The sequence below is a fragment of the Micromonospora sp. HNM0581 genome, from assembly GCF_012726175.1.
Taxonomy (GTDB): Bacteria; Actinomycetota; Actinomycetes; order Mycobacteriales; family Micromonosporaceae; genus Micromonospora.
On sequence record NZ_JAASAD010000012.1, the window covers coordinates 113,655 to 155,692 of the forward strand.

At 71.9% G+C, this 42,038-nt stretch carries 32 protein-coding genes and 2 pseudogenes (1 of these 34 only partly in view); 18 read left to right on the plus strand and 16 right to left on the minus strand.

Features of this window, described 5'->3' with window-relative positions:
* The 4 genes in view from eccB to HCA58_RS16030 are tightly spaced (at most 41 nt apart) and all read left to right on the plus strand, a layout consistent with a single transcriptional unit that may run on beyond the window.
* A protein-coding gene (gene eccB, locus HCA58_RS16015; protein ID WP_169598639.1) for a type VII secretion protein EccB crosses the window boundary here: on the plus strand, positions 1 to 1,258 show its 3' portion. Its footprint begins 107 nt before the window's first position; only the last 1,258 of its 1,365 coding nucleotides appear in the window; its start codon lies off the left edge, out of view; its stop codon occupies positions 1,256 to 1,258.
* Positions 1,259 to 1,262: 4 nt separating this feature from the next.
* Complete coding sequence (locus tag HCA58_RS16020) at positions 1,263 to 3,953, plus strand: hypothetical protein (RefSeq protein WP_169598640.1); 2,691 nt, start codon at positions 1,263 to 1,265, stop codon at positions 3,951 to 3,953.
* On the plus strand, positions 3,950 to 7,258 hold the full coding sequence (locus HCA58_RS16025; protein WP_169598641.1) for a right-handed parallel beta-helix repeat-containing protein: 3,309 nt from the start codon (positions 3,950 to 3,952) through the stop codon (positions 7,256 to 7,258). Before HCA58_RS16020 ends, HCA58_RS16025 begins: the two co-directional genes overlap by 4 nt.
* 41 nt (positions 7,259 to 7,299) lie before the next feature.
* Positions 7,300 to 7,599, plus strand: coding sequence for a YbaB/EbfC family nucleoid-associated protein (locus HCA58_RS16030; RefSeq protein ID WP_169598642.1), 300 nt, complete (start codon positions 7,300 to 7,302; stop codon positions 7,597 to 7,599).
* Here HCA58_RS16030 and HCA58_RS16035 read toward each other — a convergent pair.
* Together HCA58_RS16035 and HCA58_RS16040 are read right to left on the minus strand one after the other, a co-directional pair.
* Positions 7,586 to 11,011, minus strand: a complete 3,426-nt coding sequence (locus tag HCA58_RS16035) for a BTAD domain-containing putative transcriptional regulator (RefSeq protein WP_205808803.1) — start codon at positions 11,009 to 11,011, stop codon at positions 7,586 to 7,588. The genes HCA58_RS16030 and HCA58_RS16035 overlap by 14 nt on opposite strands.
* A gap of 62 nt (positions 11,012 to 11,073) precedes the next feature.
* Positions 11,074 to 13,341 (minus strand): BTAD domain-containing putative transcriptional regulator, encoded by a 2,268-nt coding sequence (locus HCA58_RS16040; RefSeq protein WP_240956292.1) that lies wholly within the window; start codon positions 13,339 to 13,341, stop codon positions 11,074 to 11,076.
* 214 nt (positions 13,342 to 13,555) lie between these two features.
* Between HCA58_RS16040 and HCA58_RS16045 the strand changes: the two genes are divergently transcribed.
* From HCA58_RS16045 to HCA58_RS16055, 3 genes are all read left to right on the plus strand, one after another.
* Entirely contained in the window at positions 13,556 to 13,912 is a 357-nt protein-coding gene (locus HCA58_RS16045; protein WP_169598644.1) for a hypothetical protein, read from the plus strand.
* Between the two features lie 77 nt (positions 13,913 to 13,989).
* Entirely contained in the window at positions 13,990 to 14,613 is a 624-nt protein-coding gene (locus HCA58_RS16050; RefSeq protein ID WP_169598645.1) for a response regulator transcription factor, read from the plus strand.
* A gap of 5 nt (positions 14,614 to 14,618) precedes the next feature.
* Positions 14,619 to 16,826, plus strand: a complete 2,208-nt coding sequence (locus tag HCA58_RS16055) for a hypothetical protein (protein WP_169598646.1) — start codon at positions 14,619 to 14,621, stop codon at positions 16,824 to 16,826.
* Positions 16,827 to 16,916: 90 nt separating this feature from the next.
* On the opposite strand, the gene HCA58_RS16060 is transcribed toward HCA58_RS16055, so the two are convergent.
* Positions 16,917 to 17,936, minus strand: a complete 1,020-nt coding sequence (locus HCA58_RS16060) for an aldo/keto reductase (protein WP_169598647.1) — start codon at positions 17,934 to 17,936, stop codon at positions 16,917 to 16,919.
* Between the two features lie 154 nt (positions 17,937 to 18,090).
* Here HCA58_RS16060 and HCA58_RS16065 point away from each other — a divergent pair, with 154 nt between their 5' ends.
* Positions 18,091 to 18,669 (plus strand): TetR/AcrR family transcriptional regulator, encoded by a 579-nt coding sequence (locus HCA58_RS16065; RefSeq protein ID WP_169598671.1) that lies wholly within the window; start codon positions 18,091 to 18,093, stop codon positions 18,667 to 18,669.
* 312 nt (positions 18,670 to 18,981) lie between these two features.
* Here the strand turns inward: HCA58_RS16065 and HCA58_RS16070 are convergent, their stop codons facing one another.
* From HCA58_RS16070 to HCA58_RS16085, 4 genes are read right to left on the minus strand one after another with little or no spacing between them, the layout of a single operon-like run.
* Positions 18,982 to 20,268 (minus strand): TIGR02679 family protein, encoded by a 1,287-nt coding sequence (locus HCA58_RS16070; protein ID WP_169598648.1) that lies wholly within the window; start codon positions 20,266 to 20,268, stop codon positions 18,982 to 18,984.
* Positions 20,265 to 24,389 carry a TIGR02680 family protein gene (locus tag HCA58_RS16075; protein ID WP_169598649.1) on the minus strand — a complete coding sequence of 1,375 codons (4,125 nt, stop codon included), beginning with the start codon at positions 24,387 to 24,389 and terminating at the stop codon, positions 20,265 to 20,267. Before HCA58_RS16075 ends, HCA58_RS16070 begins: the two co-directional genes overlap by 4 nt.
* A gap of 11 nt (positions 24,390 to 24,400) precedes the next feature.
* A complete protein-coding gene (locus tag HCA58_RS16080) occupies positions 24,401 to 25,792 on the minus strand; it encodes a TIGR02678 family protein (RefSeq protein WP_169598650.1) in 1,392 nt (463 codons plus the stop codon).
* Complete coding sequence (locus HCA58_RS16085) at positions 25,789 to 27,357, minus strand: TIGR02677 family protein (protein ID WP_169598651.1); 1,569 nt, start codon at positions 27,355 to 27,357, stop codon at positions 25,789 to 25,791. The genes HCA58_RS16080 and HCA58_RS16085 overlap by 4 nt, the downstream gene beginning before the upstream one ends.
* 227 nt (positions 27,358 to 27,584) lie before the next feature.
* On the opposite strand from HCA58_RS16085, the gene HCA58_RS16090 reads away from it, so the two are divergent.
* The gene (locus tag HCA58_RS16090; RefSeq protein ID WP_169598652.1) at positions 27,585 to 28,193 is read left to right on the plus strand and encodes a DsbA family protein; all 609 of its coding nucleotides are present in this window, start codon (positions 27,585 to 27,587) and stop codon (positions 28,191 to 28,193) included.
* A 154-nt stretch (positions 28,194 to 28,347) separates the two neighbouring features.
* A complete protein-coding gene (locus tag HCA58_RS23180; protein WP_346776006.1) occupies positions 28,348 to 28,908 on the plus strand; it encodes a hypothetical protein in 561 nt (186 codons plus the stop codon).
* A gap of 41 nt (positions 28,909 to 28,949) precedes the next feature.
* Here the strand turns inward: HCA58_RS23180 and HCA58_RS16100 are convergent, their stop codons facing one another.
* From HCA58_RS16100 to HCA58_RS16110, 3 genes are all read right to left on the minus strand, one after another.
* Positions 28,950 to 29,186 (minus strand): hypothetical protein, encoded by a 237-nt coding sequence (locus HCA58_RS16100; RefSeq protein ID WP_240956294.1) that lies wholly within the window; start codon positions 29,184 to 29,186, stop codon positions 28,950 to 28,952.
* A gap of 150 nt (positions 29,187 to 29,336) precedes the next feature.
* Positions 29,337 to 29,831 carry a hypothetical protein gene (locus tag HCA58_RS16105; RefSeq protein ID WP_169598653.1) on the minus strand — a complete coding sequence of 165 codons (495 nt, stop codon included), beginning with the start codon at positions 29,829 to 29,831 and terminating at the stop codon, positions 29,337 to 29,339.
* A gap of 2 nt (positions 29,832 to 29,833) precedes the next feature.
* The gene (locus tag HCA58_RS16110; protein WP_169598654.1) at positions 29,834 to 30,400 is read right to left on the minus strand and encodes a hypothetical protein; all 567 of its coding nucleotides are present in this window, start codon (positions 30,398 to 30,400) and stop codon (positions 29,834 to 29,836) included.
* A gap of 205 nt (positions 30,401 to 30,605) precedes the next feature.
* On the opposite strand from HCA58_RS16110, the gene HCA58_RS16115 reads away from it, so the two are divergent.
* From HCA58_RS16115 to HCA58_RS16145, 7 genes are all read left to right on the plus strand, one after another.
* On the plus strand, positions 30,606 to 31,142 hold the full coding sequence (locus HCA58_RS16115; protein ID WP_169598655.1) for an RNA polymerase sigma factor: 537 nt from the start codon (positions 30,606 to 30,608) through the stop codon (positions 31,140 to 31,142).
* Complete coding sequence (locus tag HCA58_RS16120) at positions 31,139 to 31,924, plus strand: zf-HC2 domain-containing protein (protein WP_169598656.1); 786 nt, start codon at positions 31,139 to 31,141, stop codon at positions 31,922 to 31,924. Before HCA58_RS16115 ends, HCA58_RS16120 begins: the two co-directional genes overlap by 4 nt.
* Positions 31,921 to 32,676: an ABC transporter ATP-binding protein gene (locus HCA58_RS16125; RefSeq protein WP_169598657.1), complete on the plus strand. Its 756-nt coding sequence runs from the start codon at positions 31,921 to 31,923 to the stop codon at positions 32,674 to 32,676. Before HCA58_RS16120 ends, HCA58_RS16125 begins: the two co-directional genes overlap by 4 nt.
* A complete protein-coding gene (locus HCA58_RS16130; protein ID WP_169598658.1) occupies positions 32,673 to 33,947 on the plus strand; it encodes a hypothetical protein in 1,275 nt (424 codons plus the stop codon). The genes HCA58_RS16125 and HCA58_RS16130 overlap by 4 nt, the downstream gene beginning before the upstream one ends.
* Positions 33,944 to 34,564 (plus strand): hypothetical protein, encoded by a 621-nt coding sequence (locus HCA58_RS16135; RefSeq protein WP_169598659.1) that lies wholly within the window; start codon positions 33,944 to 33,946, stop codon positions 34,562 to 34,564. The genes HCA58_RS16130 and HCA58_RS16135 overlap by 4 nt, the downstream gene beginning before the upstream one ends.
* Before the next feature lie 159 nt (positions 34,565 to 34,723).
* A complete protein-coding gene (locus HCA58_RS16140) occupies positions 34,724 to 35,182 on the plus strand; it encodes a sigma-70 family RNA polymerase sigma factor (RefSeq protein ID WP_240956334.1) in 459 nt (152 codons plus the stop codon).
* The gene (locus HCA58_RS16145) at positions 35,179 to 36,030 is read left to right on the plus strand and encodes a hypothetical protein (protein WP_169598660.1); all 852 of its coding nucleotides are present in this window, start codon (positions 35,179 to 35,181) and stop codon (positions 36,028 to 36,030) included. The genes HCA58_RS16140 and HCA58_RS16145 overlap by 4 nt, the downstream gene beginning before the upstream one ends.
* Before the next feature lie 33 nt (positions 36,031 to 36,063).
* Here HCA58_RS16145 and HCA58_RS23185 read toward each other — a convergent pair whose 3' ends face one another.
* Positions 36,064 to 36,615 (minus strand): hypothetical protein, encoded by a 552-nt coding sequence (locus tag HCA58_RS23185; protein ID WP_346776007.1) that lies wholly within the window; start codon positions 36,613 to 36,615, stop codon positions 36,064 to 36,066.
* A 543-nt stretch (positions 36,616 to 37,158) separates the two neighbouring features.
* On the opposite strand from HCA58_RS23185, the gene HCA58_RS16155 reads away from it, so the two are divergent.
* Positions 37,159 to 38,244 (plus strand): IS110 family transposase, encoded by a 1,086-nt coding sequence (locus tag HCA58_RS16155; RefSeq protein WP_346776008.1) that lies wholly within the window; start codon positions 37,159 to 37,161, stop codon positions 38,242 to 38,244.
* Positions 38,245 to 38,606: 362 nt separating this feature from the next.
* Here HCA58_RS16155 and HCA58_RS24070 read toward each other — a convergent pair.
* The 5 genes and pseudogenes from HCA58_RS24070 to HCA58_RS16180 all read right to left on the minus strand — a co-directional run.
* Positions 38,607 to 39,255: pseudogene (locus HCA58_RS24070) on the minus strand (nucleotidyl transferase AbiEii/AbiGii toxin family protein).
* Between the two features lie 2 nt (positions 39,256 to 39,257).
* Positions 39,258 to 39,646, minus strand: a pseudogene (locus tag HCA58_RS16165) (hypothetical protein); the annotation flags it as partial.
* A 234-nt stretch (positions 39,647 to 39,880) separates the two neighbouring features.
* The gene (locus HCA58_RS16170) at positions 39,881 to 40,543 is read right to left on the minus strand and encodes a hypothetical protein (RefSeq protein WP_169598661.1); all 663 of its coding nucleotides are present in this window, start codon (positions 40,541 to 40,543) and stop codon (positions 39,881 to 39,883) included.
* A gap of 27 nt (positions 40,544 to 40,570) precedes the next feature.
* On the minus strand, positions 40,571 to 41,260 hold the full coding sequence (locus tag HCA58_RS16175) for a hypothetical protein (protein ID WP_169598662.1): 690 nt from the start codon (positions 41,258 to 41,260) through the stop codon (positions 40,571 to 40,573).
* A gap of 416 nt (positions 41,261 to 41,676) precedes the next feature.
* Positions 41,677 to 42,038 (minus strand): transposase (locus HCA58_RS16180; protein WP_240956299.1); only part of this gene is annotated, 362 nt, incomplete at its 5' end.

A 42,038-nucleotide genomic window follows, 5' to 3' on the forward strand; every position in this document is an offset into this window, starting at 1 on the left:
CGCGCAGACCGGCCTGCTGGCCGGCGTCATCGTGCTGGTGCTTGTGTTGGGCGGCTTCGCGGTCTACGGCTGGATCGTCCCCGGCGGCAGCCGGGCCTACCGGCAGGCCGGCGTGATCCTGGTGGAGAAGGAGACCGGTAACCGGTACGTGGTCGTCGACGGGATCATGCACCAGGTGCCCGATCTGGCGTCGGCGATGCTGATCCAGGGCGCGGCGGGTCACGTCAAGCTGATATCGAAGAACTCCCTCACGGGTGTTCCCCGGGGCGCGCCGCTGGGGTTGGTGGGTGCGCCGCGACAGCTACCCACCGCCGACGCGCTGACCCAGGGGCCCTGGCTGGCCTGCCTGCCCAGCTCGGTGGCCCCCGCCGGTGGCGGTATCGGCCTGGGGGTCCAGCTCGACCCGAGCAGCCCCACCACCGCCCTGCCACCGGATCGGTTCCTGGTGGTACGCGACGTCGCCGGGGTGCGGTACCTGCTGTCCAACCAGCTCAAATACCGGATCGACGACGAGGCGGTGCTGGTGGCGCTCGGTGCCGCCGCTATCGATCCGCCGCCGGCCCCGAGGATGTGGCTCGGCTGGCTTCGGGAGGGCCCGGCGTTGGCTCCAGCCGAGATCGCCGGGGCAGGTGAACCGGGACCAGCGGTCGACGGGCGGCGGTACCCCGTCGGCATGCTGTTCCGGCAGCGTACGGCAACCGGCTCGGCGCAGCATTTCGTCCTGCGGCAGGACGGGCTGGCACCGATGAGCCGTACCGAGTTCCTGATCGCCGACGCCGCGACTGCCCAGCCCCCGGTCGAGGTGGGGTCGGCCGCGATCGTCGCCGCCCGCCGTTCGGCCGACCGGACGCTGCTCGACCGCCTGCCCGACCTCGTGTCGTGGCAGCTCGCCGAAACGGCCGGCCGGGCGGTCTGCATGCGACAGTTCCCGGTCGCAACTGAGACGGTCGCCAGTGTGGTGGTCCTCGCTGGTTCGGGGGACTCGGGCGTCGTGACCGCCGACGGAACGACCACCGTACGGGCCCGCCCCGGCTCCGGAATGCTGGTGCTGCCGGTGCCGGCGGCACCGGCAGCCACCCGCCAGGTCGCGTTCATCTCCGACGAGGGTCGGGTCCACCATCTGGCCGACGAGTCCACGCTGGCGGCGCTGAAGTTCTCCGGCGTCAGCCCGGTGCCGTTCCCGAAGGACCTGCTGGCGGCGATGCCCCAGGGGCCGGTGTTGAGCCGCAAAGCCGTAACCAGCCTGGCGGAAGGGTGAAGGCATGTCCGTGATCCGTGGTCTGTTGCGCGGCCAGGGCGGCTCGGTCGGCGGTGTCGTCCAGCACACCGTCGGCAACGCGATGGTGCTGCACGCCGAGGAGGCGATCAGCGCCGAGGCGCAGTCGTTGGCGTTGACCGTGGTCGAGGACGCCGACAACGATGTGGTGGTGCTCGATCTGGGGCGCAGTCTGCCGGTCGGGTCCTGGGAGTCGATGGCACTCGTGCTGCCCCGACGCCGCCGGGGGATCCGGTTGATGGCGTGCGGGGCGTACGGCGACACGGTCGCGATGGCCGGGCAGTGGCTGTCGGAGCGGCTGAACCGCACCGTCATCGCCCCCGACGGTGAGCTGGTCCGGGGCGCGGGCGGCGGGCTGTTCGTCCATTCCACACCGGACAGTGGGTGGATCAGGTTCCGTCCGGGCAAACCGCCGACCTGGGACGCCAAGCGTTACCCGGCCCCGTCGTGGGACAAGGCGGCGACTGAGCGGAGGGCGTCCAGTTCGACCGGGGAGATCGAGCCGTTGCCGGGTGGTGTCTGGATCCACGACGTACGCGACCCGGAGACGGTGGCCGAGCACCGTCAGCGGCTGGTCGCCGACGTGCCGTGCCAGCCGGAGGTGATGACGGTGCTGCTCGGCTGCCCCGGGACCGCCCCGCTCTCCCTCGACGACGTGGTCCGCTTCTGGCGTGCGCTCGATCCGCAGAGCCGTGACCGGGCCCGGTTCGTCCAGTACGGCGACGTCCGTCTCCCGGAGGGCGAGGCGTTCGGCCAGGCCCTCGCTGACCTGCTCGCGACCGGCGTCACCTGCTACACCGGTGTGCCGGTCGGCGCCCCCTACCGGTACGAGATCCGGACGGTACGCGCCGACGGCGTGCTGGGCTGGCAGCCGTTCGCGCTGGAACTCGGCTACGTGCCACGGTCGCGGGACGCCGTGAAGGGGCGGCGGCCGGTGCTGCTGCGTCACCGCACACCGCTGCCGCACGTCGAGGAGGTCGAGAGCAGGGTCTACTGGTACGCCCCGGACGCCGTGATCGAGGTGGTCCAGGCCGGGCTCTGGGTGCGGTCGACGGAGGTCCCGCCGAACGCCGACCAGATTCGTGACCTGCGGCTCGACCCGGAGGGAAGCAGGCTGATCTTCGACGATTCGGTGGTCGACCGTGCCGGCCGGATGCGTGAACTCGCCGAGGACCTCGCGGCCCGGATAGAGGGTAGTACCGGTCCGGGGCACACGCTGCTACCGACGTCGGAGCTGGTGCGGCAGCGGCCGGCCGGTCGGGCGGAGGCGGTATTGGCCACCGTGGCACCGTCGATCGTCACTCGGGTGCCTCGGGAGGCACCTCAGCCGGCAGCGACGGCCTTGCCGGCGCCGATGGCCGAGTCTGTCTTCCACCCGGCGGCGGCGCGACCGGCCCCTGCGCCGGTCACGGACCAAGTTCCGCCGGTGGCCGCGCCCACCGCACCGTCGACCCCGGCGACGGAACCGGTGACGGTGGACGTCCCGTCGGTACTGCCGGTAGCCGCGCCGGTGCGTGCGGAGCCGTCGTCACGCCCGGTACCGACCGAGCTGCCGCCGGTCCCGACCGGCCCGGTCGGTGTGTCTGAGCCGGTGGTGACCGGCCCGGTCGGTGTGTCCGAGCCGGCGGTGACCGCCGCGATGGCCCGGGCGGTGGCCGGCACCGAGCCGTCCGTTGGCCCACCGGCTCCGATCGCCCCGCCGGGGATGGTCGCCGCGGAGCTGGTGGTGCCGTCCGCTGCGGCCCCGGACCGGCCGGTCGGCGCGACGCCGGCCCCAGCCGTCGCCGCCGCGCCAACCCGACCCGCGCCGGACTCACCGCGGTCGGTGGATCCCGGAGTACGGCACCAGCCGGTGCCCGCCGCCTCGGCGTCCGCGCTCCTGCCGAAACGCCGTCAGCTCGACGACGAGCGGGCCTGGTTGCGCCGTACGCTCAGCCGCGAGTTCGACAACATGGCCAGCTCGGTCGCCCGGATCATGTCCGAACATCCGGGCCTGCAAGGCGCGGGTACGGCCAGCGCCGACGACATCCTCGCCGACTCGGTGGCGGTCCGTCTCCACCTGTCCGGGCGGGGTGCTGCTGTCGACGCCGGCCTGCGGTCCGGCGTCACCGGCCCGCACGTACCGTTCGCACGGTGCGTGGCCGCGGGGCTGTCCCGGCTGCCGTCCTACCGGGGCGCGACGATCTACCGAACCTCGCCGCTGGCTGCCGAGTGGGCGGCCTACCGGCAGCGCCGGCCGGTCACCGACTGGTCGTTCGTGACCGCCTTGACCGCCCCCTGCTCCGGCCAGCGGGGCGACACCGACGTGCTGATCTGGTCGATGACCGCCCGTCGGACGGGGCTGCTGGAGCCGGCCGGCGACGACCGGGTCGACGACCGGGTGCTGTTCCTGCCCGGAACCCACTTCAAGATCCTGGAGTTGCGGGAGCCGGCCGGCGACCAGCGCGGTGCGATCCTGATGCGCGAGATCGGGGCCACCGAGATCGGTCCGGACGGGCGGGTCGACCCCGGTCGGGCGTCCTTCGACGAACTCGCCGCGACGTCGCTGCGGCGCAGCCTGAACCGGTGGGCCGAAGCCGAACCGGCCCGGCGGGTCGGCTCGGCCGCCCGGGACCGGTTCGGCGGGCTGCCCGGCCTGATCCGTCGCCCGGCGGACGAGGAGGTGACCGGCAGATGACCCGACAGGTGCTGGTGGTGGGCGGGGGGAAGCCCGGCGCGTACCCGACGATCGGTGCCGCGGTGGCCCGTGCCCAGGCCGGGGCGACGATCACGGTCCATCCCGGCCGGTACACCGAGAAGATCGTCGTCGGTGACCGGATCACGATCAGCGCGGCCGAACCGGGCTCGGTGGAGGTGCGGGTCGAGGAGGGCAGCGTCCTGGTGGTGCACGGGGACGGTGCCCAGCTGCGCGGCATCACCCTGGCCAGTGCCGATCCCGCGCTCGCAGCCGTCGACGTCCACTCCGGTGAGGCGGCGCTCGACCACTGCGTGATCAGCGGGGCGTCCTGGACGACACTGCTCGCCCGGCTGCGGGGCTCGGTCGCCCTTCGCGGCTGCGAGATCCGCAGCCCGGCCGGGACAGGGGTGGTGGTCACCTCTGCGGCGCCCAGCACCATCGAGGACACGGTGATCAGCGAGGTGGCCGCGTCGGGGGTGGTGGTCACCGAGACGGGTGTGTTGACGCTGCGGCGGTGCGCGGTGCGCGACACCGGCGCCAACAGTGTGTGTGTCAACGGCGACGGCCGGTTGACCGTCGAACAGACCGAGATCAGCGGAGCCGGCAAACCGGCTGTGGTGGTGGAACAGCGGGGCTGGGCGCGGATCGGCCGGTTGACCGTCACCGGGAGCGGAAACGTCGACCTTTTCCTGCGCGGCGAGGTCGACGTGGTCGTCGCCGACTCCCGGTTCACCGGCGCGGCCGTGCAGGCCGCGCACATCACCGACGGGGCGGCGCCCCGCTTCGAGCGTTGCCTGTTCGGCGTTGCCGGACACAGCGCCGTGCAGGTCACCGGAGCGGCCCGGCCCGTCTTCACCGACTGCACGTTCGCCGACACGCCGATCGGTATCAGCGTCGCCGGATCGTCCGCACCCCGCTTCGCGGGAGTGACGATCCGGGGCACCACGACCCACCTGGCGGTCGTCGACGAGTCCGCGTCGGCGGTGGTAGAGCGCCTGCGGGCCGAGATCAGCTCCGGAGCCGGGATGCGGGTCGCCGGCGGTGCCGCGCTGGACGGTACCGATCTGGTGGTGGCGGCAGGTCCGGCGCTCGCGATCGAGGTCACCGAGGGCGCGCGTGGCGCGGTACACGAGGCACGGATCACCGGTACGGCGGCGAGCGCGGTGCTCGTCGCCGGGGGCGCCGTCCTGGACCTGCGGACCGCCCTGGTCCGGGGTGCCGGCGTCCGGATCGAGCACGGCGAGCTACGGATGCGGGACAGCGAGGTCGTCGAGGCGCCGGGCACCGGGATCGAGGTCGGCCCCGGCGGTGTGCTCTCGGCCACCGAGATTCGGGTGAGGCGGTCGGCGCACTGCGGCGTCGCGTTCGGCCGGGGCGGCCGGGGAGATCTCACCGACTGCGAACTGCTCGGCAACGGTGCCGCCGGAGTCGACGTGGACACCCCGGAACCGGTTGCGTTGATCCGCTGTGTCGTGCAGGACAGCGGCGACGAGGATGTCCGTCGGGTCACCGACGCGCAGCTGACGGTCGAGGGACTACGCTCCGACCGGCCGGCGGAACCCGCGTCCCCGACGTCCGGCGCCCCGGCGTCCTCCGCTGCGCCCGACGAGGCCGGGCCGGACGGTGGTCCGCTGCCGGTCGAGCCCCAGCTGGGTGGGCCGCTGGGCGAACTCAACGGACTGATCGGTCTGCGGGAGGTCAAGCACGAGGTGACCGCCCTGGTCAACCTGATCAGGATGGCGCAGGTACGTCAGGAGATGGGCCTACCGATGCCGCCGATGAGCCGGCACCTGGTCTTCGCCGGCCCGCCGGGTACCGGTAAGACGACGGTGGCCCGGCTCTACGGGTCGGTCCTCGCCGAGTTGGGCATCCTCACCAAGGGACACATGGTCGAGGCGGCGCGGGCGGACCTGGTCGGACAGTACGTCGGCTCGACGGCGATCAAGACCACCGAGCTGGTCACCAAGGCGCTCGGCGGGGTGCTCTTCGTCGACGAGGCGTACACGCTGTCGGCCGGGTCGGGCGGGTCGGGACCGGACTTCGGTCAGGAAGCCATCGACGCGCTGATGAAGATGATGGAGGACCACCGCGACGAGCTGGTGGTGATCGTGGCCGGCTACTCCGAGCTGATGCAGAGGTTCCTGGCCTCCAACCCGGGCATGGCCTCCCGGTTCACCCGGACCATCGAGTTCCCGAACTACTCGGTCGAGGAACTCGTGACGATCACCTCGAACCTGTGCGGCAAGCACTACTACGAGTTGACCGACGACGCGGTCGAGGCGTTGCGCACGTACTACACCCGGGTGCCGAAGAACGCGACCTTCGGCAACGGTCGGGTGGCCCGCAAACTCTTCGAAGCGATGATCAACAATCAGGCGTCCCGGCTGGCCACGACCCCACCGTCGAAGGACAGCGAACTCAACCGGCTCACCGCGCTGGACCTGGCTCCGGAGCTGGAGTTGCTGGACACCATGCCGGTGGAGGAGCCCGACCAGCCGGACTCCACCCGCAACCCGGCCGCCGCGATCAACGCCGCCCGGACCTGGCGGCGGGTCTGCGACCTGGTCGGCGTCGCCCCGGTACGGGAAGCGTTCGGGGCGACCCTGCTTCAGCTCTGCGAACTGCGGAACCGGCGGCGTGGCTACGGCAAACACGCCAACACGGTGATCTCCGGCCCGGCCGGCAGCGGACGCAGCGAGATCGCCCGCCTCTACGCGGCGGGCCTGTCCGAACTGGGCCTCGTCCCGGTCGGGCAGCTGATCCGGGTGAGCAGCCACGACCTGACTCCGCAGTGGCCGGGCCAGACCCGCAGCCTGGTAGAGGCGGCACTGGGTGACGCCGAGGGCGGGGTGCTGCTGGTCGACTACACCGACGACGGCACCGGCACCGGGACGGACATCGTCGAACACGTCATCGAGGCGACCCGCCGTAGCCTCGGTGACCCGGTCGTCGTGCTGCTCGCCGAGCCGGACACGGCGACCGCACTGAGCCGGGTCGTTCCCGCCGTCGGCGAGATCTTCGGACAGCACTGGTCGATGCCCGCGTACTCCCCGGAACAACTGGCCGAGATCGTCGTCCGGCATCTGGTGCGCCGCGGCCATCAGGTCCCCGACGACGTCCGGGCAGCCCTGGTCGGCCTGACAGCAGGGCTGCCCGCGCCGACCGCCCGGGCCGCGCACCTGTACTCGTGGCAGCTCACCCGCACCGCGGCGTCCCGTACGCTGGCCCTCGCCGACCTGCACGGCGTGACCGCCCGGGGCGACGTCACGAGCCAACCCGCCGTCGGCCTGGCCGCCGTCGGCTGAGCCGAGCCACCGTCTGCGACACCGAGCCACCGGAGGCCGCCGTGACACCCGAACTGCAGGAATTCGTCGACCACGCCCGAGCGTTCGAGCAGTCGATGCGCGACGCGCAGGACACCCTGGCGAGGTCGGTGGTCACCGGACGGTCCGCCGACGGCACGGTGACCATGGTGGTCAGCGGCCTCGGCAAACTCCAGGCCGTCCGGGTCGACCCGGCCGTGTTCGACCAGCGGGACCCCGAGGCATTGCAGGATGCCATCGCGCAGGCGGTCCGTGCCGCCGCCGAGTCCGCCGGCGCCCTCGCCGAGCAGAAACTCGGTCCGGTCGAGATCACCCTGCACTGAGGTGATCTGCACCGACCTGACCGCCGGCCGGTTCGACGCCGTACTCGGAGAGCCTGCGCCGCAACCGGCGCAGATCCCACGCGGCGCCGAGCTGGGCGTACAGTTCGGCCGCCTCGCCCCCGGTCCGGGCTGCCGCATGCGGTTGACGGCTCGCCGCGAGCAGTACCGCCGCGTCCTCCAGCGCGGCACCGAGTTCGGTGATCCGGCCGGTCGTGCGGTAGTGAACCGCTGCGGTGAGGGCCGGAGCCGCATCTCCGGTAACCAGAGCCCGGCAGCGCGCCGCCGCCGTGTGAGCCCGTGCCGGGCGGACCTCTCTGGCGGCCTCGTCGGCGCAGACGGCCACCGCCCGCTCGGCCACCTCGCCCCGGCCGGTGGCGAGCGCGAGTCTGGTGAGGGCCGGCAGCCACTGGTGGCGCAGCAGCATCGGGGCGTACCCGGGAATCAGTAGCGGCTCCAGCACCGCCAGCGCATCCCCGGGACGGTCCTGCTGCTCGGCGATGGTCGCCCGGGCCGCCAGCAGGAAGTCGCGGCACTCCCGCTCGGCGTCACTGGCCGGCAGGTCCTCGGCTGACTCCAGGTGCGCCCGGGCCAGCTCCGGCTCGTCGCGGTGCGCGGCGACGAGCGCGGCCACACCGTGCAGCAGCATGGCGACCGCAACCGGCTCCCGGGTACCCAGGAAAGTGATCCCCGGGGCGCCGTCGGTGACGGCGTTGACCTCAGTCAACGTGTCGTCCCACCGGCCACGCCAGTAGTGCTGTACGGCGGTGGCGACCTGCAGGCTGGGCGGTAGCCGGTGCCGGATCGCGTAGCGGGTGGCAGCCTGCAACGTTCGTTCGGCTTCGTCCAACCGGTCCAGGTTCTGCAAGGTGAAGACCCGGTTGTCGAGCAGGTGGAAGTACATGCCGGCGAAGGCGGGGCGGCCGACCAGCAGGTCCAGCGCCTGATCGAGGTAGCGCAGCGCCTGCTCGTGGTCACGCCGGACGGAGTTGGTCAGCCACCTGGTCTGCAGGGCGAGTGCCGCCTCGTACGGTTGGCCCGCGGCGATCGCCTCGTCGTGCAGCCCTGCGGCGGTGCGGTCCGCCTGGTCGAGGTTGTCCAGCGGTCCCTGACGGATCTGGGCCAGTAGCATCCGATGCCGGGTACGCCAGAGTTCCGGAACGGCGCTGTCGGTCATCGCGTCGGTGAGGATGCCGATCGCGGTGTCGACGTCTCCCCGTCGATGCAGCATCGTGGCGAGCAGGTGCCGCATCTCGGCCCGGTCGGCCGGATCGACGGCCGACCGGGCAGCCTCGCAGGCCTCGTCCAACGGCCAACCGGACTGCCGGAAGTCCATCCTCACCAGCCCGACCAGCAGCTGTACACGCTGTGATGGCGTGGGCATTCCGCTGTCCAGTGCCCGACGCAGCAGGTCCGTGGCGACGCGGGGAGCCTGTCGGGCCAACTCGGCGTGGTGGGCGATCAGCCAGGTGACCACCCAGCCGTCAAGCACCGCCGGCAGCGCAGCCAGTTGCTCGGCGACCCGGTTCACCGGGCTGCCGTGGCGGGCCAGCGCCTCGGCAACCCGCCGGTGTAGGTCCGGCCGGTCCGTGGCCGGGATCTGCTCGTAGAGCGCCCGACGCAGGAACCCGTGGCGGAACCCCAGTTCGCGGCCGACGGCCACGACGACACCGGCGGCCAGCGCCTCCTCCAAACCGGACACCACATCCATGGCGGCGCGACCGGTCGCCGCGACCAGGTCACCGACGGCGAAAGCGGTGCCGAGCAGGGCGGCGGTCCGCAGCACCTGCCGGGTGCCGGGGGCCAGCACCTCGACCGTGCTGCACATGGCCGTGATCAGCGAGTCCGGTGCGGACACCGCAACGGTGTGTGGAATGTGGGCCAGGCCGCCGTCGACGCGTACCACGCCGCGCCGCAGCAGCGCCTCGGTCATCTCCCGGGCGCAGAGCGGGTTGCCGCCGCTGGCCGGCACCACCTCGGCCAGTTTCGGTCCGAGCGGAGCGCCGACCAGGCTGATCACCAGCTGTCCGACTGCTTCCGGTGGCAGGGGACCCAGCCGGAGCACCAGACCGTCGCCGGCCTGCACGCGGCGCCGCACCTCGGCCAGTTGGTGATGGCGCGGGTCGGGTCGGGCCGCCGCGACCAGCAGCAGCGGCAACCGTCGGGTGACCGCGACCAGCCGGCTCCACACCCGTACGGTGGCCGGGTCGGCCCACTGGAGGTTGTCCACGACCAGCACCATCGGGGCGATCGCGCAGGCTCCCCTCAGATAGGTCAGCACCTGCTCGCCTGCCGGCCCGGGAGTGGCCGGGCCGGCCTCGTCGGCATGTGTCCCGGCCGCTGGCACCGTCACCCGGTGCTGCCCGGGTGCGGCGTCGGGACGCAACGCCCGGACCAACACCGCCAGGGGTACGCGCAGGTCCGCTGCGGTGGCGACGCCCCAGCCGAGTTGGCAACCCCACTCACCCGCGTCGGCGAACGCGGCGGTGAGAATTGCGCTCTTGCCGATGCCCGGTTCACCCTCGACCCAGACCGCCCCACCCTGCCCGTCGGCGACCGCCCGGAGCGTGTCGCGCAGCCGGCGCAGCTCGTCGTCCCGCCCGGTGAGCCGCTGGTCCGCGGGCCTGTCGCGCAGCATCCGGGCCACCTGCGGGGGCAGTGTCACGGGGAACCGACGTGGCTCGACCGGCTGCGGCGCGGCGGCGCCGCGTATCCGTTCGTACCGGTCGGTGAAGGCGGGACGCGGCTCGGCGCCCAGCTCGGTGCGGAGGATACGCCGGGCCGTGTGGTAGACCTCCAGCGCCTCGGTCCGCCGGCCGACCCGGTCCAGAGCGAGCATCAGTAGTTCGTGCAGCGGTTCGTGTAGTGGGTGGTCCCGGACCAGCCCGGCCAACTCGGCCACCACCGAGTCGTCGCCCAGCTCGGTGAGGATGCGGGCCCGTTGTTCGACGGCGGCGAGCCGCTGCCGGGTGAGGCGGGCCCGCTCCAGCTCGAACCGGTGACCGGTCAGCCCCGCGTACGCCTCCCCGTGCCACAGCCGCAGCGCGTCGTCGAGCAGGCCGCCGGCGACCGTCGGCTGCCGGTCGCGGCCAACGTCCGCCCGGGCGCAGAGTTCGGCGAACTGGACGCTGTCCAGGTCACCGGGGTGTAGCCGTAGCGTGTACCCGGATGTTCCGGAGACGAGCAGGCCGTGGCCGAGGCTGCGGCGCAGCCCCGATACGTACGTGTAGAGGTTGCCGATCGCGGTCGGTGGTGGCGAGCCGTCCCAGACACCGTCGATCAGGTCGTTGCGACCGACCGGCCGACCGGCGGCGGTGGCGAGCAGCGCGAACACGGCGCGTTGCCGGGCCGGTCCGAGGGCGAGTTCCCGGTCGCCGCGCCACGCCCGGACCGGACCGAGGACGCTGACCCGCAGCGGGGCGTCCGGGTCGGGCCCGCCGTCGCCTGGCGGCCTGTCGGCGGCGGAGGAGGCGCGGCTCACCGCAGGACGGGAGTCTGTTCGTCGAGGAGCGCCGAGCGTGACATGCGCGGTGCGGTCGGGTCGCCGGGCAGGTACGGGCGGACCCGGGTGAGCAGGGCCTTGAGCTGGGCAGTCCGGTGTGCCGGAAGCCGATGTTCCCGCAGCGCCGACCAGGCGACGTCGGCGGCGGCCTCGAAGTCACCACGCTGTTCGTGTGAACAGGCCGCCACCCAGCGCATCTCCCCTTCGAGATCGAGGTCGGTGGTGCGGGCCGCGACCCAGCTGGCCGCTGCCACGGCGTTACGCTCCTGCCCCAGCAGCAGCCGGGCCAGCCAGGCGGTCAGTGACAGCCGTGGGGTGGGATCGAGGTCGGGCTGGGTGCGGGCCCGGTCCAGTGCGGCGATCGCGACCCGCGGTGCCCGCTCGGCCAGCTGCTCGATGTGCCCGGCCAGCCATTCGCTGGTGGCCCAGTCGAGCGGTACCTCCCCGGCGAGCAGCTGCGCGGCGACCCGTTCGGGTGGCGCGCCGCAGGCGGCGAGTCGTTCGGCGAAGGACCGGTGCAGGGTGCCCCGTAGAGCGGCGGGTGTGTCCTCGTAGAGGGCCCGGGCGACGATCGGGTGCCGGAACTCCAGCCGGTCACCGCCACGGGTGAGGATTCCGGCCGCCAGCGCTGGCCCGAGCGTGCGGAGCAGGTCACATCGCGAACGATCGGTGACCGCGGCCAGGTCGGCCAAGGTGCAGCCTGCTGGTTCGGCCGCCGCCGTCAGCCAGTACCCGGCGAGCAGGGCGACCGCCCGCAGCCGGTGGCGGACCTGCTCGGGCAGCGGCGCGAGATGCGGGTCGACCACGGCGGCCAGGTCCACGTCGCCCGGCACAGCGGCGGCGAGGTGCCGCAGGTAGTAGGGGCTGCCGGCGGCGTCGTGGAGGATCCGTTCGAGTAGCTGAGGGTCGGGCGGCTCGCCGGTGGTGGCCCGGACCAGTGCGGTCGCAGCGTCGCTACCGAGCGGCGCCAACTCGATGCGCTCGTGGGCGGGCACCGACTCGACCCCGGCCGCACCGGTACGGGCGGCGGCCACCAGCAGCAGAGGGAACTGGTTGGCCTGCGCGCCGAGCTTCGCCCAGACCCGCAGGGTGAGGGGATCGGCCCACGGGAGATCGTCGACGACCAGGACGATTGGCGCGGCGGTGACGGCGCGGCGGATCACCTCGACCGCCCGGTCCGCCACCTCCGTGTCCGGGCCGGTGGTGTCGAGGTCGGCGAGCTGCGTGACCAGAGCCGCCCCGGTCGGCTCACCGGCCAGGGCGGACCCGACGCACTCCAGCAGAACGCCGAGCGGCCTCTGCTGGGCGACCTCGTCGGCGACGGCCCAGCCGGTGCGGGCGGCACCCCCCAGTGCCGCCGCGAGCAGGGCCGACTTGCCGATGCCGGCGACGCCCTCGACGCGGACACTGCCGCCGTGACCGGCGGCGGCTCTCGCTGCGGCCTGGCGTAGCCGCCGTACCTCGTCGCGCCGACCGACCAGGGCGGGACGCGGAGGGGCGCCGACGTTCGTCGGACCGGTCCCGGGGCGGTCAGCCGCATCGGCACCGAGTGTGCGTACCGCCTCGGTACCACGCCCGGCGGCCCGCAGCGTGCCGGCCGGTGTGGTGCGTAGGCCCTCCGTAGCGGGGTGGGTCGCGACCAGGTCGTGCCGGACCCGGATCGCCTCGTCGTGGCGGCCGGCGACGGTCAGCAGGTCGGCGTACCGCTGGTGGGTGGCGAGTCGCAGTTCGGCCAGGCGGTGCCGCTGGGCTTCGGCGAACGGTCCCGGCACTCCGGCCAGCGCCACACCGCGCCACAGCCGCAACGCGGATTCCACGGCGGCCAGCTCGGCGGCCGGATCACCGGCGGCCCGGTGTGCGCGGGCCGCCTCCCGCAGCGCCTCGAACCGGGCCACGTCGACCGACTCCGGGGCAACGTGTAGCTGGTAGATCCCGCCACCCGAGGTGAGTAGTCGACCGCCCGCCCACCGGTCGCGGCTCGGCTCCAACAGGTGCCGCAGGGTCGAGACGTAGGTGTAGACGTTGCCGGTGGCGCTGGCCGGGGGGTCGTCACCCCAGACGGCGGCGACCAGCCGGCTGCGACTGACAGCCTGGCCGGCGTGCAGGACGAGTACACAGAGGACGGCAGTACGACGGGCCGACCCCAGCGGACACTCCACATCGCCCTGCCGAACCTGTACGGGCCCGAGCAGCCGGAAATCCAGCCCACCAGCCTCGCCGGAACCACCGTATTCTTCGGACATTGTTACCTCGTCGACCCAGCGTTCACGCACTATTTCTAGTCGGTCCCTGTAGCAGACTGCCACCGAATGGCCGCCACGTCACGAGTCCGTCGTGCGATGCTCACGATCGGCAGCACCGGGGGCACCGGGAGTCGGGGCAAGCCGAGGCGGAGGCGAGGGCAGCGAACGTCCCGAAGGGTTCCCCACGGCCCGACCGGCCTGATGGACTCGACCGGTGGTGGCCCACCCCGATACCTCGACCGGCCCGTTCGCGGGTGAACTCTTCCGTACGCTCGCCGAAGAGGGGCGACTGGTCCTGGACGCGAGCCAGGCCGACGACGCCATCGCCGGACTGGAGCGCCTCCTGGCGGAGGTCCACGCCCGGCTACGCGTCATCCAGGGCTGGCGGCAGATGCCCACCTCGCAGGTCGGTCAACTCCCCGAGGAGGTGGCGGCGGAGGTGGTCGACGCCGTTTTCGCCGACCAACTCACTCCCGGTTGGTGGGAGACGGTCGCCGAGGAGATCCCGAAGTACATCGAGGCACTGCGCCGGGCGCGGCGGGCCCCACCACCGACCGGACCGCTTCACTGACCCAGGTCGGGGCGTGGAGATTTTCTGAAGGTCGCCGGCCGAAACTGTCGTGGCGCCCACGACACGCGGAGGTACCAGTGGAACGAATTCAAGTGGTCCTGCATGCGTCGGATCCGCTCAGCCACGCGGGACTCGCCAGCTTCCTGCAGGCCCGTCAGGAAATCGCCCTTCTGCCCGCCGAGGAGCGGGCGCAGGCCGACGTACTCGTGTACGCCAGCGCCCGGCTGACCGCGAGCGCGGTGACGTTACTGCGCCGCTGGACACTGGAGAGCCGTTTGCCGGTCGTCCTGGTGATCGACGAGATCACCGATGGTGAACTGCTCACGGCGGTGGAGAACCGGGTGGTGGCGGTCCTGCCCCGCGCCGCGGTCAGCGGGGAACGGCTCGCGCACAGCGTGTCGGCCGCCGCCAACGGGGGCGGCGTGCTGCCGTCGAGCATGGTCGGTGAGCTGTTGAAGCACGTCGAGCGGCTGCAGCGGGAGGTGCTCGCGCCGAACGGGCTCAACGCCGCCGGTCTCACCCCGCGTGAGGTCGATGTACTGCGGCTGATGGCAGACGGGCTGGACACCCAGGAGATCGCCGGGGAACTCTGCTACTCGGAGCGGACCGTCAAAAATGTGATCTATGGCCTCACCCATCGGCTCAAGCTACGTAACCGGTCGCACGCCGTGGCGTACGCGTTGCGGTCCGGGATGATCTGAACCTGATGGTCGGATCCGGGCCGGCGGTCGGCCGACACGTCGTCGGCAACGCTCTCGTGCTGCACGCCCGCGACCGGATCAGCGCAGAGGCGCGGTCACTCGCCCTGGGTATGGCCGGCGACGCCGACCACGACATCGTCCTGCTCGACCTGCACCCTACGCTACCGGTGGGCCTCTGGGACGCCGTGGCCCGCGAACTGCCGCGCCGACGCCGCGGAATCCGGCTGGTCGTCTGCGGTGCGGGGCCGGACGTGGCGGCCCTGGCCGGGCAGTGGCTCGCCGACCGGCTCCGACGTCCGGTGGTGGCGCCGCACGGGAACCTCGTCCCGGGTGCGGCCGGTGTGCTCTTCGTGCACGCCGAGCAGGACAGCGGCTGGGTACGCCACCGTCGGGGCCGCGCCCCGACCTGGCTGGGCAAGCGGTACCCGGGCCCCGCCTGGGACGGCGCCGCCAGCGCGTACCTGCCGACCAGCGCGTACCGCGTGGTGGAGCCGCTACCCGGTGGGGTGTGGCTGCGGGACATCCGCGACGCTGCGGTGGTGGCCGGGCACTGGCGGCAGCTGGCGGCGAGCGTGCCCTGCCAACCGCAGGTGCTCACTGTGGTGCTGGGCTGCCCGGACACCCCGCCGCTACCGCTGGACGACGTCGCCCGGTTCTGGCGCCGGCTGCCCGGCACCGCCCGCCGGCAGGCCCGGTTCGTCGCCTACGGGCCGGTCCGGCTACCCGCCGGTGCGCCGCTGGGTCAGGCACTCGCCGACACGCTGGACACCCCGGTCGTCTGCTACGCAGGGCTGCCGGTGGGCGACCCGGCGTACCCCCGGATCCACACCGTCGCCGGCGACGGCGGGCACGGCTGGCAGGTCCACGTCCGTGAACTGGGCTACCGGCCCCGGCCGTGGTCGTGGCCGGGCACCACCACCCTGCCGCACATCGTCAGCTACCAGGCGCCCGACGTGCTCGGTGAGGCGGTCGCTCCCCGGGTCCACCGCTACACCGACGACGCGGTGGTCGAGATCATCCAGTCGGGCCTCTGGGTGCGTCCGATGGAGCCGCCCCGGCATGCCTCCCGCGTCCGGGCCCGCCCGGCCGACCCCGACGTGCACACCGTCGTGGTCGACGACGCCGAGCCGGCCTCGGTGCCCCGGCTGCGGGAGCTCGCCGACGACCTGGTGGCCCGTCTGGACGGGGCCACCCGGGCGCGCAGTGTGCTGCACCTCGCCTCCGGGATCACGGCCACCCCCGGCCCGGCGAGCGAAACGGCTCACCGCCCGGTGGCGGGTAACGTCACCTACCGGTTCACCGCCTTCGATCTGGGCCTGGACGTGCCGCTCCGGCCGCCGACGGAGGTGCCGCCGACAGTCGTGCGTCCCACCGGGCCGGTGCCGGTCAGCGCCGGGCCGGTCGCCTCCCGGCCCGTGAGCGCCGTGTCGGCCAGGCCGGGACAGGCCGGCGGGGTGGCGGCCGAACCGCTGTCGCTGCAGTGCCCGCCCGACCCGGAAGCCTGGGCGGTGCCCAACCCCGACCGGCAGGAGGCCGACCGGGCATGGCTGCGTCGCGTGCTGGCCGACCAGGCCACCAAGGCCGCAGAGGAGGTCTTCGGGATCCTCGGCGAAGAACCCGAGGCCACGGCCGATGCGGCGGCGGTACGCCTCTACCTGTCGCCGGCCGGTGCCGGCCTCGACGCGACGCTGCGCTCGGGCCGACCCGACCAGCAGATCAGCTTCGCCCGGTGCGTGGCGGCCGGTCTGGACCGCCTGCCGGTTCACCGTGGCCCCTCGCTGCTACGCGTCGATCTGACCGCAGACCGGCTGCGCACGATCGCCACCCACCGGACACTCACCGACTGGGGCTTCACCAACGCCGTTGTCGGGTCCGTCGCGTTGCCCGGCACGGTCGACGTACTCATCTGGTCGGTCGGTGGTCGCCTCACGCGGATACTGGAACCGGCCGACGGTGTACCCGTCCGTGTGCTGTTCCGGCCCGGAACCACGTTCAGGTTGCTGGCTGCCACCGAGCCGGCACCGGACCGGCGTGGCCGGTTGTTGCTCCGCGAACTGGCTGCGGACGAGCCTGACCGCGAGCACGTGCCGTTCGATGACCTGGCGCTGGCCTCGCTGCGGCAGTCGATCCCGCAGATGACGGCAACCCGGCCCGGCGCCACGCCCGGTGCGGCTGACCTGAGCCGGTTCGGCGTCCTTCCCGGCTTCCGCTGATCCTGCAGTTCGGGAAGGCTTCTTTCCGGCGTTTCGCGGAGCTGGGGTGGCAGCCAGAGGGTGGGCTCGGTCGCCGGAGTGCCGAAGTGATCAGCGGCGACGCAGCGCCGGCTCGAGCAGGGCGGGCGGGGTGTCGTTCTTCTCGTGGGCCGCGAGGTCGACGCCGGGAGCCACGATCGCGTCGATCGCGTCCAGTACGTCGGCCGAGAGCACCGTGTCCGCTGCGGCGAGCTGCGAGTGGAGATGGTCCATCGTGCGGGGGCCGATGATGGCGCTGGTCACCCCCGGGTGTGCGGTGACGAAGCCGAGCGCGAGCTGGATCATGCTGAGGGCAGTCTCGTCGGCAACGGTGGCGAGCTGCTCGACGGCGTCGAGCTTGGCGCGGTTGGCGGGGATGCTGATGTCGTAGCGCTGCCGCATGAACTCCGCGCGGTTCGTGCTGATCTCCTGGCCGGCACGGATCGCCCCGGACAGCCAGCCCGACGCCAGTGGGCTCCAGGCGAGCACGCCCATGCCGTAGTCCTGCGTCGCGGGCAGCACATGGGTCTCGATGCCACGCTGCAGGATGGAGTAGTTCGGCTGCTCGGTCACGTATGGGCTCAGACGTCCTTCGCGGGCGGTCCACTGCGCCTGCGCGATGCGGTAGGCCGGGAAGGTCGAGGAGCCGAAGTAGCGGATCTTTCCCGCGCGCTGCTGGTCCGTCAGCGCCGACAGTGTCTCCTCGTCGCTGGTCGTCGGATCCCACCGGTGCATCTGGTAAAGGTCGATGTGGTCGACGCCGAGGCGGCGCAGGCTGTTCTCCAGCGCGGTGATCAGCCAGCGGCGCGAGCCGCCCCGCTGGTTGCGGTCGTCGCCCATCGGCAGGGTCGCCTTGGTGGCCAGGACGACGTCGTCGCGGCGGCCGGCGATGGCCTTGCCGACCATCTCCTCGGACTGGCCGCCGCTGTAGACGTCGGCGGTGTCGATGAGGTTGATTCCCGCATCGAGCGCGGCGCCGACTATGGCGGTGGCGTCCTCCTGAGTGGTGTTGCCGATCCTGCCGAAGTTCATCGCGCCGAGTACGAGGGTGCTGACCTGCACACCGGTGCGACCTAAGGTGCGGTACCGCATGACTGTTTCTCCTTCTGGCGTTCGGCGGCACACGGTTGGTGGCAGCCCGTGTGGTCGGTATGCTCCGCAAGCGGAGCGTTGTTCCGTTAGCCAACATACGGAACATCGTTCCGAATGCCAAGTTCAGTGACGGGGGTAACGCGGCGTGGTCGACATGGACAGCGGCTCCGAGCAACCGGTCCCGCGTAAGCGGGCCGACGCCCGGCGCAACGAAAGGGCCCTGCTCGACGCCGCCGCCGCGGCGTTCGTCACCTCCGGCGTCGACGTGCCCGTGCGGGACATCGCCGTCAGGGCAGGTGTCGGCGTGGGCACGATCTACCGCCACTTCCCCACCCGGGCCGACCTCATCGTCGCCGTCTACCGGCACCAGATCGAAGCCTGCGTCGAGGCGGGCCCAGCCCTGCTGGCCGACAGCGACACCCCGCACGCCGCCCTGGCGCAGTGGATCGACCTGTTCGTCGACTTCCTGGTCACCAAGCATGGTCTCGCCGCAGCGCTCCAGTCCGACGACGCCGCCTTCCAGACCCTGCACGCCTACTTCATCGACCGGCTCGTCCCGGTCTGCGATCAGCTTCTCGACGCCGCCGTCGCCGCCGACCAGATCCGCACCGACATGGACGCCTACGGGCTGCTACGCGGCGTTGGTAACCTGTGCATCGGTGCGGGCAGCGATCCCCGTTACGACACACGCCGCCTGGTCGAGCTCCTCGTCGCCGGGCTTCGTGTCCGCTAGGTGACGCTGCCGGTCAGTGATCGGATCTCGGGCTGCGGCGGCTGATGATGCTCGGCCCGGATGCGGGTGGCGAGGTGGCTGCCGGCTCCGGTGGTGTCGACGGGTCCGCCGGCCAGCTCGGTGGTGAGTGCATCGATCGGGTAGCGGGAAGGACGTGGTAGCGGGCCAGGTACACCGCAACGCGTAGACCTGGTAATCGCTCACAGAGGCGAGCAGCGCGCTCGTTCGATCTGCGGCTACCTCCGTGTTCGATACGCGGGCCTGCGGCTTCGACCTACGGCATCCAGCAGGTCGGTCAACTCCTGCCCGCCGTTACCCGGCTCCGGTCACGCGCAGGTCGGCGATCAGCAGGTCGAGCAGCCGCTCCTCCATCACCGCGCGGCCGGTCCGCCGCATCGACTCGCCCAGCGACTCGTCCCACGGTGTCCGGGTGGGCGTACCGATCAGTGCCGTGCCGGTGCCCGCCCTCGGCAGGTAGTCAGCTGCGGTCATCCGCCACGGCACCACGCCCCGATACCGCTGGAGAGCCGCCGCAGTCAGTCGTACGCCGGTCCAGTCGAAATCGTTGCGCCACCGGATCGCCGCCCCGTGAGCGGCGCCGAGCAGTGTGTGGACGGCGGCCGACGGCACTCCTTCGGTGCAGATCAGCGGTGGGGCCTGGGCGCCGAGCGTTGTGCTGGCCGCGCGAAGCACCGCGGGGTTCTCGCAGACGTACACCTCGTTGCAGTCCAGGGTGAGCGGTGCCAAGCGCAGTTGGTGCAGGGTCACCCGCATCGGAACACCCGCCTGCGCGGCCTCCGTCAGCCACCGCCCGACCAGCCCGCCGGTGGCCCGTACGTTGAGCACCAGCACCTGGCTGGCGAGGTCGTCCGGGACTAGACCAACCGATTCCCACAACGCCCGTTCCCGCTCGCCGTCGACCGGCAGCGCCGTCTGCTGCCAGATGGCGACGGCACGGAGGACGAGCCCGCGCAGCGGACCGCCGGTGAGGGCCTTCGTGTCGTCCAGCACCCGGTCGGCGAAGACGGGAATCGGTTCGTCGGCCGCGGGCAGCGCGTCCAGGACGCGGACCACGTCCTCGAACGGCAGGCCGGCGCGGACGATGCGGGTCAGGGTGCCGTCGCGGCGCAGCCCGTCGAGCCACTCGGCGTACCAGGCGGTGCCGGCGTGTCGGCCCTCGTGGGCCGCAGCGAGGACGGCATCGCGGGCCACCGACTCGCGTGTCCGGTCGGACGGCCGGTTGCGCAGCGGCGCCGTCATGGTGAGCACCTCGACCAGGCCGACTCCGTGCGCGCCGCGCAGGTGCTCGTCCACCTCACCGAGTCGGATGCTGAGGCGGGCCGCTGCGGCCGAGCGGTGGATGCCGGTGATGCCGATGATCACGAGACGTTCGTCGTCGGTGGGAACGGAAAGCGTCACGGTGGTGTCGAGCCGGCCACCGCTGCGTTCCAGGCTGCGCCGGGCGGCCGCCAGCAATCTCCGCCAGCCGGGCTGCTCGACGAGATCTACCGGGCCGCCCGGCAGGTCCCGCCCGGCCGGCACCAGCGACGGGTGTGCGGCGGCCCGATCCGACGGCCGTTCGCCGTGCCCGTCAGTCATTCGTCGGTGAGGTCGAGCAGGACACCGGTCCGGTCGGTTCCGGCTTGATCACCGGGGGCGCGGCGGGTCTCCGGGGAGCCGAGCGCGCGGGCCAGGGTTCCGTCGAAGTCGGCGATGTTGGTCGAGCCGTCCCAGACCAGTAGCACGGTGGACACGGCGTGTTCCACGGCCGAGTGGGACAGGTCGTAGTGGGCGGCGCCGCTGACCGCCGGGTGGGTGGCCCAGAGGTCGTAGCCGGTCATGAACAGGTCCAGGTCGAACTGTTTCGCCAAGGCCATCAGCTCACCCCGGCCGGTGTCGTCCACGCCGGCGAACGCCTCGTCGAGGCCGAGCAGCCGGGGTGCGTCGGGTCGGGCCGAGCCGAAGAGCGCGTTGGCGGCGGCGAACAGCGGCAGGTGTAGGGAGACCGACTGCTCGCCGCCGGAGAGCTGGCTGTGTCGGGCCCGGGTCAGCGCCTCCGTGCCGCCGCCGGGGCGGTGGAGGGTGAACGCGAACGTCCGCCACTGCCGGTAGTCGAGGACGTCGCCGAGCAGTTCCCGGTAGGGCCGTTCGGGCGCGGCGGCCCGCGCCGTCTTGATCCGGGCGGCGAAGTGCCGGCGCATGGTGGTGAGCTGGGCCGGCCCGAGCCGGGCCGGGTCGCGTTCGAGGAGCTTGCAGACGTCGCGTTGCTCGGCGTCGAGGTCGTCGGCGAGCCGCCAGCCGACGCCGACGGTGAGCCCCGAAGACATGCGCCGGGCGCGCATCTGGCTGTCCATCGCCGCCACCAGGTCGCGGGCCTCGATGGTCCGGTGGTGGATCTGTCGGGCGAGTTGCCCGAGCAGGGCGTCCTCCAGCACCCGCTGCTCGGAGTCGGTCAGCAGTTGCTCCTGGTCACGACGTTCACGGGCGATCCGGTCGGCGAAGTGGGCGACAGGAGCGAGGCCCTGCTCGTCGGCGACCCGCACCACGATCACCCCGTCGTCGGTGTCCCACTCGGGCCGGTGGTCGAGGCCGGCGGCGGGAAGTTGCGCCTGCAGCTCGGTCAGCGCGGTGGTGAGCCGGGTGGCGCTCTGCTTCAGCGACGTCTCGGTGGGGCTCAGCTCCCGCGTGGCGGTGAGGATCGCCTCGTGCAGGGCTGCCACCTGCGGATGCAGTTCGTCGTCCGGGGTCAGCGCCGGCCAGCGCAGGTCGGCGGGGCAGCGCAACAAACCCAGCAGGTCCGGCTGGGCATAAGGGCGCAACCGTTGGGCGTCGTGCTGCGCCTCGGCGACGGCGGCAACCAGGGCCTGCTCGCCCAGCTCCACCCGGGTCAGCGCGGCGACCCGCCGCTCCCGGGCTGCGCCGAGTTGGTTGCGGGCCTGCTCGACGGCCTGCTCCGCCTCGATGATCGCGTCGGCCGTCCGGGCCACGTCGGCCAGCACCCGTTCCGCGTCGGCGCCCACGCTGTCGCGCAACGTCTGGTACGCCTCCGCCTTCTCCTGGTGCCGTCTGCGGGCGGTGCGTGCGGTCTCCGCCGCGGCGGTGAACCGGTCGACTGCCTCGTCGTGGCGCTGCCGGGCCTGGTCCTCCTGCTCGGCGGCACGCACGGCGGCGGTCCGCGCGCCCTCCAGGCGTACCCCTCGTTTCTCGAAGCGGCTCACCGCTTCGGCGGTGTCGTCGAGCCGGTCGACCGGCAGCGATCGTTCCGCCGCGCTCCGGCGCAGCGCGGCCGCCGCGGCGGCCCGCTCGGCCAGGGCCTGGTCGAGGCGGGCGGCGGCGACCGCGCTGGCCTCCTGCCGGGCGCGCAGCGTCGCGGCGGCCCGGTCCAGTTCGCGTAGCGCGGTGTAGACCGGCGCGGGTGCCGGCAGGTGCGCGGCGGCCGCCTCCACCGCCGCTAGCAGCGCCTCGACGGACGCGCGGTCGCGGTCCACCGCGTCGAGGTCGGCATCGATGACGGTCAGCAGCCGGTCGCATTCGGTGACCCGGGCGGCGCGGCGGATGGCCCGGGCGGTCGCGCCGATGTACTCGCAGGAGGTCTTGGCGAAGCGGCCGGCGACGATGCCCTGGGCGTACCGGCCGTCCACACCGATGACCGGCGCGGCGTCGGGCGTGGTCACGTCGGCCAGAGCCACCGAGGTGAGCACCTCGGTGATCCGCGCGGCGGGCACGTCGTCCTGTTCCTCGGGGGCCAGCACGTCGGCGAGGGTGGCCCCGGCGGGCCGCCGGTGCGGCGGCAGCGGCAGCAGGTAGCCGTCGAGGTCGTCGCCGGCCAGCGCGGCCGTCGCGGCCCCGGGGCCAGGGTGCAGCCAGGCGTCCAGCAGCCCGGCCGCGTGCAGCGCCGCCTCGACGGCCGCCGCGTCCGCGCCGCTCACCCCGTCGGCGAACCGCACCAGCCGCCAAAGCGGCGCGCCGGGCCGGCCGGCACGTGGCGCCGGCCGGGTCACCGGAACGGGTGGCGCATCGTCGTGCTCGGCCGCGATCCGGTCCCGTTCGGCGGCCACCTCGGCCCGCTGGTCGGCCAACGCCGCGCGCTGCGCCGCCATCGCCGCGAGCCGGTCCCGCCGCTGGGCCACCGCGGTGGCCGTGGCCTCGCCGTACACCTCGCGCAGGATCCGCGCGCCCGGCTCGCCGATGGTGTCCACGGCGGCGCTCAGCCCGGCGGCCAGGTCCGGGCCCGCGATGTCAGCCAGCAGCCCGGCATTGCCCTGCGCCCACTGCTCGAGCTGGGCACGCAGCTGGGCGCGGGCCTGCGCGACGGCGTCCTCGGCGCGCCGCTCGGCCTGCTCGGCGTCGGCGACGGCGGCGGTGGCGCCGGCCGCGTCGGCGGCGGCCCGGGCGTGGTCCCGGTCGGCCTGGTCATGCCGCGCCACCTGCGCGCGGACGGCGCGCACGTCGTCGCGGCGGCCGGCGGCCCGCGCGGTGATCCGGGCCGCCAGGTCGTCGAGGGCGGAGTCGTCGGCGCTCCAGGTGATCCCGGCCGCCTCGGCGTCGAGCAGGAGATCGTCGGCGAGCCGGTCGGCCGCCGTCCGCGTGTCCCGAGCCGCGACCGTCGCCCGTTCTGATTCGGTACGCCGTCGCGCCACCGCGCTCTCCTCGGCGACGACGGCCTCGTCGGCCCGCCCGGCCGCCTCGGCCAGGTCGTGCACGTGCCGCTGCAGGTCGGCGAGCTGCTCGTGAGACTGGTATGCCGCCGAGGCCTTCAGACTGTCCAAGTGGGCGCGGAGCCGTCCGGGCTCGCCCTCGACAGCCCGTAGCCGCTGACCCGCCGCGGACTCCGCCTCGGCCGCCGCGCCGGCCGCGTGTCGGGCGTCGCCGAGTGCGGTCGACCGGCTGGTGACCGCGTCGCGGCGGGCGGTCAGGGCGTCGGCGGCGGCCCGCGCGTGGGTCCGCAGGTAGGTCGAGTACACCGTCAGGAACGCGGCGGTGGCGCCGTCCGCCGCCACCAGCCCTTCGAGGGTACGGGCGACCGCCTCCATGTCGTCGAACGAGCGGGCGGCCTCCACCAGCAGGTGGTCCTCGACCGGGCGCAGCCCCCGTTGCAGCGTGCGGGACAGCTCGACCGGGTTGAGGTCCTTGGCCAGTTGCGGCTTGCGCAGGGTCAGCACCAGGTCCAGCAGTTGCTCGTAGCGGGCCAGGCCGAGGCCGAACAGCCGGGCGTCAACGAGCTGCCGGTAGTCCTCGGCCGAGTCCCGCACCGCCTCGGCACCCAGCCGGTCGATCAGATCGCGGCGGGTCAGTGGCCGGTCGTCGGCGTCCAGCAGGGAGAAGTCCACCCCGACCCGGCCGTCGACCACGAAGTGCCAGCGGGTGACCCGGTCGACGTGCCGGTGTGCCCGCAACCCGATGCCGACGGTCACGTACTGGTCGCCATCGCCGAACTCCATCCACACGTACGCGTGGCTGACCTCCTGCCCCCGGTAGAGCAGGTTCGACTTCATCGTCCGGTCCTCGCTGGCGAACGGGTTGAGCCGGCGCGGTTCGATCCGCCCGTCGAGGACGAACGGGAAAAGCACCTCCAGCGCCTTGGTCTTGCCGGATCCGTTGGGCCCGCGCAGCACCAGCCACCCGTCGACGAAGCTGAACTCCTCGTCACGGTAGTCCCACAGGTTGATGATCCCGGCCCGGGTGGGGGCGAACCGGCGGACAGCGCGTTGCTCGATCACGATCGACTTCCTCAGAACAGGGTCTCGGAGGTGGCGCGGGGCTTGACCGTGGCGATGGTGTGGCGGTACCTCCCCACCAGCGGCCGGACGAGCACCCCGCCCGGCACGGCGGTGACCGCGCCGAACCGTTCCAGCAGCGCGACCGCCTCGGCGCGCAGCCGGTCCGGGTCGGCGTGCCACTGGGCTCCGAACGCGGTCCCGTACCGTTGAAGGATCCCCACGACGGCGGTACGCAGGAAGCTGTCGGTGATGAACGGCAACCGGCCTGCCCCGTCGGCCTCGTCGGGGCCGCTAACGCCTTCGACAGTCCAGTGCTCGTCCGGACTGGCGTCGTCGAGGCGTACCAGGGTGGCCGTGGGCAGACCGGCGTCGATCTGGCTCGCCAGCGCCTGCTGCCGGGCGTGCCCGTCGGGCGGGGTCAGCCGTTTGACTCGGCGGCCGTCGGGATCCGCCACCCGGTCGGCCATCTCCACCGCCAGCAGCACCGCGGCCTGCGCCACCGAGCCGGTGCCCGGGAACCGCTCCGCGGTGAACCCGGCGGTGTCCACCAGCAGCACGCCCTCGGCCCGGCGTTCCACCCGCAGACCGGTCAGCCGGGCCAGGTCGGTGGCGAGTGCGGCGCCGCGCAGATGGTTGGCGACCGCCGGGTCGACGTCGGCGTGGTAGACCACCGGCGACTCCACCACCACCCGCCGGCCCGCCTGGGCCGCCTGCCGGCGCTCGGCGTTGCCGCTGCTGCTCATCGCCCGGTCCAGCAGGGCCGACACCGAGTCGATGTGCTGCAGCACCCGGGTCGGCCGGAACAGCGCGAACACTACGTCCCGCGCCACGTCGTACAGCGCCTCCCCGGCGCCCGGGTCACTGGCCCAGGCGGCGCTGGAGCCGTCGGCCAGGCGCAGCACACCCCGCTCCTCCAGCCAGCCGACCGCGTCCACGAACGCCCGCCGGTCCGGGCCGTGATCCGGATCCAACCCCAGCCCGGTGATCCGGTTCGCGTCGCCGGTCACCGAGTCGGCCAACTCGCTGAGGGTGATCTGGATCCCGGCGCGGCCCAGCACCGCCAGGCACAACGACAGGTACGCGTAGCGCTGCCGGTCGAACGGCCGTCCGGTGCGGGACACCGCCGGTTGGGTGCCGTCGAGCCGGTCCTTCGCCCGTACCAGCCGGGCTGTGGCACCGTGCAACTCCAGGCGGTACCCGAACGCCTCCGCGAGATCGCGGCGCAGGGTGGCGGAGAACCGCCGTACCCGGGGCAGCGCCCGCTCGTCCGGCCACGTCGCCGTGATCAGCGGGTGGCGCAGGACCAGCCGCACCGCCCGCTGGTAGTCGGCCAACTCCCACTCCGGGACGTCGACGGCGAACCGGTGGACCGCCGGCCGGGGAGCGTGGGATGCCGCGGTCACGCCGGCACCAACTCGGGACGGCGGACCGCAGTGTGCTGCGCGGCGGTGACCGTCAACGCGTACCCGTCCAGATGCAGCCGGCCCTCGGTGGTGCGCACCGTGGTGAACCGGCCCGGCGTCGGGGTGAGGGCAAGCCGCACGCCGTGCGCGGCGGCCGCCAGCGGCACCCCGGCCCGGCCACCCACCCGGGCGGCCAGCGCGATGTCGAGCAGGCGCAGCAGGACCTGGGTCTGCGACCCGTCCAACCGGTGATCGTCCATGCCCACGTCGGCCAGCGCCGTCGCCGCGTCGGCCAACCGGCGCTCGCGGGCGAGCTGGTCGCCGCGCAACCGGTGCCGGCGCTCGTCGACCCGGTCCAGCCGGGCCGGCCGTCCCCGGCCCTGCCCCGGTGCCCGGCCGGTGGTCACCAGCGTGCGGGACAGCTCCACCGCCGGCGCCTCCCACCACGACAACCGGCTGGCGATCGCCTCCGGATCCGGGTGCGCCACCCCGGCGTGGCGCGGAGCACCGAGGCCGAATACGACGTCGAAGAGGGCGTGCGCGGCCTCCTGGGTGCCGGTGTGGGTGAACCACGCGGCCAGGTGCCGTAGCTGCGACTCCCGGCTAACCCCGCCACGGCGCGCCTCGGTGACCCGGCGCAGCAGGGCCAGGACGTCACCGATCGCGGCGATGGTGGCGTCCGACAACCGGTCCGCCTCGCTGGGCTGCTCCGGACCCGGCGGCGCCAACCAGGACCGCAGCCCCGCCCAGCGCCGCCGCCAGTCCTCCAGCCGCTGCACCGGGGTGTGGAACAGCCGCTCGTCGGCCTCGGCGGCGGCCTCGATCAGCCGGTCCAGACCAGTCGCCTCGACCTCGTGTACCGCCGTGCGCAGCCGGGGCGTGTACCGCTGCAACTCGTCGTGGAAGTCCCGCAGGTGCGCCAGCAGGGCGTCCTTGTGGCCGAGGAACACCTCCGGCCGTACGTCGTTGGTCCGCCCCAGGTCACCCAACATGTGATAGAAGCGGGCCGCCCGCTCGGCGATATCGGCCAACGCCCGGTCCAGCCGGTTGAACTTGCGGTAGACCTCCTCGGCGTCCCCGGCCTCGTTGGCCACCGCGAGAGCGTTGAGGTCGGCGAGGAGGTCGGCGAAGACCAGCCGGGACAGCGTCGAGTCGTCCATGCTCGCCGACAGCACCGCTTCCACCGCCCGGTGCGCCCGGTATCCGGCCTCGGTGAACTGGTACACCGAGTGCCGGTTGCGGTACTCCGCCAGCGTCGTGGCCCGGGAACCGTCCTGCCCCCGGTCGAGTACCCCCCACTCCACCAGGGCGTCGAGCAGCCGCGGCAGCTCCAGCCCTGCCGGGTCCGGGCAGTCGGCGTCCGTCTCGTGCAGCGCCGCCAGCGCGGCGGCCACGTCGGAGGTGTGCAGCACCACGTGGTAGCTGGACCGTGCCGAGTCGAACGCCCGCAGCAGCCACAGATAGGCGAACCGGTTCTCCGCCGTCACGTAACCGAACAGCCGCATCCGGTCGTCCAGCCCGAAGTCGTCGAGGCCGAACGTGGGCCTGGATGGCTGCGCGGTCATCGTTCTCCTCACGGGACGCGAACGGCTACCCACCCTACCCAGCCGGCCTCGGCCCGGCGTGCGAGGCAGCAGCGGACTCCGGGGTGATCGTGAAACGTGCGCCTTGGTCAGCTGCCGCAACAGACCACCATGGGCCGGCGCGCTGGAGTTCCTTCCCGTCCGTGCCGTCTCGCGCGTACGGTGGCGGAGCGGTCCTGCAGAACGGCGCGCGAGGAGGATGCCCGACGATGACTCAGACGGTGGACTTCTGGTTCGACCCGAGTTGCCCGTATACATGGATCACGTCTCGATGGATCATCGAGGCGGCGACGGTACGGCCACTCGACATCCGCTGGCACATCATGAGCCTCTCGGTCCTCAACGAGCATCGGCCGGTCGATCCCGAGGGCGACACCGAGGGATACCTGTGGGGCCCGGTGCGCGTCTGCGCGGCTGTGGAGCAGCGGTACGGCCAGGACGGGTTGGCCCGTTTCTACACCGCATACGGGACCCGGGTGCATGCGGGTGGGAAGTGGGCCGCTTTCGAGGACGTCCTGGTCGACGCCGGACTCCCGAATGAACTGGCGGCGGTCGCCGGCACGGATGAGTTCGACGAGGTGGTCCGTGCCTCGCATGCCGCCGGCATCGCCCTGGTCGGTGAGCACGTTGGCACCCCGGTCGTTGCCACGGAGGCGGCGAACGCAGGCCGGGTCGCCTTCTTCGGTCCGGTGATCTCCCGGATCCCCCGCGGCGAGGAGGCGGGCCGGCTCTTCGACGGCGCCGTCCTGGTCGCCTCGGTGTCCGGTTTCCATGAGCTCAAGGGCGGGCCGCACGCAGAGCCGCGATTCGGCGGGTAGTGCTCGAGCGTTCTTTCATTGGGCCGGTTGGCGTCGTCGGAGCGGGCGCGGCAACCCTGAGCCTGCCGCCGTCGCCGGCCAGCATCCCGGACACGATGTGCGGTACCAGCCTGCTTCCCACGCCAACCGTCGCTACAGCGGGTTGAATAGCGATGTGCAGGTCACCAAGGACGGGCGGGACTGGCGCATCGGCGTCGCCGCCGACGTGAGCTGGATCGCTGGGCACACCACTGCCGGCGTCTCGATCACCACCGCCATCCCGCCGGTCTTCGACGCCTACGCCACCACGTACCAGGTCGACGACGTCACCGCCGCCGCCTACGAGCACGCCCTGATCGAGGACCTCACCACGCACACCTCCGACCAGCCGTGGTGGCTTTCCTACCTCGACACCGGCGCCCACGACGTCGTCTTCCCCCACGCCCCGAGGGTGTTCCTCTACTGGAACTGTCCGTACGTGCTGGTCCAGGCCGGCCCCGAGCAAGCCCTCACCTGGCGCACCGGTGGTCACATCCGCCACCCGCACGGCGCGCTACCCGATCTGTTCTTCCCCGCCGACCGGTCATGGCTGGTCTCCGCGCTCTGGGACGACACCTGGACCTGCGTCGGCGGCCCGACACCCGTGATCCACGCCCTCCAACGCGACCCCGTGGTCAATGCCCGCCAAATTCAACCGGACGAAGATGCGCTGCCACCGGGGCTGACCCGCGAGTGACGACCCTACGCCGCAGGCAGCGGCCAGGCCTCCGATCATGGCTAACGCCCCCACTGCTCGGCAGGACGGCAGTCGCTGGTCGGTTTGCCGTAGATCCGCTTCCCGTCCCGGCCCGCATAGCAGCGCTCCAGTTGGTCCTCGGCCTGGAACAGCGGACGCCTGTCGATCTCCGTCCCGTCGACGTCATAGCTGACCAGGTCAGGGGCGTTGCCGCCCTCGAGTCTGGCGTCGCTGGTCATCAGGCCGAACGCGCCTTCGGATAGCCGCGCTGTGGTCATGTGACCGTCGCCGTGGTCGAGTACGATCCTGCCTTCCCGCGTGGCGTGCCGGTCGCTTCGCGGGCTCGCTGCGATCGCTTGCCGAAGATCAGCTGGAACGTTGTGGGTCCTGCGGGTGCAGCTTGATGTTGCCGCGAGTCGGGGGCCGAGTCATCGTTCCTCGTCGTCGAGCAGTTCGCGGCGCCACTCCGCGAATCGGCTTCGGAGCTTGTCCAGAGCTGGTCCGGTGACGCCGTACTGGGCAAAGTCCTCAGGGTCGAGCTGGGTGGCTTGTCTGAGGGCGTCGGCGAAGATGCGCGGGTCGAAGCCACGGTCGGCGCGCTGCGCGAGGACGAGAAGGGTGTGGCGGGTGTAGCGGTCGGATCGGAGCGTGGCGTCGATGTCGATGAAGTCGCGGGCGAACGCTCGTCCGTAGAGGGCGCTCATCTTGTTCGCTACCGCGTCGTCAGGGTGGAGGACCGGTCTGATCGCCATGAGGATCGGTTCGTTGGCACGCCAGTCCACGCCGGTGAACAGGTCGATGTCCTCGCTGGGCCGCTCGACGAGCCCGGCGGCCTGGACCGCGTAGCCGCCGGCCAGCCCGAAACCATACCGTTCGGCTGCCGCGAGCCCGGTACGGGCGAGGCGTTCGTGGAAGGAGTCCACCGCTATGCCGCGTTGCTGCGGGTGGCGGCGAGTTCGGGGAAGGCTTCCTCCCAGCGCTGGCGGAGCTGGGGAGGCAGCCAGAGGGTGGGCCAGAGCCGCCGGAGGAGGTCGGTGTCGAGCCAGGTGTTCAGGTCCTCGACGGTACTGGCTTCGGTGAGGACCACCTTGTACATGCTGGCCAGGCGTGCGGGCCGGTTGAGGTCGTACTCGGCGTTCCCGGACCAGTCGAGGTGACGCGGGAGCGTCACCGTGCCGCCGGTCGGGCCGTGCAGCGCGGCAAGGGTTTCGGCCACCACGTAGGGCTTCCGGTCGCCGTAGGGTCGGTAGTCCGCTGGCGGCTGGGGCGAGGTCCTGCGCCGGCTGAGGTTGGTCGCCCGCCGGACTTCCGGTCGGAGCGCCTGACGGATCGTCTCCCGGCTGTAACCGGTGACCCGCTGCAGATCCACCGGCCGCCAACCGGCCGCGTGGAACGCCCGTAGCTGCTCGTCCCGCTCGGTCAACGCGGCCGCGCGCGTCGCCTCGTACCGGGAGACAATCGCCTGTAATTCATCCTCGGAGAACCGGCCCATAACCGTCAGCCTACTACGCTAGGCCCAGCACGCTTGGTCTCTTCGCCGATAATTTGTGGTCGGCAACTTGGCGGGGACGAGATGCGCCGGGGGCGCGAATGGATGGGCCTGCGTCGCCCGCCGGAACGGCGACGTCATGTTGTCCGCGATGTGCGTGACGCGGTGGAGAGAAACCGTTTCGTCGAGTGATGCGTCCTAACCTTGCGTGATGGAAGTGGACGACGAGGAGCTGTTGCGCCTCGTCGGAAAGGGTGACCGCAGGGCGTTTGACGTGCTGTATGCGCGTAACGCGCCGTGGTTGGTGCTGCGTCTGCGCCGCCGGTGCCGGGATCCGGAGTTGGTCCGGGAGGTGCTGCAGGAGACGTTCCTGACGGTGTGGCGGGCCGCAGCCGGCTACCGCGGGGACGGTGCGGCGGTGGGCTGGCTGTGGTCGGTGGCCGCGGGTCGGTTGATCGACGCGCGGCGGCGTGCGTCGGTCCGCCCGCAGAGTGTGGGGGCGCCGGGCGACGACGTGTTGGCGTGGTCTCCGTCGGCGGAGGACGAGGTCTTGGCGGGCGCGTACGACGCCGAGTTGGAGCGTGCGCTGCACCGGCTTGCTCCGGAGTTGCGGGCGGTGTTGCAGGCGACGGTGCTGGACGGCCTGACGGTGCGGGAGGCCGCGGTGTTGCTGGGGGTGCCGGAGGGCACGGTGAAGACCCGGGCGATGCGGGCGCGCCGCGAGTTGAGGGAGGCCCTGTCGTGACCGGGTTCCACGTCGACGCCGGGGTGCTGGCGGCGTACGCCGAAGGCGGCCTCGCTGACGTGGATGCGTGGTCGGTGGAGGCACACCTCGACCGCTGTGCGGACTGCCGGACGAGCATCGCATCGGACGCGTCCACGGCTCTGGTGGTGGAGGCGGTCGCGGTATCGCTGGGCAGCCGGTTGCCGACGCAGGGGCGAGTGCGGCGGGCAACAGGGTGGCGGCGGGTCAGGGTGTTGGTGGGTGCGGGGCCTGCGGCGCGTGCGGCGTGGTTGCTGTCGGTGGCCGTCACCGGGGTGCTCACCGCGGGGTTGGCGGTCAGCCCGACGGTGGTTCCGCCGTGGTTGCTCCTGCTGATCGCGCCGGCACTGCCCGCCGTCGGTACGGCCCTGTCGTACGGGCCGCGAACTGATCCACTGCACGAGTTGATCGCGGGGACACCGCAGGGCGGCCTGCGCATCGTTCTGTGGCGCACCTTGACGGTCCTCGCGGGCGCGGCGCCCGTAGCGGTCCTGGCCGGCGCGGTGACGGGCATCGGTACGCCGGGGCTGTGGCTGCTTCCCTGTATCGCGTTGACCGCCCTGACGCTGGCGCTCGGCTCGCTGATCGAGCCCGCGTACGCCGCGCTCGTGGTGGCAGGGGCGTGGGCGGTGGTGGTGCTGGCGCCGCCGGTCGGAGGTCTGGCGGTCCTGGTGTCGAGCGGTCCGGGATGGCTGGGCGTCACCGCGGTGGCCGCGGTGGTGGTGTATCTGCGTCGGGAACGGGTGGGAAGGCAACCGGCATGACGACGGTGAGCGTCGACGGCCTGCGGGTCAGCTACGGCAAACGAGTCGTCTTCGACGACCTGGACCTCGATCTCGGTGTGGGGGTGCACGGGTTGCTCGGTCCGAACGGCGCCGGCAAGACCACCCTGATGCGGGTCTTGGCCACGGTGTTGCGCCCCGACCGGGGTGACGTCCGGCTGCTGGGCCACCGCATCGACGACCCCGCGGCGCTGCGGCAGGCGCGCCGCCAGCTGGGCTACCTGCCGCAAGCATTCGGGTTCTACCCGCGCTTCACGGTGCGCGAGTTCGTCGAGTACTTCGCCTGGCTGAAAGAGATGCCGCCGGGGCAGATCCCGCTGGCGGTGGACCGGGCGATCGAGCGGGTCGGCCTGCTGGAGCGCGCCGACGACCGGATGAAGCACCTCTCCGGCGGGATGCTGCGCCGCGCCGGCATCGCCCAGGCCATCGTGAACGACCCTCGGCTGCTGCTGTTGGACGAGCCGACCGCCGGCTTGGACCCGGAGCAGCGGGTGCAGTTCCGGGCGCTGCTGCGGGAACTGGGCCTCGATACGGTCGTTCTGGTCAGCACGCACCTGGTCGAGGACGTCGTCGCGGCGTGCACCCGGGTGAACCTGGTCGACGGCGGGCGGCTGGTCTTCACCGGCCTCCCCGACGAGCTGATCGCCGCCGGTGGGGACGGCGACAGCGGCGACTCCCCGATTGAGCGGGGCTACACGGCGGTGCTGCGGGGCGCGCGGACGGCACCGCGGTGAGGCGCGCGCTGAGGGTGGAGCTACGCCGGGGTACTGCACCACTTGCTGCGGTGGCGATGCTCGGTGCCGGGGTGTGGATGCTGGCCGTGCACCCGGACGACTGGGCCGGCCGGTGGGCGGGCCTCGTCAACTACCTGCGGGTGTCGCTGCTGATCCTGTGCGCTCTCATGATCGCTGCCGGGGCGTGGCAGTCCGGCCGGGAACGGCGGCGCGACATCGACGAGCTGATCGCCTCCACCCCCCGCCCGGGCTGGCAACCACTGGCGGTGTCCTGGCTCGCCGTCACCGTGGCAGGAGTCGCCGGACTGCTGGTCGCGTTCGCCGGGGCGGCGGTGCTGGTCGCCCGGGTGGCGACGTACGCCGGCGGAGGGTGGTGGTGGACGCTGGCCGTCGGTGTCCTCGCCCTGGCCGCCGCCGTCGCGGTCGGCGTCCTCGTCGGGCGGCTCGTACCGCTGCGGGTGGCCGCCCCGATCGCCGGCCTCGCCACCTACCTCGGCCTGGCCATCGTCACCTACTGGGACGGCACGTCCGCCGCGTGGCTCTCGCCGGTCTACGGCGGCTGGGCGGTGTACTCACTCGTCCCCGGCCGGGTCACCGCGTTGCAGGCCGCCTGGCTGGTGGCTCTGACGGTCCTGCTGCTGGCCGCCGCCGCGCGGCAGCGGCGCGCAGCCTTGCTGGCCGGCGGACTCGCCATCGCCGTCACCGTGCCGATCATCACCGGGCCGGGCACCTATCGCCTCCCGGCCGACCCGGCCGCGGTGGAGTTGGTGTGCACCAGCAGCGGCCCGCAGGTGTGCCTGTCCCGGATCAACGCGTTTCTGATCGACGACGTCATCGAGGTTGTGCAGCCGATCCTGGCCCGTCTCGACGGGATACCTGGAGCGCCCCGGCGGGCGGCCGACCAGGCTGCCCAGCCGGCCGGTCAGCCCATCGACCGGGACGACGGCACGGTTTGGCTGAACCTCGACTATCAGTCCACCGCGCTCGGCGGCCTGGCCAGCCGGAAGAACCTGCGGGCGGACTTCCGGCAGGTGACCCGCGCCAGATGTGAGGACCCTTCCGGAGTTCGCGAAATTGACCAGCGGGTCTACCGGACCGATACCCTGGCCACCGACTGGATGCTCGACGGGGCAGCGACCCCCGACGACCTGCCCCTTGCCAGGCTCCGCGCATTGCCGGAGGCGGGGCAGCGTTCCTGGTTCGCCGCCTATCTCGACGCCGCCCACCGATGCGACATCCCGGCGCTGATTCGCCTCGGCGAACAGCCGTGACCGCCCGCCTGCTCACGCTTCATTTGCGCTCCCGGGGCGCGCCCATGTTCGTGGCCGGTGTCGGCGTCGTCACGCTGCTGGCCTGGGCCGCCGGAACATGGATCGCCAGCAGGCCCTACTTCGACGGGCCCGCCGCCCGCGTCCCCGTGGTCGCACTCGCACCGCTGCTGGCCGCACTGCTGCTCGGTCCCACCCTGGCAGGTGCCGACGAGGACCTCGACCGCAGCACACCCCTGCCGTGGCGGGCATGGCGGGCCGGTCACCTTCTCGTCGCCGCCTTCGTCACCGCCATGGCGCTCAGCGTGGCCGGACTGCGGGCGCCCGACACGTACGGTGCACACGCCCTGGTCCGCAATGCTCTCGGTTGTATCGGACTGGTCGCTGGCGGGGCGGTGCTGCTCGGCGGGCGGCTGGCGTGGCTGCCCGCCTTCGGCTACGTGTGCGCCGTGTACGCCGCCGCTCCACGCCAGACCAGCGTCGTCGTTGCGGCCTGGGCTTGGCCGATCCAGCCCTCCACCACGACGGCATCCTGGTTGACCGCTGCCACGATATTTGCCGCCGGCACGGCGGGATACGTGCACGGCGGGTGCCGCGCTCGTTCAACAGGTGGACCGTGAGCTGCAACAGAGTCGGCGTGGGCGGCCATAGTGTGGTGTGAGGCATCAGGTACGGCCGTCGGACGAGGAACTGTGGTCCTCGATCGTTGCCGGTGACGAGACGGCTTCGGTCGGCTCTTCGACCGGTACTCCCGTGCGGTCTACAACCACGCGTTCCGGCTGACCGGGTCGTGGTCGACGGCCGAGGACGTCACCCAGGCGACGTTCCTCGTCGCGTGGCGCCGCCGCCACGACGCCCGTTTCGTGGAGGGCTCAGCGTTGCCGTGGCTGCTGATCGTCGCCACCAACGCGGTCCGCACCGAGTGGCGGTCGACGCGCCGGTGGCTGGCGCTGATCCGGCGTCTACCGGCGGAGGGGTACGGCGATGGTGACCTCGCGGACGAGGTTTCCGCGCGGCTCGATGCCGAGCGGCGGATGACCGAGGTCCTCGCGGTGGTCCGCCGGCTGTCACCGGCCGAGCGGGAAGCGGTGGCCTTGTGCCTGTGGTCCGGCGTGTCGTACCCGGACGCGGCAGCCGTGTTGGGCATCAGCGAGGTGGCAGTGCGGTCCCGGGTCAGTCGGGCGCGCAGCCGCCTGGCGCGGCTGCTGCCCGAGGAGATTCAGGAGGGGAAACGGTGAACAACATTCTCGACCTACCCGCGGAGCGGGACCTGCCGCCGAAGGCGGCGCACGCGATGCGGGCCCGAATCCTCGGTGCTGTGCGCCCGCGCCCAGCTCGTACGCCACGACTGCGAGCCGCCGTGGCCGGGGTGGCGCTGCTGGCCGTGGCGTCCGGTGTCGCGGCGGCGGTGTGGCAGCGGCCGGACCGGTCGCCCGTGCAGGTGCTGGCCATGGGGGCCGGGGAGCTGTCGCCGACGCTGCAGGATGCGGTCGAGCGGTGCCTGCAGTGGAACTCCCCGCAACGGCAGGCCCGGCAGAACCCGGGAGAGCGACCTGTACCGGTGTCCCTGGCCGACCTGGCGGTGGCCATCGAGCGGGGTGACCGCACGCTAGTGCTGTTCATGAACGACGCCGGCTACGCGACCTGCGACGCGGCATCGACGGGTACGGACCAGGAGACCGGCGGCCACGCCAGCGAGCCCTGGCGGCACGGTGACTGGTTACCGGGGCCCATGCAGCGGCTGCTGCTGACGTCCACCGAACACGACGGCGGGGACGTCAATGTCAGCGGCCGGGTCAGCGGGCGCGTCGATCGGCTCGTACTCGACCACGGCGACGGCCACACCACCACAGCTCGCCTCTCCGAAGGCGCGTTCGGCCTGATGACCAGCGACGCCCGACTCAAGGCCGGCAACGCCCCTGAACTGGTCAGCTACGACGCCAAAGGCGCGGAGATCGACAGGCGCCCGCTGTTCCAGGCCGAGGACCAACTGGAGCACTGCTACGCGGGCCCGGATGGGAAGCGGATCTACGGCAAGCCGACCAGCGGCTGCCTACCTGCCGAGACGTGGGGGCGTCAGCCATGATCGGAGGCTGACCGCTGCCCGGGGCGTGGGTCGTCACTCGCGGACCAGCCCCGGTGGCAGCGCGTCCTCGTCGGGTTGGACCTGGCGGGCGTTGGCCACGGGGTCGCGTTGGAGGGCGTGGATCACGGGTGTCGGGCCGCCGACGCAGGTCCAGGTGTCGTCCCAGAGCGCGGAGGCCAGCCATGACCGGTCGGCGGGGAAGAACAGATCGGGTAGCGCGCCGTGCGGGTGGCGGATGTGACCACCGGTGCGCCAGGTGAGGGCTTGCTCGGGGCCGGCCTGGACCAGCACGTACGGCCAGTTCCAGTAGAGGAACACCCTCGGGGCGTGGGGGAAGACGACGTCGTGGGCGCCGGTGTCGAGGTAGGAAAGCCACCACGGCTGGTCGGGCGTGTGCGTGGTGAGGTCCTCGATCAGGGCGTGCTCGTAGGCGGCGGCGGTGACGTCGTCGACCTGGTACGTGGTGGCGTAGGCGTCGAAGACCGGCGGGATGGCGGTGGTGATCGAGACGCCGGCAGTGGTGTGCCCGGCGATCCAGCTCACGTCGGCGGCGGTGCCGACGCGCCCGTCCTTGCTGACCTGCACACCGCTATTCAAGCTGCTGCCGCGACGGTTGGCGTGGGAATCAGGCCGGCCGTGAAACGGCGGCCGGCGACCAGACGTCCTCGGCCACCATGCCGTACGCCTGCCCCGCGCTGGTGGAGCGCTGATGCTGCGCAAGTCCCGCACATCGTGTCCGGGATGCCGGCCGGCGACGGCGGCAGGCTCAGGGTTGCCGCGCCCGCGGCGCCTGGGGTGGGTATGGCTGAAGTGTGTTCCGCCGTGATCGTGGCTGAGCCTCGAGGTGCCACCCACTTCTCGCTCCGCGGGCGGGCCGGGTTGAACGGGAGCGGCACCGACAGCCGTAGACCCTGACGCCCGGAGGCGGTGGGTATGGCTGCGTGTGTTTCGTCGAGATCGCTTGGCTCACGGTAGGAGATGCCACCCGCCGCTTCGTCGTCTGCGAGATTCGGTAGACCGCTGATGGAGATCCGCGACCTGCGTTCGCCTCGTGAGAAGGTGCCGGCAAACCCGAACCCACAGACGACGGGCCGACCGATAAGACCGATCAAGTGAAGGAGTGCGAGGGTGGCGAAGCTGTGGATCGGCGTGGACATCGGCAAGACCCACCACCACGTTGCCGCCGTCGCCAGTGACGGCCGGCTGGTCTACTCCCGCAGGGTCGCCAACGACGAGACCGCCCTGCTCACCGTCATGGCCGAGGTGTCGACCTATGGCCGGCCGGTCTGCTGGGCGGTAGACGTCACCACCGGTCTGTCCGCGCTGCTGCTGACCCTGCTGTGGCGGCGGCAGGTCCAGGTCCGCTACGTCTCCGGCACCGTCGCGTTCCACATGGCTGCCGCGTTCGCCGGGGAGAACAAGACCGACGCCCGCGACGCGGTGGTCATCGCCCAGACCATCCGCATGCGCCACGACATCCCGATCGTGGAGCCCTCCGACCGGCTCCTGGCCGAACTCACCGTGCTGACTGGGTACCGCGCCGACCTCGTCGGCCAGCGCGTCGCCACCCTGTTCCGGTTGCAGGAACTGCTCACCGGCATCAGCCCCGCACTCGAACGGGCCGTGGACCTGAACCGCAAAGCCCCGATGATGGTCCTCGCCTGCTGGCAGACCCCAGCCGCGATCCGGCACGCCGGCGTCGACCGGATCACCGCCCTGCTCCGCCGCGGGCATGTGAAGAACGCCGTGCAGGTGGCCGAGGCGATGGTCGCCGCCGCCCGGCAGCAGACCGTGAACCTGCCCGGACAACGGGCCGCTGCCGTGGTGGTCGGGCAGATGGCCACCGAGATCCTCGCCCTCGAACAACGCATCGCCGCCGTGGACGACCTCATCGCCGAGCAGCTCGACCAGCACCCCCTCGCGCCGATCATCGGGAGCATGCCGGGCATGGGTCCCCTGCTCACCGCCGAACTGCTCGTCCACACCGCCGGCATGACCGAGTACGACAGCCCCGCCAAACTCGCCGCCCACGCCGGCCTGGCACCTGTCTCCCGCGACTCCGGAGCGGTCTCCGGGAACCATCGGCAGCCTCGCCGCTTTCACCGTCGGCTACGGCACATTCTGTGGATGGCCGCTTTCACCGCCGCCAGGGAATGCCCAACCTCGCGTGCCTATTACGAGAGGAAACGCGCCGAGGGAAAGAACCACCGCTAGGCCATACTCGCTCTCGCGCGACGACGCGTCGACGTCCTGTGGGCACTCGTCCGCGACCGCAAGACTTTTGCCCGGCCGGCACCCACGGTCCGCGCCGCAGCCTGAACCGGACCGCTCTCCACCGACGCGACCAGGTCCCGCCGGCCGATCCGCCCTGCCCGTCAAGATCAACCGAAGTCACATGGAGACTTCTAAGACGACGCTCCGTCGGTGTCCGCAGGCTGATGACCTGCGGCTTTTCTATCGTCCCCTGTTGCGTGCCGGTCGCTTCGCGGGCTCGCTGCGATCGCTTGCCGAAGATCAGCTGGAACGTTGTGGGCGCTGTGGGTGCAGGCTTGGCGTAGTCGCGAGTCGGGGGCGAGTCACCCTTCCTCGTCGTCGAGCGGTTCGCGGCGCCATGCGGCGAATCGGCTTCGGAGATCGTCCAGCGCTGGGCCGGTGACGCCGTACTGGGCGAAGTCGTCGGGATCGAGCTGGGTGGCTTGTCCGAGGGCGTCGGCGAAGATGCGCGGGTCGAAGCCACGGTCGGCGCGCTGCGCGAGACCAAGAAGGGCGTCGCGGGTGTAGCGGCCGGATCGGAGGGTGGCGTCGATGTCGATGAAGTCCCGGGCGAACGCTCGCCCGTAGAGGGCGCTCATCTTGTTCGCGACCGCATCGTCGGGGTGCAGTACCGGTCCGATCGCCATGAGGATCGGTTCGTTGGCACGCCAGTCCACCCCGAGTTCGACTTTGGCAAACCCGCGCGCCGTCGGTGACGGCCAGCCGGGCGAAGGTGTCGTACTGCCGCTTGGTCTCGACGGTGAGGCCGTCGTCGCGGTAGGCGTGTACGACGGCGGTGACTGCGGCGGTGAACTCGTCGCGGCGGTCCCATGCGGTGAACAGGTCGATGTCCTCGCTGGGCCGCTCCAGAAGCCCGGCGGCCTGGACCGCGTAACCGCCGGCCAGCGCGAAGCCGTATCTATCGGCCGCCCCGAGCCCGATACGGGCGAGGCGTTCGTGGAAGGGGTCCACCGCTACGCCGCGTTGCTGCGGGTCGCGGCGAGTCCGGGGATGGCTTCCTCCCAGCGCTGGCGGAGCTGGGGCGACAGCCAGAGGTTGGGCCAGAGCCGTCGGAGGAGGTCGGCATCGAGCCAGGCGTTGAGATCCTCGACCGTGCTGGCTTCGGTGAGCACCACCTTGTTCATGCTGGCCAGGCGTGCGGGCCGGTCAAGGTCGTATTCGGCGTGCCCGGACCAGTCGAGGTGACACGGAAGCGTCGCCGTGCCGTCGGTCGGGCCGTGCAGCGTGGCGAGGGTTTCGGCCACCACGTAGGGCTTCCGGTCACCGTAGGCCCGGTAGTCCGCCGGCGGCTGATGTTGGTCGCGCGCCGGACTTCCGGTCGTAGTGCCTGACGGATCTGCTCGAAGTCGGTGACGGCACCGCCTTCACGACTCCCGGGCACCTCGCCGCGACGACACCCCGCCCGTCAGCAACGGCAACGATCTTTGGGCGCGACACGGTAATCGGCATCTAGAAAGTGCCCTCCGCGGCGGATGGTTGAGACCCTCAGCAAGTCCCAAACTTCCAGCCCAGAGGGCACTTCCACGCTCTCGACCCGCCACCACGACGAGCCGTCATGAAGGCGCGAGGTCAGTCGCTAGAACGCAAAGCGCATCCCATTGTCGAACGTCACGGCGTATGTGCCGGGCAGCGTCGTCGCCAATGCATCCTGGAAGTCGTCGGCGCGGCCAGAGTCCCGTAGCCGGAGGCGGAACTCAGTGCACTCGCTCTCCCCTGCAATGGCGAGCACGCCCGGCCTCGTTGCCATCGCGACACCCTCACGCTCGCCGACGTCACGGCCGGAGGGACGGGAGGCTGTACCAACGAGCGTGGCGGAGAGCTTCGTCTTGTTCTTGGACAGGGTAAGGCGCTCGCCCAGCTGCCAACCCTGCGCCAACATGGTGCCCTCATCGAGCAGCACCTCGCTGTTGCCCTGCGGCAACCTCCCGCTGCGCAGCTCGAAGCCGCGCAGCCTGGCATCCGCCGCAGCCGTGACCACGGTGGACTCCGGCAAAGTCCGGCCTGGCCCGGCGATTGTCACGCCGTAGAGCACGTCGCCGCAGTCCACCGCGGCGACGTCCGGCAGGCGCTCCACCGCCGCCAGGTCACCCTCGGTGAAGCGGCCGATCAGGCGGACGTCCGCGCCACCCTCCAAGTCTGCGAAGTCGGTGCCGGGCTTCATCGCCCAGTGCACCCCGACAGCGGCTAGTACAGCAAGCACGGCACCAACTGCGACGAATAGCCAGCGTCTTGTCGTCATACCTACTCCTCGGCCTTGCTCTGGGCGTCAGCGCTGTGCTGTCAGTAGCCGCGCAGCCTCGCCAGTCGCGGACGCATACTCGGCCAGCCTGTCCTCGTGCTTGGCGACCGCCTGTGCCTGTGCCCGCCGGACTATCGGCAGCAGTGTATCCATGAAGCCCGCCTCGACTGTGCAGCGCTGCCACGCCACAGCGAGGTCCGTCTCGGCCGGCGTCGGTACGTAACGCCGCGGCGGGATTGCAGGGCCGACCTGCACCCCACCGACCCGCGAATTGGGCTCCCAGGTGTCCTCGACGCCCTCCAGGGCGCCGAACGTGACACCCAAGGCGCGGGGGTCGGGCGCGGAGATGAACTTCTCTCGGTCCACCGGTCGGTATCCCGCAGCGGCGAGGCAATCGGCGAACTTGACCCGTAGTGGTTGGAGACGCGGGGTAGCCTGCTTCTCGTACGCGGTACGGAAGTCATCCATGATGACGTTGGCGAGATCAAGGTATCCAGCGACCATCGTCCTGGCGTCCTTGCCTGCCGCGGCCCAGGATTTCGCCTCGCAGTCACTGAGCGCCGTGTCGTAGCCGGCGTCGAAGCTGACGATCCGGGCAAGCTGGGCCGGCTCGTCCCTACCGAAACCTAGCCTGCGCGCCTGCTCCGGAGTGGATGGCCCGAACAGGTCCTGCTCGACACGCAGGAAATCGAAGTCGTCCTTCGGGCTGGTGGCCATGAGGGCCTGATTCTGCGGGAACCCCTTCTCGGCCAGGCATTTGTTCCGCAGACGCTGTACGGCGTGCCGAACGGCTCCGAGTTCGGCGCCACGCAATGCGTCATATGGATGTCCACCCTGCGCGCCCACGGGTTGATCAACGGGATCCGAGTCTGAGGCGGACGGCGAGCATCCTGCAAGGAACAACCCCAGAATAAGGGAAGCGACTCCACGTACAAGCAGCGGTCGCATGAATACCTCCACGGGCGTCGACTTTTCGGCATGGCGAGATGCAATTAATCTGATGGGCCGGCATTCTGACAGATCGCAATGACTGCCTTCAGGGCGATGGAGCAGCCACGGCGGCCATGGGCGAATGTGCGGCAATCTACCACGGTCGCTGTGTTGCGAAGATCCGCCGGATGGCGCGTACGTATTCAGCTTGAGGTTGCCGGTTCGGGTAGCCACGGTCCGGTGGTGAACAGTTGTTTGAGCACGTCGAGGGCGTCCTTGCCGTGTTTGGTGGCGGTGGACAGGTAGGACCGTAGGGTGGCGAAGTCGGCCAGGCCTTGCAGGGTTCGCCAGGTTGCGGAGATCTTCTGTTGGAGCTTGACCGGGCGAAGGTCGCGTTCTGCCTGGTTGTTGGTGAACGGCACGGCCAGGTCGACGGTGAACCGTAGGATCATGTCGCGGTGGGCGGTGAAACGTTCGACCAGCGTGCCGGCGCGTGACGGCCTGCCGTCACGATCGGGAGGGTTCTGCTCGCGGCCGTAGGCCAGCGCGCCGGCGTAACAGGCTC

Coding starts and splice junctions, on each gene's coding strand:
- HCA58_RS16175 (WP_169598662.1), bottom strand. CDS start 41,260: ATGGCCACCAGCCCGAAGGACGACTTCGATTTCCTGCGTGTCGAGCAG.
- HCA58_RS16055 (WP_169598646.1), top strand. CDS start 14,619: ATGGTCGGATCCGGGCCGGCGGTCGGCCGACACGTCGTCGGCAACGCT.
- HCA58_RS16085 (WP_169598651.1), bottom strand. CDS start 27,357: ATGACCGCGCAGCCATCCAGGCCCACGTTCGGCCTCGACGACTTCGGG.
- HCA58_RS16100 (WP_240956294.1), bottom strand. CDS start 29,186: ATGACCACAGCGCGGCTATCCGAAGGCGCGTTCGGCCTGATGACCAGC.
- HCA58_RS16170 (WP_169598661.1), bottom strand. CDS start 40,543: ATGACGACAAGACGCTGGCTATTCGTCGCAGTTGGTGCCGTGCTTGCT.
- HCA58_RS16125 (WP_169598657.1), top strand. CDS start 31,921: ATGACGACGGTGAGCGTCGACGGCCTGCGGGTCAGCTACGGCAAACGA.
- HCA58_RS16020 (WP_169598640.1), top strand. CDS start 1,263: ATGTCCGTGATCCGTGGTCTGTTGCGCGGCCAGGGCGGCTCGGTCGGC.
- HCA58_RS16025 (WP_169598641.1), top strand. CDS start 3,950: ATGACCCGACAGGTGCTGGTGGTGGGCGGGGGGAAGCCCGGCGCGTAC.
- HCA58_RS16040 (WP_240956292.1), bottom strand. CDS start 13,341: ATGTCCGAAGAATACGGTGGTTCCGGCGAGGCTGGTGGGCTGGATTTC.
- HCA58_RS16065 (WP_169598671.1), top strand. CDS start 18,091: ATGGACAGCGGCTCCGAGCAACCGGTCCCGCGTAAGCGGGCCGACGCC.
- HCA58_RS16090 (WP_169598652.1), top strand. CDS start 27,585: ATGACTCAGACGGTGGACTTCTGGTTCGACCCGAGTTGCCCGTATACA.
- HCA58_RS16110 (WP_169598654.1), bottom strand. CDS start 30,400: ATGGGCCGGTTCTCCGAGGATGAATTACAGGCGATTGTCTCCCGGTAC.
- HCA58_RS16070 (WP_169598648.1), bottom strand. CDS start 20,268: ATGACTGACGGGCACGGCGAACGGCCGTCGGATCGGGCCGCCGCACAC.
- HCA58_RS16060 (WP_169598647.1), bottom strand. CDS start 17,936: ATGCGGTACCGCACCTTAGGTCGCACCGGTGTGCAGGTCAGCACCCTC.